We start from the raw sequence: 40,832 nt of genomic DNA on the forward strand, positions 1-40,832 counted from the left end.
GTCGACGCGTCAATCGCTACTATGACGATAAAAAGCTGCGGTATTTTATCCAACAACAGGTAGATTATCAGCATCGGGTGACTGGATATGAATGTTTATTACGACAACAAAACCAAGCCAATGAGTGGGTGTTACCACAAGATCTGGAACACGTCCCTTTACAACGGGTCATTACGTTATTGACTGAGACCTTTGACCATTTGCCAGACACTGATCCAGAACTTTACTTATCGATTAATTTATCTTGCGAACAAATTATGAGTCCAGAATTTGACTATTTTGTACGCTGGGCGGTTAGTAAAATTGCACCATTTCATTTGGCGATTGAATTTCATGCAAATCGACGACCATTTTGGTTGCAACGGCGTCATTTTCGACAAAAAATTACGGCGGCGCGAGCGGCTGAAGCTAAGTTTGTGGTGGATAACGTCGGGTCTGATAAACACGAACTTCGGCGGATCAAGTGGTTATTACCAGTGGTCGATATGATTAAATGTCCAATGGCTCAATTTCGAAAATCAACTCCTGAAATTTGGTTGGATCTAAACTTACAATTTTGGAATCGACTGACACAAGAGCACCACATCGAGTTGGTTTTAACCGGCATTGAAAGTAAACAGGATGAAGCATTAGCCACACAGCTTAAAATTAAATTACGTCAAGGATACCTATTTGACCGTCCCCGTGATATTCAACAACCTATGAAAGGAACAAATCAGTGAAAGAAAATCAGCGACAACAACTTTACACAGACGCTTATTTTGAGCGTGGACATTGGGGATTAAAGATTTGCCAAACTTTGGTTGCAGTGCTGGGCTGGTTGATTGTGTTATCCCCATTAGTGTTAATGGTCATCAGCGCTATTAGCTTTTATCAGCCCACTTGGTGGCCATGGTGGCATTTACAATTAGCTCAGCGAGAAATGCTTTATTATGCGGTTGTGCTAGGGTTTATCTTTGTGTTGGTCGGCATTTTTACGGTTTCCATGACACTCATTCAAAATCGCAAACGGCAACAATTGGTGGAGCAGTGGCCAACGTTTGATCCATTAAACCAGCAACGTCGCAAGGTTGAATTAAATGCGTTTATGACAAAACGTTTTGGTTCATTAGAAGCGCGACATGCGGTTCGTCAGTATACGGTTAAACCAGAACAAAATTTGGCCACTGATCAAATTCAACAACTTTTTCATCAACAACATTTGGGAAAATAATCTCGGGGGAATTGGCTTGCACGAAAACGTTTGGCAAATCTTATTTTTAATTTTATGTCTTTATCCAATCATTGGTGCCTTTTTTTGGTTTTGGGGCGCGATGGCCTATCGTTTTTTGAAGACGAATAAACGAGATTTAGATTGGCATGAATTATCAATGGATCAGCAACCTTATATCACGATCATGATTCCAGCCCACAATGAAGAAGTGATGATTAAAGATACAATCTCTTATCTGTTTGATCAATTAAATTATCAACAATTTGAAATTCTTGTCTTAAATGATGGGTCGACGGATCAAACGGCGGCCATTTTAACGCAATTGCAAACAAAATATGACCGATTACGTGTCATTAACATTGAGAAAAACAAGGGCAAGGCACATGCGTTTAATATTGGGATGTTCTTTGCTAAGGGGGACTATATTTTAAGTAACGATGCTGATACTATTCCTGAACCGGATGCGCTAATGAAGTATATGAATTTTTTCATTCACGATCAGGATTTAAATACGGCCGCTGTTACGGCAAATATGGATGTTCAAAATCGCTCAACGTTATTAGGTAAATCACAAACAGTTGAATTTTCAAGTATTGTGGGTGTGATTAAGCGCAGTCAGTCAGCAATTAATGATTCAATGTATGCTTATAGCGGCGCCAATACGATGTATCGTAAAGACACTTTAATTGAAGTCGGCGGGTTTCGACAAAATCGGGCAACAGAAGACATCAGTATTGCTTGGGATCATCAAGAGCATGGAACAGTACCGCGTTTTGCCCCTGAAATTATTTTTCATATGAACGTTCCAGAAACTATCGGAGACCTTTTTAAACAGCGCAAACGTTGGGCACAAGGTGGAACCGAAGTCTGGTTAACCAATTTACCAAGTTTCTTGCGGCATCCGATACAACATCGTTATCAGTTTTCAATGTTTATCGATTCAACGTTATCAGTTATTTGGTCGTTTTTCTTTGTTGGGTCAACGATTGCCTTTGTTGGACAACTTACGGTGGCCTTGGGGCGTGGTGACCGATCACAAGTAGTTAATTTGTTCTTGTTAGCTGGTATTTTTATTGGTTTTGAATTGATTGCGGGTTTATTTCAGTTAATTACAGCATTAATCTGTGGATCACAGTGGCGCTAAATTGAAATACCTATTATTTGTGCCATTATATATGCTGTTTTATTGGCTGGTAAATCCGCTAACTGTGATTACAACGTTTGTACCCGCTGTAAAAACAATCATGGGTTTGGGGTCTGGCACTTGGGTAAGCCCCAAACGCCAACAGCTGGCTCACAAATCAGAGAATTCCTAGAAACGAGTCGTTAGCACAGCATGTCATAAAAGCAGGGAGTTACTGATGCACCGATATTTTATTCAACCACAAGTTAATGGTGCCACTAACACGATATTTGGTTACGAACTGCTGATGAAGCACTTCGAAAACCAACAATGGCGGCCACCACGATTTTTTGCCGATATCCCAGCTACCGTGATTGCGGATACATTAATTCGGACCACACAGAAGCTGGCGTTGAAAATTGGGACAGTATCCATTAATCTTAATCGCACGCAATTACTGAATCCTGCGATTGTTGATGCTGTTATTACGGCCCAAGATCAATTGCGACCATTGCGATTAACAATCGAATTAACAGAAGAACCCGGCGACGATGATATTTCGCTGGACCAACTAATGGCTCAGCTGAATAAACTGTTAGTCCGTGGTATCGAATTATCACTTGATGATGTAGGCAGCGGCATCAACCAACGAAAGCAGGTTGAACCATTATTACCTTTGGCGTCGGAACTGAAATTTGCTTTGCAAAATTTGACCATTCCGTTAACGGACGTGAGGGTTCAAAATCAAGTTAAGACTTGGCATCAGTTGGCCATCCAGCGCCATTGCCGATTTATTTTGGAAGGGATCGAAACCGCCCAAGAAGCCCAATTAGTGGATGATTTAGGGATTGCTCTACGGCAAGGATATTATTATGGCCGCCCCCATATTCTTAAATTAGCACCGGCTGATCCGCAGTAAAATTGGAGATTGAAAATGAAAATTATTGTAATTGGCTGTACACATGCCGGAATTGCTGCCATCACACAGATTTTAACTGAACATCCTGATGCAAGCGTGACGGTCTACGAACGTCATGATAACGTTTCTTTTTTATCTTGTGGGATTTCGCTGTATTTAAGTGGACAGGTTAAACATCTTGAAGACATGTTTTATAGTAGCCCAGCTGAATTACGTGCGTTGGGCGCTACCGTGAATTTACAACATGACGTTCTCCAAATCGATAAGGAAGCTCGGCAAATTAGTGTTGAGAATTTGCAGACAAAAGCCATTTTCATGGATCATTATGACAAACTAATTATGGCCACTGGCTCTTCAGTGGCGGTACCCCCATTATTCGGGATCGATGAAGAACAAGTGTTGTTGTGTAAAGATTACGCCCAAGCTCAGGCCATTTATCAAACTGCTCAAATTCAGCATCACATTACGATTGTGGGTGGCGGGTATGTAGGCGTTGAACTGGCAGAGAGTTATGCGACAACAGAACATGAAGTAACCTTAATTCAGGGACCAAATCAGTTATTAAACAACTATGTGGATGAAGCACTGTCGGCGGTAGTCGTTGATCGTTTGCAGCAAGCCGGTGTAAACATCTGCCTTAATGAGCGTGTGTTGGCCTTTTACGGCGAAGATGGTCAGCAAGTCACGATTGAAACGTCGATCGGACAGCACCAAGCGGATCTAGTGATTGTCTGCACGGGGTTTGTGCCCAATTCTGAACTACTGCGAGGTCAGGTTGCGTTGGCACACAATGGCGCGATCCTAATTGACGATTATTTGCAGACCTCTGATCCCAATATTTATGCCGCCGGAGATGTCTGCGTGGTCAAATATAATCCAACTGCTGCAACGGCCTACATTCCCCTCGCGACAAACGCGATTCGTCAAGGAATGCTAGCAGGGCGCAATGTTTTTGGTTCAGTACAAAAATATTTGGGCACGCAAGCAACATCAGCGATGAGCGTTTTTGGCGATACCTTAGCTACGACGGGACTAACGCTAAAACGGGCACTGACAGCTGGATTTAACGCTCGCTCAGTCACTTACGAGGGGCTGTATCGTCCAGACTATATGCCAGACACCGCGCCTCTAACCATTGTGTTAGTGTATGACCTTGTTTCGAGACGCGTTTTGGGGGCTCAACTTTTTAGTCCTCATGAAGTTGCGCAATCGGCTAATACAATTTCTGTTATCATTCAAAATCAAAATACAATTGATGACCTGGCCTATGTGGATATGCTGTTTCAGCCACAGTACGATTATCCGTTTAATTATTTAAATTTGGTGGCGCAAGCGGCAATTAAGCAAGCTGCAGACCAAGAGAATAAACAGTCAGGAGAGCGCTCATGACAGCAAAGCTTTGGCTGGTACCGTCGATGTTTACCGGCGTCTTTTTTGTTTTGGGACTAGTCTTAACGTTTCAGCTGATTATTAATTTAGTCGTTACACTGGAGCAACAGCATGATTGGTCATTACGAATTGGGCAGACATTGCAGTTGCATTTATTGGGGGTTATATATTTTTCTGCTTTTGGTATTTACTTTGAGTACTTATCACAGCAGATTAACAACCAGTTTGCTTTTATTAATTTTAGGATTTTATTACTATTCTATGTTGTGATGTTTTTAGGCACTCGGGCTAGCACCTTTATCGTCGCCAGTGCCGTAGTTGGACACGCAATGTTCGACACATTAAACATGGATAGCGTAGACTACATGATCGCAGTGATCGCTTGCTTTATTCTGGCCAGTTGGTTGACGATGTTTATCGAACGGCGTCACTGGGGTGTTGTTGCCTGGACCCTTAGTCTCAATCTTTTTAATATTGCCTTGTGGTTATCACTCTATATTTTTTGGCCAAAGGTCGCACTCGTTTTAACAAAAAGCGATTTAGTTTTTAATATCATTGCATTTGTCATCCTGAGTCTGGGGCTCAGTATCGCAATTACCCGGATTTCAAGTGATCAAATGCGATTAAATTTATTACGTTATCGGGCGACAACGGATCCTATTACTGAATTGAAAAATGTTCAAACATTTACACATGATTATCGCCATGTGTTTTTGAATAATCGGAGAAATGAGATGCCACTTAGTTTATTGGCAATTGATGTTGACCATTTCAAACAGTTGAACGATCAGTATGGGCACCTTGTTGGCAACCGATTGTTAAAAGAGCTCGGTGAATTGTTCGAGGCGACTTGTGCTGAGTTTACGACGGTTTCAGCTTATCGAGTTGGTGGGGAAGAGTTCGAGGTTATCATTTCACAGCTGAGTCAAGCTCAAGTTAGAAAATTGGCAGCTGAGATTCGTCAAGTAATTTTACAACATGAATTTGTGCTGGAGTCCGGATCAACTATTGATATCACGATTTCTATGGGCATTGCACATTTGGAATCAAAGGACTTGTCGCCAGATGATTTGTATGGACGCGCAGATCAAATGTTATATCGTTCAAAAGGACAAGGGCGCAACCAAATTAGTGAAGCTGTGGCGGATTAGATGTAGAAATAATTACAATTTTGATCGAAAAATTACAATTTTGCCTAGACTAAAAATGGGACCTAAGCCAGATGACTTAGATCCCATTTTTAGCGATGAGGCAAAACTAGAAGCTAAATTTCACTTCCAATTTAATTAGCCTAAGCACGAAACATTAACCACTTGACTGATGTATCGCTCATTGCTTAACTACTGGCGCGTTCATCTAATTTAAAGGGCAGTAATTGAGCTGCAGGTGGTTGCGTATCAGTATTCAGCAATAAATTAACGCCAGCTACCCCCATATCGTAAAAGGCTTGGGTAATGCTGGTCAATTGTGGCCGAACCCACTTGACCAAATCAGTTCCATCAATGCTGACAATGGCAAGCTGATTGGGGATGTTTAAATGAAAATCCGTGGCCTGGTTGAGTACACCGACGGCGGCCAAGTCACTCATGGCAACAACCGCGTCAATGGGCGGTGTAGGCCCCCATTGGCGCATTGCCACAAGTCCGTCAGCATAAGTGAAATGGCCTGCTTGAATCCATTCTGACTCAATGGGCAATTGGTGATTAGCCATGGCGTTCCGATAACCGGCTAGGCGTTTTTGACCGACATAGGAGGTTGCTTCCACGGCAGCTAAACCAATACGAGTATGGCCCTTGTTGATTAGATATTCGGTGGCCCGTTGACCAATTTTAAAATCATCAGAAGCAACGAAAGCATCTTGTTCATGGCCAGAGGTAGTGCTCAAGAAGACATGAGGAATCGGTGTTTGGTCTAAGAGTTGGCGATTAGCGTCGTTTAATTCCAAGGCTAAGATTAGGATTCCCCGTACCGAGCGTTCGATGACGGTTTGAATCGCCTTTTGTTGCAAGCGATCATCATTGACACCGGCGTATAAGATAATGACGCTCAAGTCACGAGCAAAAGCCGTATCTTGAATACCGGCAATGATTTGATCGGCAAAGTTTGTTTGGGTGCTGGAGACGATTACCCCGAGGACTTGGCTTTTTTGAGTGACGAGTTCCACTGCAGCAGAATTTTTCTGATAGCCTAAATCACGAGCGACGGTCATGATTTTTTCGGCCGTCGCCGGCGAATAAAAACGATCTTTGTGTGCTAAGACGCGGGAAACAGTGGCAATGGAAACGCCCGCGGCGGCGGCGACGTCTTTAATGGTGACACTCATGCATGGATCCTCCCAATCTGTTAAATGATTACCGTCAGTGTAACATATTGGTCTATACTTTTATAGATTTTACACAAACGTTTGTGTTTCTTTCAAAATGGTATTGTAACCGGTTTCATAAGATGGTATTTTAGTTTACGTAAACGTTTACTCAAATTTAGATTAACGGCTTGATGAAGTCGATTGGAGGAATCTAACATGGCACTTAATGCCACTCAGGAAGCAACTACGGGTGAGATCCCGGCGACCCACGAATTACCGCGGCTCAGTTTAGCAAAGGTGTTTGCGATGACGTTTGGCTTTTTTGGCGTCAACATGGCATTTTCACTACAGTCCTCACAAATGGGACGCATTTTTCAAACGATCGGCGCTGACCCAACCAAATTAGGATTTTTCTTTATCCTGCCACCATTGGCTGGTATGGTTGTACAACCGCTGATCGGGAAGTATTCGGACCGCACGTGGAATCGATTTGGGCGACGGATGCCGTACTTGTTAATTGGAGCACCGATTGCGGCCATCGTCATGATTTTATTGCCCAATGCAGGTTCGTTTGGATTTGGCTACGGCTCATTGGCGGCCTTACTATTTGGCGCTTTCACGATCTTGTTTATGGATTTATCTTCAAACGTCTGTATGCAACCCTTTAAGATGATTATTGGTGATATGGTGAATGAAGATCAAAAGGATTTGGCTTGGTCTTGGCAACAATCATTTTCCAACTTAGGCGGAGTGGTTGCGACGATCGCTCCCTTCGTGTTGACGATTTTCGGGGTGGCCAATATTGCCCCGAAAGGCCAAGTACCAGCTACTGTCAAATGGGCCTTTTACATTGGCGCGGCAGTCTTATTGTTAACGTCTTTGTACACCATTTTGTCAGTGAAAGAATACGAACCAACAACTTATGCGCGTTATCATCAGATGAACGAGAATCAGTTAAAAACTAAGCAGCCAAGCCTCTGGTCACTCGTCAAAAAGGCGCCTAAAGCATTTTGGGAAGTCTCGTTTGTGCAATTATTTGCTTGGTTTGCGTTCCAATACTTGTGGACCTATAGTACCGGTGCGATTGCAGCGAATGTTTGGCATACGAGCGATCCAACCTCTGCCGGCTATCAGGCAGCTGGTAACTGGTATGGAATTTTAACCTGTGTGCAATCCATTGCAGCCGTTGTTTGGGGGATGTTGATCCTATCTAGAACACGCCCCAATCAGCGGAAACTTTGGTACCGGATTGGATTAGGTATGGGTGGTGTAGGGTTCATCGCCGTCTTTATGATTCATAGTCAATGGTTACTCATTTTGCCGTTTTGCTTGATTGGGATCAGTTATTTAACGATGCAAACCCAGGCTTTCTCACTCTTCACCGAAGCGTTAGATGGAACTAATGAAGGCGCCTATATGGGGTTGTTCAATTGCGGCATTTGTTTGCCACAGATCATCGCCTCGGTAGCCAGCTTTGCATTATTCCCATTCGTTGGTAAATCAATGCCAGCCATGATTTTTGTTGGTGGCGTGGCCTTACTATTAGGCGTTTTAGCCGTGAGCGTCATTCATCCGGTCTTATCAGACAAAACGAGCGCAATCAATAATTAATGTTATTTTTGGCAGAAATTGAGGAGGAACATCATGATTCAACAAAAAGTTGCCACGCATCAGTGGTTTCAAGATTCAGTCGTTTATCAAATCTATCCGCGAAGCTTTCAAGATAGCAACCATGACGGAATTGGTGATTTAAATGGCATTCGCAGTCGGCTAGATTATTTACAGAAACTCGGCGTTGATGTGCTGTGGTTAAATCCAATTTACAAATCGCCGGATAAAGATAATGGCTATGACATCGCTGACTATGAGGCGATTCAACCGGTCTTTGGGACGATGACTGATTTTGATCAATTATTGGCCGACATTCATGAACATGGCTTAAAGCTGATGATGGATCTGGTGGTCAACCATACCTCTGATCAGCACAAGTGGTTTCAAGCTAGTAAGCAATCACAAGACAATCCATTTAGTGATTTCTATATTTGGCGTGATCCAGTAGATGGACATGAACCAAATAATTGGGGATCATACTTTGGTGGGCCAGCGTGGACCTATGTTCCAGAGCGAGGCCAGTATTACTTACATTTGTTTGCACCAGGACAGCCTGATCTGAATTGGGAAAATCCTGCTGTTCGTGAGCATGTCTACGACTTGATGCGCTTTTGGCTAGATAAAGGCGTTGATGGGTTTCGGATGGATGTCATTAACTTTATTTCAAAACCGGCTGGCCTCCCAGATGCGCCACAACCCACCGGTGCTAAGTATGGGAATGTGGAACCGATGGTGGCTGATGGGCCATTGTTAAATGATTATTTACAGGAAATGAATCGTGAAGTGCTCAGCCACTACGATGTCATGACTGTCGGCGAAATGCCAAGTTCGGTGCCAGCAGATGTCGTCAATTATGCCAATTTAAACGGTTCCGAACTGAATATGGTCTTCCAATTCGAACATGTGACCTTGGCAGCTAATCCAGATGCGCGGTTGGGCAAATGGAATGATCAGTCAGTGAAATTAGTTGACTTGAAACATGCGTTGAATCATTGGGAAATGGATTTAGATGGCAAAGGGTGGAACAGTCTATACTGGAACAATCATGATCAACCACGGGCTGTATCACGATTTGCAACGGATGATCCAAAATATCGAGTGGCAGCAGCCAAGATGTTAGGGGGGACGCTACATTTCCTGCAAGGTACGCCGTACGTGTACGAAGGCGAAGAAATCGGGATGACTAATGCGCACTTTACCGAGTTAACCCAATATGAGGATTTAGAATCGATTAACGGTTATCATCAAATTGTTGATGAAGAACGGGCAACAGATGCCACCCATATGTTGAAATACTTGGAAAATATTTCACGCGATAACGCCAGAACCCCGATGCAATGGGATGCGAGCCAAAACGCTGGTTTTTCTGACGCGACACCATGGTTTGGCTTAAATCAAAATTACGTCCAAATTAATGTCGCGACAGCCTTAGCTAAACAAGATTCTGTCTTTTATTTCTACCAAAAATTAATCCAGTTACGGCATCAATATGCCATCATCCGCTATGGTTCATTTGAACCATTGGATGAAGAAGATCCGCAAGTTTATGCTTATCGTCGGCACCTAGATGGGCAGACTTTACTTGTTGAAAGTAACTTCACGACTGATACATTGACCCGTAATTATGATCATCCTGGGAATGCGACCGTTCTAATTGATAACTATGGTCAAGATGCTGGGCAGACCTTGCGGCCATACGAAATGAAGGCCTACTTGTACTCAGATGCTGAGAATTAAATTGTCGATCAGGTGTAAAATCGCGTGATGTTATTTGTTAAATTGATTCCCTGTTGAGGCATAATAATCATATTATGTGAATCATGGGGGACAATAATGAACAAGAGTCGTGTTGAGGCATTTATCGATGCAATTATTGCCATCGTGTTAACGGTATTGATTTTGGAAATTCATGTGCCAAATAAGCCTAGTCTACAGGTGTTTTTTAGTGAGTGGCGGATGGCTTTCTCATACTTGATGACGTTTATTCTAGTGATGTTTAGCTGGTATGTGCAGCACGGCATGTTTTTAACGATTAAACGAGTGAAGTTACCGGGTTTCATTGGCATCAGTATTTGGTTGTTCTTTCTATCATTTCTGCCGGTGACAACCTCCTTTGTCGGCCGTTTTCCACAATACTGGGGTGCTGAACTGGTTTATATTGTTGAAAATATCATTTGGCTATTGTCTGCTCAGTTGATGGCATACTTACTGAGTCGTGATAATCAGGACGTTCCTGGATTAGCCGCCTTTACGCAGCGTCAGGGCGGTCGGTACATGCTAATTGGCAATGGTCTATGGGATATTATCGCCATTGCGGGTATCTTTGTTCTGCCAGAAATCGGAGTGTTGACGCCGATAGCAACAGTCGTCGTTCAAATTATCGCGGACCGATTGCATCGAAGAAGATTAGCTAGACTTGGTTGATGGTTAAAACCATGCTTGAGCTTATGCTCCTACGTAAACGTGCTCGCCAGACTTGAGCCCTGTGCACAACCAGCAATCACTACCGGGTGAAACCCACCCGTCCGTGATTTCCAGTTGTTGCTCGGCCTCACCCGGTCTGGCTCACACTCTGGTGTAAACGTGCTCGCCAGACTTGAGCCCTGTGCACAACCAACAACCACAACCGGGCCAACAATGCCCAATTGTGATTGTCCGTTGTTGCTCGGCCTCACCCGGTCTGGCTCACACTCTGGTGTAAACGTGCTCGCCAGACCTGAGCCCTGTGCACAACCAGCAATCACTACCGGGTGAAACCCACCCGTCCGTGATTTTCTGTTGTTGCTCGGTCTCACCCAGTCTGGCTCACACTCTGATAAAAAAGTCCTTGCATTAGAATTTGATAAGTAGTATTTTAATAATCAAACAAAACGGGAGGCGTTGTCATGATGAAATTAAATAATGAAATCAACCACAACGCCGCAATCAGCAGCACAACATCCTCCTCAACCACAGTCTGGTGGTTGGGGGTTTTGTGATGCACGCGTTGCATGATAAAACGGCCAACCACGACACCTGAAAAGGTGGCAGGGTTGGCCGTTTTATTTTTCTCTTAACAAAGACAGGTCCCAGAGGAGAGCAGCTTATGGATAAAAAAACGGTAGAGCCAACGTTAAAACGTTCATTAACGTCAAACCAAATGCAAATGATTGCGCTAGGAGGCACCATTGGTGTCGGTCTATTTTTAGGCTCTACCGCCACCATCAAGTGGACAGGGCCATCAGTTTTACTTGCATATGCTTTCGTAGGATTTTTATTGTACTTAGTGATGCGAGCGTTAGGTGAAATGATTTACGTTAATCCAACGACGGGTTCGTTTGCTGATTATGCTAGTCATTATATTCATCCTGTTGTCGGTTACTTGACCAAGTGGAGTAACGTATTCCAATTCGTGGTTGTTGGTATTAGTGAAGTAATCGCCGTTGGTCAATATCTAAGTTATTGGTGGCCAAATGTACCGCAGTGGTTGGCCGGCGTGGTAGTGATTATTATGCTAACATTGGCTAATTTAGCCTCGGCACGCGCGTATGGCACGTTGGAATTTTATTTTGCCATGATTAAAGTCGTTACCATTATTATTATGATTGTGATCGGGATTTTAGTTATTTTCTTTGGCCTAGGTAACCACTGGCATGCGATTGGGCTAAGTAATCTGTGGGCTCATGGTGGTTTCTTTACCGGTGGTGTTAAAGGCTTCATCTTTGCAATGTCAGTAGTCGTTGGCTCATATCAAGGAATTGAGTTACTCGGAATTACCGCTGGTGAAGCAGCCAATCCGAAACACGCGATTGTTGCGGCCGTTAAATCAATCGTTTGGCGAATTTTAATTTTCTACGTTGGAGCTATTTTTGTCATCGTAACCATTTTTCCGTGGAACCAGTTGTCGGCTTTAGGTTCACCATTTGTGGAAACATTCTCGAAAGTCGGCATTGCCGGAGCGGCTGGTATCATTAACTTTGTGGTCTTGACCGCCGCAATGTCAGGGGCTAATTCAGGTATCTATAGCTCAAGTCGAATGTTATATAAATTAGGTCATGACGATGAAACTTGGCGGGGCTTCAGCAAGTTATCGCGTCATTATGTGCCACGCCGTGCGACTTTAGCCATTTCGGCCGGAATTTTTATTGGCTTGACGTTGAACACACTATTAGCAAATTACAGTCATGCGTCAGCTAACTTATTTGTGATCGTTTATAGTTCAAGTGTGCTCCCAGGAATGGTACCATGGTTCGTTATTTTAATCGCCGAATTACGTTTTCGAAAGGTTCATCCAGATGCGATGGCAGAACATCCGTTTAAGATGCCGTGGTATCCATTTTCAAACTACTTTACGATTGCCGCGTTGTTAATTATTTTAGTGTTCATGTTTTTGAATCCGGATACGCGTCTTTCAGTATCAGTCGGGATCGTCGTCTTGGTCTTACTAACGTTACTGTATTACGTTCGGTTATGGCGTAATAAAAAGAATGTTGAGGCCAAGGAAGGATCTTCAGAAGATTTTTAGGTAATCATCATTTCCAAACTAAACCGCCATGAGCCGGATATTAGCCAAGCAATGCCGCTTGTCGACTGATGTCTTGCTTTTGACGGTTTTATTTTTGACTAGAAGGATTGCTTTTTTTAATAAGATGACGTATTCTAACGTTATTCACTTACAAAAAGTAAGTAATGGGAGGATCGGTTATGGTAGACGTAAATAAATTACAATTCGGGGTTGAAACCTTTGGGGACATCGTTGCTAAAGAAGATGGCAGCTTGTTAACCGCGGGTGAATCCATTCGGCAAATCGTTAAGGAAGGCGAGCTTGCTGACAAGTTGGGAATTGATGTAATTGGCGTTGGTGAACACCATCGACCGGACTACAGTGTGTCGAGCCCAGAGATTGTCTTAGGCGCAATCGCCGCAGTGACTAATCACATTAAGTTGGCTACTGCAGTGACAGTGTTGAGTTCTGATGATCCGGTTCGCGTGTATGAACGTTTTGCGACATTGGAAGGTTTATCAGCCGGCCGGGCCCAAGTGATGTTGGGACGAGGTTCGTTCACGGAATCTTTCCCGTTGTTTGGTTATGATCTAAAAGACTATGACGATTTGTTCAATGAAAAGTTAGCTTTGTATGATCAACTCATTAAAGAAAAACCAGTGACCTGGTCTGGTAAGTTTACCGAATCGCTTAAGGATCAAGATGTCTATCCAAAAACGGACTATGATGGGCTAGAGACCTATATCGGTATTGGTGGTTCACCGGAATCAATTATCCGAACAGCTAAATATGGTTACAAGGTAATTATTGCGATTATCGGTGGCCAAGCGGATCGATTCGCGCCTTATGTCGACCTTTACAAGAAGGCAGCCGAGCAGTTCCATCAACCAGTTCAGCCAGTTGCTGTTCATTCACACGGTTTTATTGCGGATGATGAAGATGAGGCCGTCGATGTGGCCTGGAAAAACATCAAGGCGAACTTTGACCGGATTGGTTTGACCCGGGGATGGGCACCAATGAGCCGTGAACAATTTGATAATGAAACTCAAGTTGGTTCATTTTATGTGGGTAATCCAGAACACGTCGCCCAGCGTATGGCGCGGACCATTAAACTGCTCGATTTGGGACGCTTTGACTTAGTTTATGGCGCTGGCAATCAGACAGCTGCTCAACGTGAACGCATGATTGAACTTTATGCGACCAAGGTGATTCCACGGGTTAAAGAACTGTTGGCGGAGGATAAGTGATCATGGCTGAAATTAAAACGGTTGGTATCTTAGGTGCCGGAAAGGTTGGCATCACCTTAGCGCAATTGGCACTCGCTGCCGGTTATAATGTACGGATCTCCGGTTCTGGATCGGTTCAAAAGATCGCATTGACGATTGAAACATTGGTGCCTGGCGCGGTGGCTGCGACTAATCAAGGTGTAGTTAATAAGAGCGATTTGATTATTTTAGCTATTCCACTGAGCCGTTATCAGAACATCAATCCCAAGCTTTTAAAAGATAAACTTGTAATTGATGCGATGAATTATTGGTGGGAAACTGATGGTATTCGGGAAGAAGTCCTCGATCCGTCGTCTACTTCTAGCGAGCAAGTCCAGGCTTATTTCAATAAGAGTACGATCGTCAAAACATTTAATCACATGGGCTATCACAATCTTCAAGACGACGCTCGCCCGCTAGGTGACCCAAAACGCAAAGCACTATTCGTAACTGGGGGCCAGCGTAAAGCTGTTGATGAAGTGGCTGACTTTGTTCAGGTTATGGGGTTTGATACGGTAATCCATTATCAGCTAGCCGATGGCATTATGACGGAACCAGGAAGCGAACTATTCGGAGCTAGTTTGTCAAAAGCAGACCTGGAACAGGTCATTGATCATTTTGATGAAACGGAATTTGGTCAGCAAATTACCCAAGCGCACCAACATTAATTAAAGATCTTTTCAAAAAAGGAACCAGCAAGCTTTGCCTGCTGGTTCCTTTTTTACGATTAATGTGATTAGCGAGCGTGTAACACTTCTGGTCCATCAGGCCGGCCAACAATCACCGTGTTGACCGTGTCTAAGAAAAGACCTTGCTCAACGACTCCCACCATTTGAATCAACTCACTGGCTAATTCATGGGGATGATCAATTTCACCTAAACTGAGATCCACCACGTAGTTTTTTGAATCAGTGAGGACGTGTTCACCGTTACGCATACGAACTTTCGGGTTGTAGCCCTTAGCAGCCAATTTTTTAACGACTTGGGAAGAGCCATAAGGGATCACTTCTAATGGCAGTGGAAAACTGCCTAATTTATGGGAAAGCTTGCTTTCGTCGACGATCCACATGTTCTTGGTTGAGTTAACGGCGACGATTTTTTCCCACAGATGGGCGGCGCCACCACCCTTGATTCCTTGGAAGTCGTCACTGATTTCGTCGGCACCATCAATGGTTAAATCAATGTGATCCACGTCATCAACACCTTGAACGGGGATTCCTAGTGAACGAGCCTGTTCACGTGTACGATCCGAAGTTGGGACACCAACCACGTTTAAACCTTCTTCTTGAACACGTTTGCCTAAGGCGTCTACCATGTACTTCACAGTGGAGCCGGTACCAAGGCCAACCACCATGCCGTCTTCAATAAAATCAACGGCGCGTTGGCCAACTTGCTGTTTTAGTTCATCTTGTGTCATTGCCATAATGAATTACTCCTTAACGATTAGCGAATTAGGGTTGGTTTATTGTGCCGCAAATACTGTCTAGCATACGGATCAAGGGGCAAGAGCTTCACGTGTTCCGCTTGAGCGAGGGCAGCAATGTGGTCAATCAGCTGACCAGCTAGTGCCTGACGATCTGGATAACTGTTTGCCACCCAAATATGTTCTACCGCCCAAGTCTGTGGATCAATAACGGGAAATGTGGCTGCGGCTGTAAGCCGATCATTTTCAATTAATGTTATCTGCTGCTGATCTCGTTGGAATTGCATGAATCTCCTACCAAATTATTCCGGCGGTATTAGTTTGTTTAATTGCCATGTACCATCCTATCATAATTCATGCTCAGTGTTTTGCTCTGATTTTTTTGTCGAGCTACACAAGCCTGATGTCTGTGCCTAGTCTAGGCCGACCAATTGGCAAGAAGCGCCAATCAGTCCACCTCAACTAGTGCTCGACATCACCCAGCTTGTTTTGCTCTGATTTTTTGAGAATAGCAGAATGCTATCATCTCCAGAGGGCTTACTCTATAATGAAAGGTAAGTGACTAAATTAACTAAATGAGGTGCAATTTAATGGCAAAGACACGTGGTTTTGAGGTGGTCAAACGGTTGGCAGACGATCCAGTACCGCTACCACAACGGCAAACAAAAGCTGCTGCCGGTTATGATCTAGCAGCTGTGAGCGATTTTACCTTACCATCAATTTGGCGTGGACACTTTTTAAAGGCTTTGTGGCATATGCGACATGGTAAGGCGCTAACACCAGAGCTGTTAACGACAGCTGATCAAGAATTGAAGCCCTTTTTAGTTCCCACGGGGATTAAGGCTTTTATGCAGCCAGATGAGGTCCTTTTGCTCGTGAACCGTTCATCTGGGCCCTTAAAGCGTCGTTTAATTTTGCCAAACGGGGTTGGGGTGATCGATGCGGATTACTATAGCAATGATAGCAACGACGGTGAAATTTTTGTCCAACTGATCAATTATGGACTGACTGACGTGACGATCAAAAAAGGTGAACGAATCGCTCAAGGAATTTTTGTGCCATTCTTAACCATCGACGGTGAAACCACACCCCAGATGGAACGCAATGGGGGTTTCGGTTCTTCAGGAAAACATTAAAGATTAAGAAAATTCAAATCGGTTGCGAACTAATTGCACTCAGGCGGGCATGTGGTAGACTGTAATTATTGATTGGTTAACATTGGTCAAACTTGTATGAAAGGAAACAATTGTGGCGAAAACAAAAACCCAATTTGTCTGTCAAAACTGTGGCTATTCCTCACCACGCTATTTAGGGCGCTGTCCAAATTGTGGCGAGTGGAATACGTTAGTTGAAGAAAAGATTAGTGACGATATTCCTAATCGTAAAGCGCGGGTTAGTTTTACTGGTCAGACAGCGACGGCTCAACCAATTAAGGACGTCAGCTTAGCTGAAGTACCCCGTGTGAAAACAGCGCTAAAAGAATTTAATCGCGTGTTAGGCGGCGGCGTGGTTCCTGGGTCACTAGTTTTAATCGGTGGGGATCCAGGAATTGGTAAATCAACGCTGTTAACGCAAGTTTCCGGACAATTAAACGATACTGGAGGCCGAGTACTATACGTTTCTGGCGAAGAGAGTGCCACCCAAATTAAAATGCGTGCGGATCGTTTAGGCGTTGGTGGTGATGAATTTTATTTGTATCCTGAGACGGATATGAATAATATTCGCGAACAGATTACCGCCTTAGACCCCAAATTTGTCATCATTGATTCTGTCCAAACGATGCAAGAACCGGATATTACTTCGGCAGTCGGTTCTGTGGCCCAGATTCGTGAAGTGACAGCGGAATTGATGCAGATCGCCAAAACGAATCAAATTACAATTTTTATTGTTGGTCATGTGACGAAAGGTGGCGCGATTGCTGGGCCAAAGATTTTAGAGCACATGGTTGATACAGTCCTGTACTTTGAAGGTGATTTGCACCACACGTACCGCATTCTGCGGGCCGTCAAAAATCGTTTTGGCTCTACGAACGAGTTAGGAATCTTTGAAATGCGTGAAGATGGACTGCGCGAAGTGGCAAATCCATCCGAAATCTTCTTAGAGGAACGGTTGTCCGGGGCGACTGGATCCGCGATCGTCGTGTCAATGGAAGGAACTCGACCGATTCTAGTCGAGGTACAGGCACTGATTACACCGTCTGTCTTTGGCAATGCGCAACGGACTGCTCAAGGACTTGATCGTAATCGAGTTTCTTTGATCATGGCAGTGCTCGAGAAACGCGCTAACTTGATGCTACAAAACCAAGATGCTTACTTGAAAGCAGCTGGTGGTGTCAAGTTAGATGAGCCAGCAATTGACTTAGCGATTGCCGTCTCAATTGCTTCGAGTTACCGTGATAAAGAAACACGATCAAGTGATAGCTTTGTTGGCGAAGTCGGCCTAACTGGTGAAATTCGCCGGGTGAATCGGATTGAGCAACGTGTCGCCGAGGCGCAAAAGTTAGGTTTTAAACGTATTTTTGTTCCAAAAAACAACTTACAGGGCTGGACCCCACCGTCTAATATTGAGGTTGTGGGCGTTACGACCATCAGCGAAGCATTGAAGCTAGCGCTGGCCTAGCACGTCGTTAGTTGACTTGAAGGGAGGTGAAAACAATGAAAATGACCAAAAGACTTGTGATTCAATTATTATTTGTGATTGCTGGAATCGGGGCAGGCTTTCGTTTTCTCCCAGTGTTTTGGGGGCTCGTCGGTTTGTCTGGTAATGGCTTGATCAATAACTTTTTGACTAACATTGTGTTTGGTGCAATTATTCTGTATTTACTTTCGTTTCTGTTAGTCGGTTATATTGAAAAACTGGTGAATCGTGCGGAGAAATATTTAGCGAAGCAAAGCCCGATCTACTTACTGTTTGGTAGTTTGGGGACCATTGTCGGTTTGGTTTTTGCGATTTTGATCTCGACGATTTTCTTTCAAACGCCGATGTTTCTAACGAATACACTGATTCCGGTGGTGCTGATGCTGCTACTGGGATACTTAGGATTCCGGTTAGGCACAACGCGAACCGATGAGTGGCGGCGGTTATTTTCGCTCAGCTTTCGACGCAATAAACGAACCAATGAAAGCGGCGAAATCATTGATGAAAGTGAACCGAATTATCACCATTACAAAATTTTAGATACTAATATTTTGATTGACGGGCGAATTTACGACATCATCAAAACTGGTTTTCTCGAAGGCACCTTGTTAGTTCCTAATTTTGTGTTGCAGGAACTCCAATATATTGCGGATTCTAGTGACAGTATCAAACGTGTGCGCGGTCGGCGTGGACTGGATATTTTGAACAAGCTTCAAAATGAAAAGATTATGCCGATTGAAATGTACGAGGGTGATTTCAAAGACATCCCCGAGGTTGATGACAAGTTGATCGAATTGGCGAAACAGATGCAAGCAGTGGTGGTTACCAATGACTACAACTTGAATAAAGTGAGCCAATTTCAAAACGTACAGATCATGAATATCAATGCGTTAGCGAAATCGTTGAAGCCCCGAGTGATTCCGGGCGAACAGCTTAACGTGATGGTGGTCAAAAATGGGACGGAACGTCAACAGGGTGTAGCTTACTTGGATGATGGCACGATGGTTGTCGTGGAGGACGGTCGCTACTACATCAATGAACATCTTGACGTCACGGTAACAAGTGCCTTGCAGACGGATGCTGGCCGCATGATTTTCGCAAAACCAACACATTCAACGCGTGGGTTAAACGAAAAGCCCAGTAGCGGTGCACCAAAACCAAATTCAGCGCCATCTAAACCGAATAAGAAGAACTCACGGAAATCGTAATGTCAAAAAGCGCTGGCTTAACCCGGCGCTTTTTTGATCTAATCAAGATTGCTTAAACATACGGTTAAGTCGACGCACTTCGGCCTGGGCAATCGACATACTGATGAACCAAACGATAATGTAGATGACGAGATAAATAAGCGAAAATAGCGCAAGCCAAGCGATGGATTTTGGAAACCAGCCACAAAGGATGGCCAAGGGTGTAAATCCAAGATAGCTCAGCACAAAATGGCCTACAGTTTGGCGCGTTATACTCCATGAATCAACTTGGAAAAGTAGATTAGTTAAACTAAAGACGATGCCAATTAATGCCCATAAAACGCTAGAGACAATTGTGGCTATCAGTGGTGAGGAGAACTGTGCAATAAATGTCGGTGTTGAAGGTAAATAGCTTTGTGATCGATAAATGACAGAAAAAAATAAGCTGATTATGAAACCGACCGTAATACCTATTGGAATACCACACAAAATGGCTGCGATTATTTTTCTCATTTTAAAAAATCCTTTCGTAATCGTTGTGTGTATCGACGCGAAGCATAGCTGATCTCATCATTTTTGAAGATCACCTGAAACATTCCAGCACGGGTCAGCTTGAATTTTTTGATCCAACCACTGCGGACGAGTTCACTACTAGAAATTTGTAAAAAGGTAGGTGATGGCAACGCTTGAACTAATTGATAAATTGGTTTGTGAACGATATAGCGCTCTCCACTGTTTAGCTCCGCGACAACGCGTTTATCTTCAGTATACAATCGGCTAATTTGGAAGGCCGAAACTAACTTAGTTTCGTGACCGCGATAACCGATTAATTGCCAAGGGGCAGTTAAATCTTTGATTGCTTGACCTAACTGCAGGATTTCTGGAGTCTTCATGGGGGCGTGGATTGTGATATAAGGTTCGAGAATACTTGAAACAAATGCAAATGAGATTTTCATGGCATCACCATCTTTCTAAATTATTGTTAACATACCGCAATGATGTTCTTAGCGACAAGCTTTGTAGATAAGTGGTTGTTTTAGGGGATGACTGGTCAGATTACCTCTATCGGAAGAAAGAATGCGCAAAAAACGTTTGATGAATGCCTGATCAAAAATCCAATCGGATTTGGAACACCAATAAAGCTTATCAGAGGTTGCTGGAGGGCAAAGCGGTCTACTGGTTGGTATAAAGATCGGCAGTGTTATTCTTCACATCGAGTTATAAACGGACAAGATGCTTTTAGATTGGCCAACAGTGAGCGATATTGCCAGAGCTTAATCTTGATACTATTCTAAACTGCCAAGATACTAAACTTTCGCGTAAACGTGCTCACCAGACCTGAGCCCTGTGCACAACCAACAACCACTACCGGGTGAAGCCACCCGTCCGTGATTTCCAGTTGTTGCTCGGTCTCAAGCCAGTCTGGTTCACACTCTCTGGGCCAGGCGTTATTGAAAAAGCCTGCCCAAAAAGGTAACATAAATGGCAGACACACTAATTTATTAAGAAAGAGGCGCTGATTGTGGCCAAGGATAAAATTCGGGTGCGTTATGCACCGTCACCAACCGGACATTTGCATATTGGAAATGCCCGAACCGCGTTATTTAACTACTTATTTGCGCGGCATAACAACGGAACGTTTGTGATTCGGATTGAAGATACTGATACGAAACGAAACGTGGCTGACGGTGAAAAAAGTCAGTTAGACAACTTGAAATGGCTGGGAATTGACTGGGATGAAGGTCCTGACAAACCTGGTGACTTTGGCCCTTATCGGCAATCTGAACGTAAAGAGATTTATGTAAAGCTGATCCAGGATTTGCTTGACCAAGGGTTGGCCTATAAATCATACAAGACTGAGGAAGAATTGGCTGCTGATCGAGAACGTCAGCAGGCAAATAAGCAAGCGCCGCACTATGTTTATGAATATGAAGGCATGAGTGATGAAGAAATTGCGGCAGCTCAAGCGAAGTCTGAAGCTGATGGGTTAACACCGGTCGTCCGTTTTCGCGTGCCAAAGAATCGTGACTACGCATGGGAAGACATTGTTAAGGGGCATATTTCCATCAACTCAGATACCATCGGTGGCGATTGGGTGATCCAAAAGCGTGATGGGATGCCGACCTATAACTTTGCTGTTGTGGTTGACGATCATTTGATGGAAATCAGTCACGTTTTACGTGGAGACGATCATATTGCCAATACGCCAAAACAATTGATGATTTATGAAGCGTTCGGCTGGGAAGCACCAATTTTTGGTCACATGACGCTGATTATTAATACTGAAACTGGTAAAAAATTATCGAAACGTGACGAAACAGTCCTTCAATTCATTGAACAGTATCGTGAATTGGGCTACTTGCCTGATGCAATGTTAAATTTCATTACCTTATTAGGTTGGTCACCGGTGGGTGAAAATGAAATTTTCACGCAAAAGGAACTGATCAAAATGTTTGATGAAAAGCGCTTATCAAAATCGCCAGCTAAGTTTGATGGCAAAAAGCTAGAATGGATCAACAATCAATACGTGAAGGCAGCTCCTGAAGATGAAATCTTTGACAGCAGCTTACAAGAGTTGATTCGGGCTGGCTTGGTTGAAAATGATCCAAACCAATTACACCTGGAATGGGTACGCAAGTTGGTAAGCCTTTACAAACAACAAATGTCCTACACAGCGCAAATCGTGGACATGAGTAAGGATGTCTTCTTCCAAGAACCGGCTCAAATCACGGATGAAGCCAAAGAAGAGTTGGCTGCCGATACCGCGAAGACGGTGCTGACCGAATTCGTTCAACGAGCTGATAAGTTAGCTGTATTTGATGCTTATCAGATTCAAAAGACAATTAAGGAAATCCAAAAAGACACCAAAATTCGTGGACGCGCGCTATACATGCCACTGCGAATTGCGGCGACTCACGAAATGCATGGGCCACAATTACCAGAATCAATGGAGTTGTTAGGTCGTAAAGCAACCATACGAAACATGCAGGCCATTATTGAATCATTATAAAAATTTTGCTAAGAAGCCATCATTCAGCAGGATGTTACACTGGATGATGGTTTTTGTGTGGGAAAATTAGCTAAGGCGGTTATTTAGTGGTTGTGTAATTGTCCAGTTAGCCGGCCTTTGCCTAGCAGAGCAATCAAAATATGGTAAAATCACATTAATTACAATTGGCTTAAGGAGGCAACGGTGTCATGATTCAAATTTTTAATACGCTTTCCCGAACAAAAGAACCGTTTGTGCCGCTACACGAGGGCCAGGTGAATATGTATGTGTGTGGTCCAACCGTGTACAATTACATTCATATCGGTAACGCGCGCTCAGTCGTTGCCTTTGATACGATTCGTCGTTATTTTGAATACAAAGGTTTTACCGTGAATTATGTTTCGAATTTCACTGATGTAGACGATAAGATGATCAATGAAGCTGCTCGTGAGGGAATCACGGTGCCAGAGTTAGGTGATCGTTTCATTAACGCTTATTTTGAGGACACTAAGCCCCTTAACGTTGAACGAGCGACCGTAAACCCACGGGCAACGGACAATATCGATGACATTATTGCGTTTGTGGCTGATTTGGTGGCAAAAGGGTATGCTTATGAATCTGCCGGCGACGTGTACTATCGAGCCCGTAAGTTTGAGCATTACACGCAACTGGTCCATGAATCGCTAGATGACTTGGAAACAGGGGCTAGTGACCGTGTAGACGATGGCGATAACGCCAAAAAGGAAGACCCGATTGATTTTGCTTTGTGGAAGGCCGCAAAACCAAATGAAATTTCATGGTCATCACCGTGGGGCATGGGCCGTCCTGGTTGGCATATTGAGTGTTCAGTAATGTCCACTAAGTACTTAGGCGATACGTTTGATATCCATGGTGGTGGACAGGATTTAATTTTCCCACACCACACCAATGAAATCGCTCAAAGTGAGGCCCATACAGGGAAGCAGTTTGCACGCTATTGGATGCACAATGGTTTTGTTACTGTTGGTGATGAGAATCAGAAGATGAGTAAGTCACTGGGCAATTTTATTACGTTGCATCAGATGAACGAGCAAGAAGACCCACAAGCGGTACGGTTCTTCATGGCGACGACGCAGTATCGTCGGCCAATTCAGTACACCAGTGGTAACTTGGCTGACGCTAAGAACAACCTTAAGCGTCTTAAAAACACTTACGATAATTTATCCTATCGGCTTTCAGATGCAAAAGAGGGCCATGACGCCCCTGTCGAACAATTAGCACATGAGCAACAGGTTGTGTTTGAAACGGCGATGGATGACGATTTCAATGCGCAAAATGGTATCGCAGCAATTTATGAATTGGCGAAAGTGATCAACGTGTATTTAACGCGGGAAAAGGTGCAAGCGGCAACCTTGATTCAACTGAAAACGCTATATGCCACCCTCTTACGGGTCTTTGGAATTGAATTTGAGGAAGAATCACTCGCTGATGAAGAAATCCAAGGATTGATTGATGAACGGTTGCAAGCACGTGCCAACAAGGATTTTACCCGTAGCGATGAAATTCGCGATCAGCTTAAGGCACGGGGCATTATTTTGGAGGATACGCCGCAAGGAACCCGTTGGCGGAAGGATACAGATGACTGAAATTAACTATCGTGAACTAAATGGCATGGCGTTGGCATACATTGGTGACGCCGTATACGAAGTGTACATTCGCCAACATCTAATTGAACTAGGCTATACAGTGCCGACCAAATTACATCATCATGCGACCCATTTTGTGTCGGCAAAAGCACAGGCTGCGTTAATTCGCTTATTGGAAATTGATGAAATCTTAACGGATGAAGAAACGGCGATGTTCAAACACGGCCGTAACGCAACGACGCGACATAGCGCTAAAAATACTAATATTGTGACGTATCGAATCTCAACGGGTTTTGAAGCGATCTTTGGTTATCTAAAGTTGACCGATCAGCGTGAGCGACAAGATTGGCTGGCCCAATGGTGCATTGAGCAGGTTGAGGCCGGGCGCACTGAAGAAACAAAGGGAGCAAAGCATGCCAAATAAACGTCAAGCAAATCAGCATCGGCATACCGTCAAGCGACGTGAAGAACCTGCCAAATCAGAACCAGTCGCTAATGAGACAGGTGATTTTATTATTGGTCGACATCCGGTAGAAGCCGCATTAAATTCTGATCAACAAGTGAATAAAGTTTTCATTCAAGAAGGGTTACACGCAGATATCCTGCATAACATTGCTAATTTGGCTAACCAGCGCGGCTTGATTATCAGTACCGTGCCAAAACAAAAATTAGATCAAATGACGGCGGGACAAAATCACCAAGGCGTCGTGCTAGCAATACCACCATTTGATTATGCTTCGCTGGATGATTTATTTGCCAAAGCGGAAGCTGCAAATGAGCCGCCATTTTTCTTAATTTTAGATTCTATAGAGGACCCGCATAATTTGGGGTCGATTTTGCGGACAGCTGATGCAGCCGGCATTCACGGAATTATTATCCCTAAACGGCGAGCGGTTGGACTAACTTCGGTGGTGTCAAAGACGTCCACCGGTGCGATCGAACATATACCAGTTGCACGAGTGACAAATCTAGTTGCTACGGTCAAGACCCTTAAAGATCGCGGATTGTGGATTTTTGGCACTGACATGGCTGGCACCGATTATCGCCGGTGGGATGCGACCGGACCGACTGCCCTCATCATTGGTAATGAGGGAAAAGGGATTGCACCGCTCTTAAAAAAGTCTGTTGACGAGATGTTGACAATTCCAATGATTGGCCAAGTACAGAGTTTGAATGCTTCTGTTGCAGCTTCACTATTGATCTACGCGGGCTTTAACTCCCGCCATCCTTTAACATAATTATTGATGAGAATATGAGTTTTTTTGATGATGACCTTTACCCGCCACTGATCACTTGGTGTTGGGTAAAGGTTATTTCGTTTTTGGAGGGAACCCGAACCATTTTTCCATTGTGAAGTGTAACGCGGCAAATTTAGACGATTGCTGTTAAAGTGGCGATGTTTTGTTTGGTTTTTCTACGAATGACAGAAGTTCAAATTATAAGAAAGCCGATGACTCAGCAAAGCCTTAAATTGTTAAAACGTGTGTTTGGTTGGCTAAAGGGGACTGCTTTTTTAAATTAAAATCATCAAATGGTGATGCTCTTTACAGGAAGCAGGTGCAGAAATGGTTGGTTGGGATCGTGAAACAGAAGACCTCGTAATTAATGATGCCGATACTGGCGATCGACAAGCGTTTGAACGGTTATTTAATCAGTATCAGCCGCTGGTAGTTAAGTATTACTATCTATTGCATTTTAAGGGGATTTTAGTTGATTACGACGATTGGCAGCAGGAATCACGAATCGTCCTGACTGAAACATTGAAACGATATCACGGTCGCAAGTTCGGCGAGTTCGGCGCCTATTTTAAGACGAATATTCGGAACCGTGGTTTTGATTTAAAACGCCAGCAGAATGCACTTAAACGACGGGCCACGGAATTTAGTGAATCAATCGATGATGAGAGCCAAAATAATTTAGTCGACCAGTTGCGGGCATTTGGATTGACTGGCAGCCACCAATTAAATTTGCAAGTCTATTTAACGCGACTGAAGGCGTTACTGTCACCATTAGAAACGTTTGTCTGGCAAGGACTAATTAACGGAATATCGATTGCATATCTCGCTTATGTTGGTGGTGTTGATGAGGACCGGGTTACCAATGCGATTAATCGCTGCCATATTAAAGCAACCCGAGTTTTTCGAGCTATGCAGCGAGAATGATGTAAGAAGATTACCCAGTCTTGTTCACACTTAGTTGGTAAAAAAAGTGCTTATGACCGGCGCAGTGATGTCTCTAAAAAAACCAGGTTAAAATTGAGGGTGATCGCCGGCTGATCAAAGATGTAGTTGTAGCATCCGACGCTGACATAGTCTGAGTTAGCACTTGTCTAAAATTCTAACCCACTAAAAGTTGTCATCATGGACTGATTTATTCAATTGACACCGTCAGAATCGCGTGCTAGTCTGATTTAGATATTAATTGTTGAAGATCGCTTATTTTGTGGTGATCTAAATTTTGTACTGGAGGTGCCAGAGATGGCCAATCGTAAAGTCGCACTGGCATGTTCAGTGTGTGGATCACGAAATTACACTATTTCATCCAATCCTAATCGGACTAATCGGCTTGAAGTTAATAAATTCTGTAAACACTGTGGTCAATATACATTACATCAGGAGACAAAGTAGGAGGATAACTCATGCATTTATGGCGCTTTTTAAAGAGTGTGATCGCTGAATTGAAGATTGTTCGGTGGCCAACTGCCAAGGAAAATCGGCGTGATTCTTCGATTGTGCTCCTCGTCTCAGTGATGTTTGCGCTATTCTTCGCACTAATTGACTGGGGCATGCAGGCCCTTGTGACTTGGCTGGCTTAGCCAATTGACACAAGCATGTTTCTTGTATTTGGTCAAAGTGGTCAAATAGCATTATTTTTGATATACTGAGTTTGTTGGAAAACTTCGTTGCGTGCGAAGTTTTTTTATTTTGTCGATTGTTGGATGGAGGAATAGAACATGGCGGAAACCGCTGAAAAACTATGGTATGTGTTACACACGTATTCTGGCTATGAGAATAAAGTGAAAGCAAACTTGGAATCCCGGGCACAATCCATGGGAATGTCTGATTACATCTTTCGTGTCGTAGTACCAGAAGAAGAAGCACAACAGATTAAAGATGGTAAAGCTAAGACAGTGGTTGAAAATGATTTTCCGGGTTACGTGCTCGTTGAGATGATCATGACGGATCAAGCTTGGTATATCGTTCGTAATACTCCTGGCGTCACTGGCTTCGTGGGTTCTCATGGCGGTGGGTCAAAGCCAACCCCACTATTACCAGATGAAGTGAGCTTAGTATTAAATCGTATTGGCGTTGATGCGCGCCATCAAAGTGATTTTGATGTCGAGGTTGGCGAATCTGTCCGGATCGTTGATGGGGCCTTTTCTGATATGGTTGGTAAAGTAACAGAAGTTGATGACGAAAAACAAAAATTAAAGGTTAATGTTGACATGTTTGGGCGAGAAACTTCAGCGGAATTGAACTTTGCCCAAGTCGATAAAATCCAGTAATCGCTTGTCAGTAGTTGATCAACATGGTAAACTACTACGGTATGTGTTTACACATGCCGTGGGAGGCGCAAAACTTATGCGCCATCAACGACCACAATCAAGGAGGAATTGAACATGGCTAAAAAAGTAGCTAATGTTGTTAAGTTACAAATTCCTGCCGGTAAAGCAACACCTGCTCCGCCGGTTGGTCCTGCTTTAGGTCAAGCAGGAATTAACATCATGGGATTTACAAAGGACTTTAATGCCCGCACTGCTGACCAAGCAGGATTGTTGATTCCAGTTGTTATCACGGTGTACGAGGATCGTTCATTCGACTTCGTCACTAAGACCCCGCCAGCTTCTGTTCTACTGAAGAAGGCTGCTGGTGTTGAACATGGTTCTGGCGAACCCAACACGAAGAAGGTTGCTACGGTAACTAAAGCGCAAGTTGAGGAAATTGCCAAGACTAAGATGCAAGATCTAAACGCTGCCGACGTTGAAGCCGCTATGCGCATGGTCGAAGGTACTGCACGGAGCATGGGCTTTACTGTAGAAGGCTAAGCCTAACTTTGACGGTACGGATACTCGGCAAAAGCTGAATGTATCAGGTGGAAGAAAAACACCGAGCAGAAATGAGCGTTAAGAAACGGCACACAGTGAGTGAGATGTCATTTATCGACTAGAGTGACAGCTCATGCATAGTGTCGAAATTCCTGCTGAGCGTTTTTCGCCATTACCACATTTGCAAGGAGGAAAACACAATGGCCACTAAAAAGGGCAAGAAGTATCAAGAAGCTGCCAAGCAAGTCGATAAGACAAAAGCTTACAGCGTAGAGGACGCCGTTGCCTTGGTGAAGAAGATCGACTTCGCGAAGTTCGATGCTACAGTTGAAGTTGCCTTCAACTTAAACTTAGACACCAAGCAGGCAGACCAACAGTTACGTGGGGCAATGGTTTTACCTAACGGAACTGGTAAAACACAACGCGTCATCGTATTCGCAAAGGGTGAACAAGCCCAAGCTGCTAAAGATGCAGGTGCTGATGAAGTCGGTGATACTGATTTGGTTCAACGTATCTCTGATGGTTGGTTAGACTTTGACGTTGCAATTGCAACACCAGACATGATGGCTCAAGTTGGCCGTTTAGGTCGCCAATTGGGGCCTAAAGGCTTAATGCCTAACCCTAAGACGGGTACGGTTACCATGAACGTTGCCCAAGCTGTCAAAGACGCTAAGGGTGGACAGGTGACTTACCGGACCGATCGTGACGGAAATGTTCACGTTCAAATCGGTAAAGTATCATTCTCTGAAGACCAACTTGTTGGTAACTTCAAAGCGATTGAAGACGTGATTGTTCGTGCACGTCCAGCCGCTGTTCGTGGGACTTACGTACAACACTTATCTGTTGCTTCAACGTTTGGCCCAGCCGTAACGGTTGATTTAGCTAGCTTCTAATTCAAGCATTGACGTGAATGAGTTGCTTTGCTAAGATGATCTAGTAATTTAATTTTACCTAAGACTCAGGTGGCTTTGTGCCTTAATATCCTGCCGAGGCAAAGCGATTCGTGTGAATGACTTTGAACCCGCTGTCTTAGATTAGGACAGCGGTTTTTTTAGGTAAAAAATCAATCATGGAGGTGTAAAACGTGAGTAAAGAAGCAATTGCAGCAAAAGCTGCCATCGTTGACGACGTTGCGAAAAAATTAACGGACGCCAACTCAGTTGTTGTTGTTGACTACCGTGGTTTAACGGTTGAAGAAGTAACGGATTTACGTAAGCAATTGCGTGATGCCGACGTTGCTATGGAAGTTATCAAGAACAAGATCTTAACTCGTGCCGCTGAAAAGGCTGGCGTGGCTGATTTAAACGATTCTTTCGTTGGACCAACTGCTGTTGCCTTTGGTAATGGGGAAGATTCCATTGCCGCAGCGCGGATCTTAGCTAAATTTGCTAAGGATCATGATGTCCTTGAAATCAAGGGCGGTATGATGGAAGGTAAAGTTGCCAGCGTTGAGGAAATCAACACATACGCAACCTTGCCAAGTCGCGAAGACTTACTGTCAATGCTGGCTTCCGAATTGCAATCACCAATTCGCAGCTTTGCCTTTGCAGTTAAGCAAGTGGCTGATAACAAAGATGACGAACCAGCTGCTTAATTATTTAAGCTCGACTGATCATTACCTGATTAATTTACCGGCTTGACCGGAACACATTTAAAAATGGAGGATTACAATCATGGCTTTAGACTCACAAAGCATTGTTGATCAATTAAAAGACGCAACCATCGTTGAATTAAACGACTTGGTTAAAGCAATCGAAGAAGAATTTGGTGTTAGTGCTGCTGCTCCAGTTGCAGCTGCTGGTGCTGCTGGTGGCGACGCTGCTGCTAAGACTGAATTTGACGTTGAATTGACTAGTGCCGGTTCAGCTAAGATCAAAGTTATCAAGGCTGTTCGTGAAGCAACTGGTTTAGGCTTGAAGGACGCTAAGGACTTAGTTGATGGCGCACCTAAGAACATTAAGGAAGGCTTGTCTGAAGACGATGCCAACGCTTTGAAGGCTACTTTGGAAGAAGCCGGCGCTACGGTTACTGTTAAGTAGTTCCTTTCGAAGAAGATAAATTCATACTGCGTAAGCGATTCTGCTTGCTAATTTGAATTTGATTAAAGTCTTGCCATATTTTACTTGGTAAGGCTTTTTTTGTTGCAGTGATGGATAAAGGGTCACTCGCTGATAGTTAGCGGGTCCGATTACTTGAGATGGAGACTTAGTTAGATTAAGCTAAAAAAATCTTCATAGGGGGTACCAACATGAATACACAGACTGAGACACGTTTTTTTCTTGAGAAGAAACAATCGGCTATTGATTTACCCTTAATTGACACACCAACTCAATCTTTAGCCAATTATTGGTTCATTGCATTGGCAAGCATCGCCATTATTTTATCTCAGGTTGCTACCAACTTTGTCAAGACGGCTAATCCAATTGAATTAGGACTGGTTGGTCTGTATCAAACTTTTGGCCCTTTACTACTCTTTTTATTGTTATTTCGGTATGGCGCCAAGCAACCGCTAAAAACATTGTATCGTCGTTTTTCAGTACGTGATCTAGGGGTAATGCTCCTATTCACTGTTATCAATTTAGCTTATGGGCAGTTGGCGTCTTCCTTTATCCCTAGCGTCGCTAATAAAAGCATTGTTGCCAGTACTGGTCATGGGAGTCTAGCAAATAAAATCCTCCATTTCACAACTAACTCGATATTAAACGTACCTGCCTTGATGATTGAAGAATTATTTGGCATTATTTTATTCTTAGCATTGGCAGCGATGATTAAAAAATATGCCCATCAGCGACGGAATGCCAGCATGTGGATTGCACTCGTGATTTCAATGTTTATGTTTGGCCTCATGCACTTTTATGTATACGATTGGCATTTGGCACAAATGTTCTTCATCATTGGCGTTTCCCGTTTGATTACAACAGGACTTTATATTCGAACCAAGTCGATCTGGCCGGCCTTTTTTGCCCACTGGTTAACTGATACGTTCATTATGTTCGTGACTACATTTACGCTGTGGCAGTAAAATAGCCATAAATCGCTTTTTGTGTTTAACCCTTCATATGCGATAATGAACAGTGAGCGGTGGACGAGTGGATCGGCTCATCGTATCTCTTAGTTAGAGAGGAGGGCGACCATAGTGCAAGAAACGAAAATGACGGGCGCCCGATTTTTATTTGTTACCTTACTTAATTTATTAATCACCGTTGCTGAAATTGCTGGGGGACTAGTGTCTGGATCATTGGCCTTACTGTCAGATGCTTTTCATAATTTAGGCGATTCTTTGTCGATTGTTTTAGGCTATGTTGCTCAAAGAATTAGTGGCAAGCAGCAGAATCGCCAACGAACATTTGGCTATCGACGAGCAGAAATTCTCGCAGCCTTTGTCAACGGTTTATTCTTAATTGGTGTTTCTGTGGTATTAATGGTTGAGGCAGCGCGTCGCTTTATGAAGCCTGAACCAATTAACGGCGATATCATGTTAATCGTCGCCGTTATCGGGCTACTTGCGAATTTGATCTCTGCTATTTTGATGCACCGCGGAGCTGAAGAAAGCCTAAATATCAAGGCAACCTACTTACATGTCTTGGCTGATGCTTTATCTTCCATCGCGGTTATTATTGGTGGGGTGTTAATCGTTGTCTTTAACATCACGTGGATTGATCCTTTGTTAACCTTACTTGTTTCATTTTATATCATCTATGAAACGTGGCCGGTGATTCATGATTCGATCAGTATCTTGATGCAAACGGCGCCACAGCTAGACTATGATGCGATTGCTGCTGATATTACCACGATTCCTGGCGTCATTCGGGTTCATCATATTCACGCATGGTTGATTGATGAAAATAAAGTGGTCTTTTCGGCGCACGTGAATATGCAAGATGTGATGCTTAGTGAAGCGGAACAAACGGTAGCTCAGATCCGTGATCTATTAGTACAAAAGTATCATTTATGTCATGTCACCATTCAGCCAGAGGTTCATCATGGCGCTAACGACGCGTTATTCGTGAACAAGGATCGTCTATAAAAGGTAGCATTGTCAAAATAAAAAGCTGTTATCCACAGTAATGTGGGTGACAGCTTTTTGTCGAGCATAGATTCATTGGGCTAATTATATTCTGAGTGATTATTACGCGGTTGCCAGTTGAGCAAATTGTTGTTGGTACCAACCGGACCATGGTATCTCTGAATGGCCATTAGTGTAAAAGCGCAATCCAATCTCATGCAAGAGTTGGCGATAATCATCACTATTAAAGTTCACACTAGTGGTTAAGCGTTCCTCAGGCGTAAATGATTGATTCAAAGTTAACTCGTGATTAATGTTATCAATGTATCCGTGCTGGTGATCATAGGTGGAAATCAATTCTAGGTTACTTTGTTGCCATAAACCAATATAAAACTTGGCAAAATCGGTCACTGCCGTTGTTTGAGCGGAATGATCGAGTTCGTCAATAGCTAGCAGTTGTTCTGCCATATTAACGCCTCCAAATTATCATTCAGTGTCATTTTAGCACTTTTAGAAGTTGAACAGGATGATTTGAATTTACATACGATCAAGAATTGATCCAATTTTAGCTGGATTATTAACGGTTTAGCTCGATAATGGTCGACATTTATGATAGAAGAAGTGGCAACGGATAAATATTGCGAGATCAGCAAAAACGCCAAGGCAGTCGTATACCTTATTGAGGGGTCTAGTAAGTTGAAATTCAGTAGTTGTTTGAAATTACTGTAGCACGTTTACTAGGAGCGTGCTAACTTGGATGCCTGTAATTTATTTGGCGACAATGTGCAGATTTGTGGCAGGAAGCCACCAGTTGTGCAAAAATTTTATTCATCTTGAAGCCTTAGTTGAATCGATTTGTTGGTCTTCAGGCCTAGGGAGGACGCTACGATTCAGTTATAATTTTGGGGCGTCGCAAACGTCAACCTGCTCAATAAATTTATTTTTACAAGACTAAGGCATGGTCAAAAAACCGCTTCCTATGATACAATTATTGTGTAGTTTGGTTCGGGAATGATGGTTAGATCGGCTCATGCTTGTTCGTGACAGTCCCCATTTGTACCAGTGCCAATTTACAAACTTTATAAACTGCGTACAGACGCACAGGAGGACTCAACAACATGGCAGAACACGGTACTGTTAAATGGTTTAACGCTGACAAAGGCTTCGGTTTCATCACCCGCGAAAGCGGCGACGATGTTTTCGTTCACTTCTCAGCAATCCAAGGCGATGGCTTCAAGACGCTTGAAGAAGGCCAAGGTGTTACTTTCGATGTTGAAGAAAGTGACCGTGGACCACAAGCTGCTAACGTCGTAAAAGACTAATTAATAGCAGAATTTTGGCGGTGTCGGGCTTCCAGTAGGAAGGCGACACCGCTTTTTTTTAATCCATCATCATGAAACGGAAGTGATTAGTGTGCAGACAGCTCAATTAGTCATGAATACCGCCCTGCTGGCTGGGGAAATTTTGTTAAGCAATGGTTCGGAAATTGCTCGGGTGGAGGATACAATGACGCGAATTACGACTAATGCTGGTTTTAAACAAGCAGATGTTTTTGTGTTATTGACCGGGATCACGATGTCCTTACCAGAAGTGGGATTGACACAAGTACGGCCAATTCACACGCGAACCATTGACTTAGAAAAAGTTGATCAGGTTAATACGTTATCACGTCAGTTCGCCGCCCAAGAAATTGATTTAAGAACATTTAATCGACGTTTACATCAAATTAGTGCAGCCGTCGCGACGTTCCCTTTTTGGTTACAAGACTTGGCGGCAATTGTGGTTAGTGTCACGCTAATGGTAGCCTTTACGCACATTGATGACTGGGTGACGGTTGGCTTAACAGCACTGGCTGGTGGGGTTGGATATGCTGTCTTTTACTACATAAATCATGAGGTGCGCATTCGTTTTCTGTCTGAATTCTTAGCGGCTTTATTAATTGGCTTAATCGCGGATCTGGGTTTGATGTGGCTAGGCCTGAGTCGTCCTGCTCGGGATGCGGTCATCATCGGGGCACTCATGCCATTAGTGCCTGGCGTGCCACTTATGAATGCTTTTCGTGATACAATCGCTGGCAATTTTTTGAGTGGTCCGGCACGAGCCATGGAAGCAGTGCTTTCGGTTGGTGCGATTGGCGTTGGCATTGCGCTGATGGTGAGTTTGAGATAAGTCGTTTAAATAAAAGAGGGATGAAAGCATGCAATTATTATGGGCTGGTCTTTTGGCGTATTTAGCGACTGTGGGTTTCGGCATCATTTTAAACATTCCGCGACGAGCATTGAATATTGCCGGCTTAATCGGGCTAACTGGCTGGGTCGTTTATACAGCAATTGAAGCTTTGCCAACTAGTTACAAACAATTGTCGCTAATGGCACTCGGGATGTTGGCTGCTAGTATCGCGATCGGGTGGTTGAGTAGTTTTGCTGCGCGACATAAACATATGCCGGTTATTTTATTCAACATTCCTAGCTTGGTCCCGTTAGTTCCTGGCGGCCAGGCTTATCAGATGGTCCGTAATTTGGTCCTGGGTCAAATGACCGAAGCAATGGGATATCTCGGCCAAGTGGTTGTCGTAGCAGGAACGATCGCTTTGGGATTTCTACTAGCTGAATTAAGTGAACGTGTGTGGCGTCGCGGGCAACGCCGGTGGAAGTTAACACAAAACCATTAAAGAGGCATGCTAAAAAGGTCACTTCATAATAGAAGTGACCTTTTTAGCATGCCTCTTGAGTTATTCATTGTTTAGTTAAATTTGACTTTTGTCGAAGATTACTGATTGACCAGACGGGACTAATGTTCGTTCATGACTCAGATTGTTTTGCTGTGAGTGTTTTAGTATCCGTAACCTGTGTAGCCACCAGTATTCTTAGAATCTTTCCCAGTGGCATTAGCTGTATCCCCCGAGGTGTTTGAATTACCAGCACCGTAATTAGGGTTGAGTGAGCTGTCAGAGCCACTGTTGTAGGCCTTGTCATATTGCGAGGCCGTATTTGTGTCTTTGCCCCAAGTTGAAGCGGTGTCGGCTGTTTCACCGTAAGAAACTGATGGCGCATAAGCCGCTAGTGAGGCAGGGACATAGCTAGCAAAACGTTTACCTGTTTTTGCTTTTGGTAATTGCAGTTGTTTTCGGACCTCGTTGGTGATGCGTTGCTTCTCCGTCGTTGGCAGCACTTCAAAACTTTGGCCGGCGATATCGTCACTGACTCCCTGAACGTGGTCTGAGACAACATGTTTCGTAGCAGGGCGATAGTTATTAGCCAAAGCAATCATATCGCCAAAAGTGAAATCGGTTCGTGACTGACTCGCAATAGAATTTAAAAAGTCTTGATTTAATAAGTTCGATAAGTTGCCACTCTTCTTTAACAATGCGGTAATTACGATTCGCTGACGCAGTGTTCGGCCATAGTCACTCTCAGGATCTTGATAGCGCATTCGGGTAAATTTAAGCGCTTGTGCACCATTAACATGGATCTTTTTGCCCTTAACGAATTTTTGGTTTTCATAAGTGAATGAGAGTGGCGGCACAATGTCGACACCGCCGACTTTGTTGATCACTTTTTCTAAGCCACCCATGTTGAGGAGGGCGTAGTAGTCAATTGGCACGTTAAAGAGTTTTTCAGTTGTTTTAATAGCTGTTTTTGTCTGACCGAAGTAGTAGGCGGCATTGATCTTAGTTGGAAATTCGTTTTCATAACCGACAACCGACACTAGTGAGTCACGTGGAATGCTGATCATCGTGGTCGTCTTCTTTTTTGGATTAACAGTAACTAACATCATTGAGTCGGTTCGCCCGCCAGCCCATGCCTTAGAGTTTCGTCCCAAGGCACCGACGTCGGTGCCCATCAACAGGATTGAAATAGGTTTACCCTTCTTGATTTTGGCACTAACGTCTGTTGCCTTGGCGCCATTAACTGAATTAAACATCTCATTAGAAGAATGTTTTAAATTGTTGTATAGCTTGAAGCCAAAACCGCCAATAACCAATAAGAGCACTGCAATAATTGCAAAAAAGGTGTTTCGAATGGGATGGCGATGACGTCTAGGCGGTTTAGGGTCGTTATTTTGAGGTGACGCCGAAGATGAGTCTTCGATAAAATGATTGCCATGCGTTCGCCGATCATAGCGATTTAAGCGCGAGTCTTGATTGTCGTTGTTCATAAATTCCTCCGGGTTAGCTAGGTCTGATCACCATTGCAGACGAGCACGGTTAGATAAAAGAAGTCGATCGTGATCTAAAAGTCGTGATCAGCCAAAATAACTGGCCACAAATTAAATGGACTTGTTATTGATAAAACAAGTTTGTTGGGTGGCAGTAATGGTAGCTGCAAATCGTCATTCATTGTACCAGTTGGTAACAATGACCACACTCATTCTAAGGATTTGTAATCTGATTATCTCGACTTAAGCCATTTCTTTAGAAATCTTTTCCGGTTCACGACAAACTAGGGGCTAAAATAAGGATCAAAATTGTAGTAGTCTTGGCATTACAACATTTTTTAAGGAAGCCTTAACTGGTTAAAGGAGCGTAAAGCTCATGAACGAACCACGGCGATTCGGCAAGGGTGTGCTATACTTTGTCAATGGTCTTTTGACCGAATTTAGACCCCGGTAAACGGGGGGAGGTTCAAAATTTATGTTGATTGAGAAAGAAAGGGGCCGCGGACTCATCTTAACCGTGACCACCATCTTGTTTTTAATGTTAGCGGCAATGGCAATGCGGCAATCGCAGTTGCTTGGGTTGATTGATTCAGAGATGGTCAATCGCATTCCACGTAATAGTGCTTTCGCCACAGCTGTGTTTTCAGCAATTACGAAACTAGCTAGTCCGTCATTTGATTTAGTCTATATGGTGCTGATCGCCGGTTGCTTATGGTTCTTCCATTATCGTATTCCAGCCTTGTGGGCATTAGGATACGGTTTGGGAGGGAATGTTTTAGGCACACTGATTAAGCACATTGTGGCTCGATCCCGTCCGATCGGTCATTTACCCGCTGATGATGGTTATAGTTTTCCCTCTGGACATGTGTTGGGCACCTTCATGGTGGCAGCTATTTTGTTTTTAGTGGTTCTACCAGTGATCAAAAGCCGATTACAGCGCCTGCTAATTCAAACGATTCTATGTATTTGGGTGTTGCTGGTGATGTTCAGTCGAGTCTTCCTACAGGCACATTTTCCGACAGATACGATTGGCGCCGTATTGCTTGCGTACGCTTGGTTGCAGGTGGCTGAATACTTGTACATATGGTTAGCGCCCCAGTTAAAACAATGGTCTTGGTTAAAAACATCAAAGCTTTAATGAGCAAAAGTCTACATGACAATGTAGGCTTTTTTTGTTGTGCTAAGTCACTTTGTTACCCCCACTTAGCATAATTTTGTTAATTGGATCAGTTTGCCAACTGCCCAATTCGGCTAGTGTTGATCATTTATTTGATCCCCATGGAGCGACTGAGCGTGTTGCTGTATCGGCTAGTATGCAATAAGAATTATGAAGAGGCGTTTAACAAGTGCTCCTAGTGGTAACAGATTCGAAAATGTTATAAATTGTACGCAATAGGTTTATTAAATGAACTAATGATAATAAATCAATAAATTGTTTTAGCGTTGTCTATTTTAAACCGAGTTTTATAAGCCCAACTAACAGCATTAATGACGTTAATAAAATGTAACGAAATAGTTATTAAATATGATTAATTTGAATCAATATAATGCCTTAATTATTGACCTATTAATGCTACAATTAGTGATGTCACAAATAAGATAACCATTTATTTAAACGTTCTTTTTTAGCCTTAACTTAAGCGAGTAAATAGTTTTATTTCTTCAGTTAACTTTTTTGTGCTGAATGGATGACTGGACGAACTTAGGCCTCGGAGGAGCATATGAGAAAGCAGAATCAAGCACAATCGGAACATTACAAAATGTATAAGAAGGGCAAGCAGTGGCTATTTGCGTTAGTGACGCTATTTGGTGTCGGCATTACGGCCAACCTGACGACTGTCCATGCGGCCACTGATAGCGGCCAGCCGGCTGAAGCAGCAGCCAGTCCGACGAGCAACCCCATGCAAGAAATCTCCTTAACGACGAGCAGTGCCTCAGGGGTTGCCTCAGCTGCCTCAGCACCTGCTAGTCAACAGTCATCTGGTGACACATCATCAACGACTTCACCAACTGATAGTGAAGCGAAGTCCGTTACGACTGATTCCACGACGAGTACTGAAGCACAGCAGCAATCGGCAACCATCCAGGCGACCGCTAGTGATCAAAAAATGGCGACTTCAACGGCGCCTGATTTAAGTGTAGCTTCACAGACGACGACACAAGCGGCTAGTTCGACGACTAGTGACCAAATAGCACTGCCAACTATGGCACCAACAGCGGTCCGCATGAATACAGTGGCTGACGGAATCGAGCGAGTTAGTTTGTTAGCGACGGATGCTGTGTCAGCCGCTGATCAGCCGACTGCACCGACGCTAACTGGGGCGCCTTCTTTATCTAATTTTTATGTGAATGGCGCTACTGTTACCTATAATCAGAGCACAACCTTATCTTTGAACCACATTTATAACCCCTCAGGTAGTCAGCAACTATACGGAGTCTATGTTGTATTACCGCCGTCAGTTATGGGGGCCTCATTATCTGTGATCCAACAGGCAGCTAATAACCTGGTTACAACGATGCAAAATGAAAAATATTCGATTGCTTCTATGACCGTCTATCAGTTGCCAAATTCGGTTAGTGGGCGGGAAGTCTATTACTTACGTCCTAATGATGGTGCTAATGCCGCTGGTGCTATAACAGCCGTTGAGTTTGACTTTCCAATTCAAACCGGATTAGCTACTGATCCAGCCGTGCCCGTAAGTTGGCAGATGAATGCAAACACTAATGATCAGTTAATAACGAACACGGTTATGTTTGCTGGGGCAAGTAATTATACGTCAGGTGGTTTCTATCCGACCGTTAGTGCGACAACGGTCGGTATAATCGGGGCTGTCGACCAGAATGTACAAGGAATTGTATACTCCGGTATTGCCCGAAGCTTTTCTTATAAACACTCAACAATCGTTGACACATACAATGTGATTGATGGTACCACTGGCAAACAGATCACTTCAAAAGCAGTTCAGGGTCTGGATGGCAGCAGCTACTCACGAGCTACACCATCGACAGGAACGAATACAAACGCAGTTGATACTTTAGCTTCATTGGGCCTAAGTTCAACACAGTATGATCAGGCCAGCATGACGATCAATTCGGGGACGTTTTCTGATACTGAATATTTCTCTGGTGATACGACTGGGACGGGTTCCAGCTTTCCGGGCAGTACGTACACGATTACCGTCTATGAGAATGCCGCCAAAGTTGCTGTTAATTATGCCTATGAGCAGTTGGATGCTAATGGAAATCCAGTTTTGGGTAGCGATGGTAAGCCAATTCTGACACCGATGACGGGGCTAGATGCAAGTTCATACCCAACGGAGGCAACTTATCCAAATGGCACCGTGTTAAACGGCACTGATGTTAATTATGTAATTCCCACGAGTGTGACGACACCACCAACGGGTTATACTTTTGCGTCAACTCAAGGCTCTTTGACGGGGGCTTTGCTGAATACGCCACAAACAGTAACAGTTATTTTTAAACAAGATCCGGCCACTGTTACTGTGAATTATTATGCAGTAGATCCGAATGGCAATCCTTACTATAGTTATGATGTTAAAAATGATGACGGCAGCGTGACTACACAGTACACGACGGATTCAAGCACACCGGGAGCAAAGCCGTATTTGCTAAATCAAAGTGGTGAAGTTCCTCCTCTGGACGGCTTTTTTGGTGACACCTATACGACAAATGCTCCAGCGCAGGTAACCGATCTTGTAGCCGGTCTGCCATATCATAACTATTATCAACTATACGGAACCATTGATGCTAATGGCGTAGTGACAAAGGGTGCGGCCTCTATTTCTGGTAATTATGGGGCAGGTTCAAATACCATTGGTTTCTACTATGTCAGGCAGGTACCCACTAGTGAAACGTATACGGATACGTTAGGAAATGTGTTGGCAACACCGATTAATCAGGCCTGGATTGATGGTCAAACAATTTCCTTATCTGAAATTAAGAGTTTTGACGGGACCACCATTGATTGGGATAAGTCAATAGTCTCTCTGGTTGATACCATAACACCGTCTGCACCTGAATCTATTCGGGATTTTGTTACTACAACTTCCGAACTTTCTCAGCCAGCTACTGATGCCCAAGTTTTAGCAGCTTGGCCAGGATTTTTACAAGCTTTTTCTGCTACAAAAGTGGCTGCAGGAATGCAGTTTGCTGCTGTTACGATTAATTACGTGTATAAGCTAAATGTGACTGATGTTATCCTGCAAGGTGGCAGTAAAGTTTACGATGGGCAGCCAATTACGGCAGCCGTCACGGCAGTGACCACCATGCCAAATGGACTAGTGACGACTGGCTTGAGTCAAGGGACGGATTACCCCGTTAGTGGTTCAGATTCCGAGCTGACGAATGTTGGATTATACACGGTGACGCTGACAAAAGAAGGTTTGGCAAAGTTAGAAGCACAGAATCCTAACTATGACTTTACGGGGATCACC

General features: G+C 43.7%; 41 protein-coding genes and 1 other annotated feature (1 of these 42 only partly in view). Of the genes, 34 read left to right on the forward strand and 7 right to left on the reverse strand.

The features are described 5' to 3' along the window. The 6 genes from ACKTR2_RS09050 to ACKTR2_RS09075 all read left to right on the forward strand — a co-directional run. A protein-coding gene (locus tag ACKTR2_RS09050) for an EAL domain-containing protein (protein ID WP_407884662.1) crosses the window boundary here: on the forward strand, positions 1–722 show its 3' portion. 88 nt of this gene lie to the left of the window's left edge; the window shows 722 of its 810 coding nt (coding positions 89–810); its start codon lies beyond the left edge, outside the window; the stop codon is at positions 720–722. After that, positions 719–1,213 (forward strand): hypothetical protein, encoded by a 495-nt coding sequence (locus ACKTR2_RS09055; protein ID WP_407884664.1) that lies wholly within the window; start codon positions 719–721, stop codon positions 1,211–1,213. Before ACKTR2_RS09050 ends, ACKTR2_RS09055 begins: the two co-directional genes overlap by 4 nt. Positions 1,214–1,229: 16 nt before the next feature. Beyond that, a complete protein-coding gene (locus ACKTR2_RS09060; RefSeq protein WP_407884666.1) occupies positions 1,230–2,357 on the forward strand; it encodes a glycosyltransferase family 2 protein in 1,128 nt (375 codons plus the stop codon). A 217-nt stretch (positions 2,358–2,574) separates the two neighbouring features. Continuing rightward, the gene (locus tag ACKTR2_RS09065) at positions 2,575–3,255 is read left to right on the forward strand and encodes an EAL domain-containing protein (protein ID WP_407884668.1); all 681 of its coding nucleotides are present in this window, start codon (positions 2,575–2,577) and stop codon (positions 3,253–3,255) included. A 15-nt stretch (positions 3,256–3,270) separates the two neighbouring features. Continuing rightward, positions 3,271–4,644, forward strand: a complete 1,374-nt coding sequence (locus tag ACKTR2_RS09070) for an FAD-dependent oxidoreductase (protein WP_407884670.1) — start codon at positions 3,271–3,273, stop codon at positions 4,642–4,644. Then, positions 4,641–5,795 carry a GGDEF domain-containing protein gene (locus ACKTR2_RS09075; RefSeq protein WP_407884672.1) on the forward strand — a complete coding sequence of 385 codons (1,155 nt, stop codon included), beginning with the start codon at positions 4,641–4,643 and terminating at the stop codon, positions 5,793–5,795. Before ACKTR2_RS09070 ends, ACKTR2_RS09075 begins: the two co-directional genes overlap by 4 nt. A 185-nt stretch (positions 5,796–5,980) precedes the next feature. Here the strand turns inward: ACKTR2_RS09075 and ACKTR2_RS09080 are convergent, their stop codons facing one another. Then, positions 5,981–6,967 (reverse strand): LacI family DNA-binding transcriptional regulator, encoded by a 987-nt coding sequence (locus ACKTR2_RS09080; protein ID WP_407884674.1) that lies wholly within the window; start codon positions 6,965–6,967, stop codon positions 5,981–5,983. Positions 6,968–7,165: 198 nt separating this feature from the next. Here ACKTR2_RS09080 and ACKTR2_RS09085 point away from each other — a divergent pair, with 198 nt between their 5' ends. The 6 genes from ACKTR2_RS09085 to ACKTR2_RS09110 all read left to right on the forward strand — a co-directional run bounded on the left by ACKTR2_RS09085 (position 7,166) and on the right by ACKTR2_RS09110 (position 14,976). Continuing rightward, the gene (locus tag ACKTR2_RS09085; protein WP_407884676.1) at positions 7,166–8,560 is read left to right on the forward strand and encodes an SLC45 family MFS transporter; all 1,395 of its coding nucleotides are present in this window, start codon (positions 7,166–7,168) and stop codon (positions 8,558–8,560) included. 33 nt (positions 8,561–8,593) lie between these two features. Further along, positions 8,594–10,297, forward strand: a complete 1,704-nt coding sequence (locus tag ACKTR2_RS09090; RefSeq protein ID WP_407884678.1) for a glycoside hydrolase family 13 protein — start codon at positions 8,594–8,596, stop codon at positions 10,295–10,297. 96 nt (positions 10,298–10,393) lie between these two features. Next, complete coding sequence (locus ACKTR2_RS09095; RefSeq protein WP_407884680.1) at positions 10,394–10,984, forward strand: TMEM175 family protein; 591 nt, start codon at positions 10,394–10,396, stop codon at positions 10,982–10,984. A 661-nt stretch (positions 10,985–11,645) separates the two neighbouring features. After that, positions 11,646–13,064, forward strand: a complete 1,419-nt coding sequence (locus ACKTR2_RS09100; RefSeq protein WP_407884682.1) for an amino acid permease — start codon at positions 11,646–11,648, stop codon at positions 13,062–13,064. 179 nt (positions 13,065–13,243) lie between these two features. Next, on the forward strand, positions 13,244–14,290 hold the full coding sequence (locus ACKTR2_RS09105; protein WP_407884684.1) for an LLM class flavin-dependent oxidoreductase: 1,047 nt from the start codon (positions 13,244–13,246) through the stop codon (positions 14,288–14,290). A 2-nt stretch (positions 14,291–14,292) separates the two neighbouring features. Beyond that, complete coding sequence (locus tag ACKTR2_RS09110) at positions 14,293–14,976, forward strand: NADPH-dependent F420 reductase (protein ID WP_407884686.1); 684 nt, start codon at positions 14,293–14,295, stop codon at positions 14,974–14,976. A 68-nt stretch (positions 14,977–15,044) separates the two neighbouring features. Here ACKTR2_RS09110 and rpiA read toward each other — a convergent pair whose 3' ends face one another. Together rpiA and ACKTR2_RS09120 are read right to left on the reverse strand one after the other, a co-directional pair. Next, complete coding sequence (gene rpiA, locus ACKTR2_RS09115; protein ID WP_407884739.1) at positions 15,045–15,725, reverse strand: ribose-5-phosphate isomerase RpiA; 681 nt, start codon at positions 15,723–15,725, stop codon at positions 15,045–15,047. Positions 15,726–15,751: 26 nt separating this feature from the next. Then, positions 15,752–16,018, reverse strand: coding sequence for a GNAT family protein (locus tag ACKTR2_RS09120; protein ID WP_407884688.1), 267 nt, complete (start codon positions 16,016–16,018; stop codon positions 15,752–15,754). Between the two features lie 303 nt (positions 16,019–16,321). Here ACKTR2_RS09120 and ACKTR2_RS09125 point away from each other — a divergent pair, with 303 nt between their 5' ends. The 3 genes from ACKTR2_RS09125 to ACKTR2_RS09135 all read left to right on the forward strand — a co-directional run bounded on the left by ACKTR2_RS09125 (position 16,322) and on the right by ACKTR2_RS09135 (position 19,576). Then, on the forward strand, positions 16,322–16,867 hold the full coding sequence (locus tag ACKTR2_RS09125) for a dCTP deaminase/dUTPase family protein (protein WP_407884690.1): 546 nt from the start codon (positions 16,322–16,324) through the stop codon (positions 16,865–16,867). Positions 16,868–16,979: 112 nt separating this feature from the next. Beyond that, positions 16,980–18,350 (forward strand): DNA repair protein RadA, encoded by a 1,371-nt coding sequence (gene radA, locus ACKTR2_RS09130; RefSeq protein WP_407884692.1) that lies wholly within the window; start codon positions 16,980–16,982, stop codon positions 18,348–18,350. Positions 18,351–18,385: 35 nt separating this feature from the next. Further along, the gene (locus ACKTR2_RS09135) at positions 18,386–19,576 is read left to right on the forward strand and encodes a PIN/TRAM domain-containing protein (protein ID WP_407884694.1); all 1,191 of its coding nucleotides are present in this window, start codon (positions 18,386–18,388) and stop codon (positions 19,574–19,576) included. Positions 19,577–19,618: 42 nt separating this feature from the next. Here the strand turns inward: ACKTR2_RS09135 and ACKTR2_RS09140 are convergent, their stop codons facing one another. Further along, on the reverse strand, positions 19,619–20,068 hold the full coding sequence (locus ACKTR2_RS09140) for a DUF3021 domain-containing protein (RefSeq protein ID WP_407884696.1): 450 nt from the start codon (positions 20,066–20,068) through the stop codon (positions 19,619–19,621). Next, positions 20,065–20,511 (reverse strand): LytTR family DNA-binding domain-containing protein, encoded by a 447-nt coding sequence (locus ACKTR2_RS09145; RefSeq protein ID WP_407884698.1) that lies wholly within the window; start codon positions 20,509–20,511, stop codon positions 20,065–20,067. Before ACKTR2_RS09145 ends, ACKTR2_RS09140 begins: the two co-directional genes overlap by 4 nt. A 566-nt stretch (positions 20,512–21,077) precedes the next feature. Here ACKTR2_RS09145 and gltX point away from each other — a divergent pair. The 14 genes from gltX (at position 21,078) to ACKTR2_RS09215 (ending at position 32,241) form a co-directional block, all read left to right on the forward strand. Next, complete coding sequence (gene gltX, locus ACKTR2_RS09150; protein ID WP_407884699.1) at positions 21,078–22,565, forward strand: glutamate--tRNA ligase; 1,488 nt, start codon at positions 21,078–21,080, stop codon at positions 22,563–22,565. A gap of 188 nt (positions 22,566–22,753) precedes the next feature. Then, positions 22,754–24,169, forward strand: a complete 1,416-nt coding sequence (gene cysS / locus ACKTR2_RS09155) for a cysteine--tRNA ligase (protein WP_407884701.1) — start codon at positions 22,754–22,756, stop codon at positions 24,167–24,169. Continuing rightward, complete coding sequence (locus tag ACKTR2_RS09160) at positions 24,162–24,593, forward strand: Mini-ribonuclease 3 (RefSeq protein ID WP_407884703.1); 432 nt, start codon at positions 24,162–24,164, stop codon at positions 24,591–24,593. The genes cysS and ACKTR2_RS09160 overlap by 8 nt, the downstream gene beginning before the upstream one ends. Continuing rightward, complete coding sequence (rlmB, locus tag ACKTR2_RS09165) at positions 24,583–25,407, forward strand: 23S rRNA (guanosine(2251)-2'-O)-methyltransferase RlmB (protein ID WP_407884705.1); 825 nt, start codon at positions 24,583–24,585, stop codon at positions 25,405–25,407. The genes ACKTR2_RS09160 and rlmB overlap by 11 nt, the downstream gene beginning before the upstream one ends. Positions 25,408–25,734: 327 nt before the next feature. Beyond that, a complete protein-coding gene (locus ACKTR2_RS09170; RefSeq protein ID WP_407884707.1) occupies positions 25,735–26,331 on the forward strand; it encodes an RNA polymerase sigma factor in 597 nt (198 codons plus the stop codon). Positions 26,332–26,646: 315 nt separating this feature from the next. Further along, positions 26,647–26,796, forward strand: a complete 150-nt coding sequence (gene rpmG / locus ACKTR2_RS09175; RefSeq protein ID WP_407884709.1) for a 50S ribosomal protein L33 — start codon at positions 26,647–26,649, stop codon at positions 26,794–26,796. A gap of 11 nt (positions 26,797–26,807) precedes the next feature. Then, a complete protein-coding gene (gene secE, locus ACKTR2_RS09180; protein WP_407884710.1) occupies positions 26,808–26,984 on the forward strand; it encodes a preprotein translocase subunit SecE in 177 nt (58 codons plus the stop codon). A 138-nt stretch (positions 26,985–27,122) separates the two neighbouring features. After that, positions 27,123–27,674 carry a transcription termination/antitermination protein NusG gene (gene nusG / locus ACKTR2_RS09185; RefSeq protein WP_407884712.1) on the forward strand — a complete coding sequence of 184 codons (552 nt, stop codon included), beginning with the start codon at positions 27,123–27,125 and terminating at the stop codon, positions 27,672–27,674. A 114-nt stretch (positions 27,675–27,788) separates the two neighbouring features. Continuing rightward, positions 27,789–28,214, forward strand: coding sequence for a 50S ribosomal protein L11 (rplK, locus tag ACKTR2_RS09190; RefSeq protein WP_057811427.1), 426 nt, complete (start codon positions 27,789–27,791; stop codon positions 28,212–28,214). A 200-nt stretch (positions 28,215–28,414) separates the two neighbouring features. Next, the gene (rplA, locus tag ACKTR2_RS09195) at positions 28,415–29,107 is read left to right on the forward strand and encodes a 50S ribosomal protein L1 (RefSeq protein ID WP_407884715.1); all 693 of its coding nucleotides are present in this window, start codon (positions 28,415–28,417) and stop codon (positions 29,105–29,107) included. Positions 29,108–29,146: 39 nt separating this feature from the next. Then, positions 29,147–29,275 (forward strand) — a sequence feature (ribosomal protein L10 leader region). Between the two features lie 23 nt (positions 29,276–29,298). Then, positions 29,299–29,808 carry a 50S ribosomal protein L10 gene (rplJ, locus tag ACKTR2_RS09200; RefSeq protein ID WP_407884717.1) on the forward strand — a complete coding sequence of 170 codons (510 nt, stop codon included), beginning with the start codon at positions 29,299–29,301 and terminating at the stop codon, positions 29,806–29,808. A 79-nt stretch (positions 29,809–29,887) separates the two neighbouring features. Further along, positions 29,888–30,253, forward strand: a complete 366-nt coding sequence (rplL, locus tag ACKTR2_RS09205; protein ID WP_407884718.1) for a 50S ribosomal protein L7/L12 — start codon at positions 29,888–29,890, stop codon at positions 30,251–30,253. A gap of 209 nt (positions 30,254–30,462) precedes the next feature. Further along, positions 30,463–31,236: a CPBP family intramembrane glutamic endopeptidase gene (locus tag ACKTR2_RS09210; protein WP_407884720.1), complete on the forward strand. Its 774-nt coding sequence runs from the start codon at positions 30,463–30,465 to the stop codon at positions 31,234–31,236. A gap of 129 nt (positions 31,237–31,365) precedes the next feature. Continuing rightward, positions 31,366–32,241 (forward strand): cation diffusion facilitator family transporter, encoded by an 876-nt coding sequence (locus ACKTR2_RS09215; RefSeq protein WP_407884741.1) that lies wholly within the window; start codon positions 31,366–31,368, stop codon positions 32,239–32,241. Between the two features lie 102 nt (positions 32,242–32,343). Here the strand turns inward: ACKTR2_RS09215 and ACKTR2_RS09220 are convergent, their stop codons facing one another. Next, a complete protein-coding gene (locus tag ACKTR2_RS09220; protein ID WP_407884722.1) occupies positions 32,344–32,688 on the reverse strand; it encodes a hypothetical protein in 345 nt (114 codons plus the stop codon). A 650-nt stretch (positions 32,689–33,338) separates the two neighbouring features. Between ACKTR2_RS09220 and ACKTR2_RS09225 the strand changes: the two genes are divergently transcribed. From ACKTR2_RS09225 to ACKTR2_RS09235, 3 genes are all read left to right on the forward strand, one after another. Further along, positions 33,339–33,542: a cold-shock protein gene (locus tag ACKTR2_RS09225; RefSeq protein WP_407884724.1), complete on the forward strand. Its 204-nt coding sequence runs from the start codon at positions 33,339–33,341 to the stop codon at positions 33,540–33,542. A gap of 112 nt (positions 33,543–33,654) precedes the next feature. Then, the gene (locus ACKTR2_RS09230) at positions 33,655–34,389 is read left to right on the forward strand and encodes a threonine/serine exporter family protein (protein WP_407884743.1); all 735 of its coding nucleotides are present in this window, start codon (positions 33,655–33,657) and stop codon (positions 34,387–34,389) included. Between the two features lie 28 nt (positions 34,390–34,417). Next, a complete protein-coding gene (locus ACKTR2_RS09235) occupies positions 34,418–34,891 on the forward strand; it encodes a threonine/serine exporter family protein (protein WP_407884725.1) in 474 nt (157 codons plus the stop codon). Between the two features lie 161 nt (positions 34,892–35,052). Here ACKTR2_RS09235 and ACKTR2_RS09240 read toward each other — a convergent pair whose 3' ends face one another. Beyond that, positions 35,053–36,378, reverse strand: coding sequence for an LCP family glycopolymer transferase (locus ACKTR2_RS09240; protein WP_407884727.1), 1,326 nt, complete (start codon positions 36,376–36,378; stop codon positions 35,053–35,055). Between the two features lie 475 nt (positions 36,379–36,853). Here ACKTR2_RS09240 and ACKTR2_RS09245 point away from each other — a divergent pair, with 475 nt between their 5' ends. Beyond that, the gene (locus tag ACKTR2_RS09245; protein WP_407884729.1) at positions 36,854–37,516 is read left to right on the forward strand and encodes a phosphatase PAP2 family protein; all 663 of its coding nucleotides are present in this window, start codon (positions 36,854–36,856) and stop codon (positions 37,514–37,516) included. A 583-nt stretch (positions 37,517–38,099) separates the two neighbouring features. Beyond that, a partial coding sequence (locus ACKTR2_RS09250; protein ID WP_407884731.1) for an MBG domain-containing protein occupies positions 38,100–40,832 on the forward strand: 2,733 nt, incomplete at its 3' end.

The organism is Furfurilactobacillus curtus, from assembly GCF_045862785.1.
GTDB lineage: Bacteria > Bacillota > Bacilli > Lactobacillales > Lactobacillaceae > Furfurilactobacillus > Furfurilactobacillus curtus.

Excerpts from the sequence above, each read along its gene's own strand:
- ACKTR2_RS09070 (WP_407884670.1), top strand. The coding sequence starts at position 3,271 with ATGAAAATTATTGTAATTGGCTGTACACATGCCGGAATTGCTGCCATC.
- nusG (WP_407884712.1), top strand. The coding sequence starts at position 27,123 with ATGGCGGAAACCGCTGAAAAACTATGGTATGTGTTACACACGTATTCT.
- rpiA (WP_407884739.1), bottom strand. The coding sequence starts at position 15,725 with ATGACACAAGATGAACTAAAACAGCAAGTTGGCCAACGCGCCGTTGAT.
- ACKTR2_RS09105 (WP_407884684.1), top strand. The coding sequence starts at position 13,244 with ATGGTAGACGTAAATAAATTACAATTCGGGGTTGAAACCTTTGGGGAC.
- ACKTR2_RS09160 (WP_407884703.1), top strand. The coding sequence starts at position 24,162 with ATGACTGAAATTAACTATCGTGAACTAAATGGCATGGCGTTGGCATAC.
- ACKTR2_RS09100 (WP_407884682.1), top strand. The coding sequence starts at position 11,646 with ATGGATAAAAAAACGGTAGAGCCAACGTTAAAACGTTCATTAACGTCA.
- ACKTR2_RS09245 (WP_407884729.1), top strand. The coding sequence starts at position 36,854 with ATGTTGATTGAGAAAGAAAGGGGCCGCGGACTCATCTTAACCGTGACC.
- ACKTR2_RS09090 (WP_407884678.1), top strand. The coding sequence starts at position 8,594 with ATGATTCAACAAAAAGTTGCCACGCATCAGTGGTTTCAAGATTCAGTC.
- ACKTR2_RS09065 (WP_407884668.1), top strand. The coding sequence starts at position 2,575 with ATGCACCGATATTTTATTCAACCACAAGTTAATGGTGCCACTAACACG.
- ACKTR2_RS09075 (WP_407884672.1), top strand. The coding sequence starts at position 4,641 with ATGACAGCAAAGCTTTGGCTGGTACCGTCGATGTTTACCGGCGTCTTT.
- rplA (WP_407884715.1), top strand. The coding sequence starts at position 28,415 with ATGGCCACTAAAAAGGGCAAGAAGTATCAAGAAGCTGCCAAGCAAGTC.
- ACKTR2_RS09230 (WP_407884743.1), top strand. The coding sequence starts at position 33,655 with ATGAATACCGCCCTGCTGGCTGGGGAAATTTTGTTAAGCAATGGTTCG.
- rplK (WP_057811427.1), top strand. The coding sequence starts at position 27,789 with ATGGCTAAAAAAGTAGCTAATGTTGTTAAGTTACAAATTCCTGCCGGT.
- ACKTR2_RS09235 (WP_407884725.1), top strand. The coding sequence starts at position 34,418 with ATGCAATTATTATGGGCTGGTCTTTTGGCGTATTTAGCGACTGTGGGT.
- ACKTR2_RS09145 (WP_407884698.1), bottom strand. The coding sequence starts at position 20,511 with ATGAAAATCTCATTTGCATTTGTTTCAAGTATTCTCGAACCTTATATC.
- ACKTR2_RS09170 (WP_407884707.1), top strand. The coding sequence starts at position 25,735 with ATGGTTGGTTGGGATCGTGAAACAGAAGACCTCGTAATTAATGATGCC.
- ACKTR2_RS09240 (WP_407884727.1), bottom strand. The coding sequence starts at position 36,378 with ATGAACAACGACAATCAAGACTCGCGCTTAAATCGCTATGATCGGCGA.
- secE (WP_407884710.1), top strand. The coding sequence starts at position 26,808 with ATGCATTTATGGCGCTTTTTAAAGAGTGTGATCGCTGAATTGAAGATT.
- ACKTR2_RS09110 (WP_407884686.1), top strand. The coding sequence starts at position 14,293 with ATGGCTGAAATTAAAACGGTTGGTATCTTAGGTGCCGGAAAGGTTGGC.
- rlmB (WP_407884705.1), top strand. The coding sequence starts at position 24,583 with ATGCCAAATAAACGTCAAGCAAATCAGCATCGGCATACCGTCAAGCGA.
- ACKTR2_RS09080 (WP_407884674.1), bottom strand. The coding sequence starts at position 6,967 with ATGAGTGTCACCATTAAAGACGTCGCCGCCGCCGCGGGCGTTTCCATT.
- ACKTR2_RS09085 (WP_407884676.1), top strand. The coding sequence starts at position 7,166 with ATGGCACTTAATGCCACTCAGGAAGCAACTACGGGTGAGATCCCGGCG.
- ACKTR2_RS09140 (WP_407884696.1), bottom strand. The coding sequence starts at position 20,068 with ATGAGAAAAATAATCGCAGCCATTTTGTGTGGTATTCCAATAGGTATT.
- rplL (WP_407884718.1), top strand. The coding sequence starts at position 29,888 with ATGGCTTTAGACTCACAAAGCATTGTTGATCAATTAAAAGACGCAACC.
- ACKTR2_RS09220 (WP_407884722.1), bottom strand. The coding sequence starts at position 32,688 with ATGGCAGAACAACTGCTAGCTATTGACGAACTCGATCATTCCGCTCAA.
- ACKTR2_RS09125 (WP_407884690.1), top strand. The coding sequence starts at position 16,322 with ATGGCAAAGACACGTGGTTTTGAGGTGGTCAAACGGTTGGCAGACGAT.
- rpmG (WP_407884709.1), top strand. The coding sequence starts at position 26,647 with ATGGCCAATCGTAAAGTCGCACTGGCATGTTCAGTGTGTGGATCACGA.
- cysS (WP_407884701.1), top strand. The coding sequence starts at position 22,754 with ATGATTCAAATTTTTAATACGCTTTCCCGAACAAAAGAACCGTTTGTG.
- ACKTR2_RS09225 (WP_407884724.1), top strand. The coding sequence starts at position 33,339 with ATGGCAGAACACGGTACTGTTAAATGGTTTAACGCTGACAAAGGCTTC.
- ACKTR2_RS09095 (WP_407884680.1), top strand. The coding sequence starts at position 10,394 with ATGAACAAGAGTCGTGTTGAGGCATTTATCGATGCAATTATTGCCATC.
- ACKTR2_RS09135 (WP_407884694.1), top strand. The coding sequence starts at position 18,386 with ATGAAAATGACCAAAAGACTTGTGATTCAATTATTATTTGTGATTGCT.
- ACKTR2_RS09120 (WP_407884688.1), bottom strand. The coding sequence starts at position 16,018 with ATGCAATTCCAACGAGATCAGCAGCAGATAACATTAATTGAAAATGAT.
- ACKTR2_RS09210 (WP_407884720.1), top strand. The coding sequence starts at position 30,463 with ATGAATACACAGACTGAGACACGTTTTTTTCTTGAGAAGAAACAATCG.
- ACKTR2_RS09215 (WP_407884741.1), top strand. The coding sequence starts at position 31,366 with ATGACGGGCGCCCGATTTTTATTTGTTACCTTACTTAATTTATTAATC.